The 57671-nt window shown below is 42.9% G+C and carries 44 protein-coding genes and 1 tRNA gene (1 of these 45 running past the window's edge); 19 read left to right on the plus strand and 26 right to left on the minus strand.

The features are described from left to right. From H6G14_RS16985 to H6G14_RS17000, 4 genes are all read left to right on the plus strand, one after another. On the plus strand, positions 1-235 hold a 235-nt coding region (locus H6G14_RS16985; RefSeq protein ID WP_190568523.1), incomplete at its 5' end, for a zinc ribbon domain-containing protein. Positions 236-289: 54 nt separating this feature from the next. Further along, on the plus strand, positions 290-655 hold the full coding sequence (gene folB / locus H6G14_RS16990) for a dihydroneopterin aldolase (RefSeq protein WP_190568524.1): 366 nt from the start codon (positions 290-292) through the stop codon (positions 653-655). A 119-nt stretch (positions 656-774) separates the two neighbouring features. After that, positions 775-1209: a SufE family protein gene (locus H6G14_RS16995; RefSeq protein WP_190568525.1), complete on the plus strand. Its 435-nt coding sequence runs from the start codon at positions 775-777 to the stop codon at positions 1207-1209. A 19-nt stretch (positions 1210-1228) separates the two neighbouring features. Further along, complete coding sequence (locus H6G14_RS17000) at positions 1229-2131, plus strand: alpha/beta fold hydrolase (protein ID WP_190568526.1); 903 nt, start codon at positions 1229-1231, stop codon at positions 2129-2131. 180 nt (positions 2132-2311) lie between these two features. Here H6G14_RS17000 and H6G14_RS17005 read toward each other — a convergent pair whose 3' ends face one another. The 7 genes from H6G14_RS17005 to H6G14_RS17035 all read right to left on the minus strand — a co-directional run bounded on the left by H6G14_RS17005 (position 2312) and on the right by H6G14_RS17035 (position 10326). Beyond that, positions 2312-3226 carry an all3515 family Zur-repressed PEP-CTERM protein gene (locus H6G14_RS17005; protein WP_190568527.1) on the minus strand — a complete coding sequence of 305 codons (915 nt, stop codon included), beginning with the start codon at positions 3224-3226 and terminating at the stop codon, positions 2312-2314. Positions 3227-3452: 226 nt separating this feature from the next. Continuing rightward, on the minus strand, positions 3453-4064 hold the full coding sequence (locus H6G14_RS17010) for a GNAT family N-acetyltransferase (protein WP_242053465.1): 612 nt from the start codon (positions 4062-4064) through the stop codon (positions 3453-3455). Positions 4065-4335: 271 nt separating this feature from the next. Then, positions 4336-6549: a tetratricopeptide repeat protein gene (locus tag H6G14_RS17015; protein WP_190568528.1), complete on the minus strand. Its 2214-nt coding sequence runs from the start codon at positions 6547-6549 to the stop codon at positions 4336-4338. A 390-nt stretch (positions 6550-6939) separates the two neighbouring features. After that, on the minus strand, positions 6940-7119 hold the full coding sequence (gene psb34 / locus H6G14_RS17020) for a photosystem II assembly protein Psb34 (RefSeq protein WP_190568529.1): 180 nt from the start codon (positions 7117-7119) through the stop codon (positions 6940-6942). Between the two features lie 265 nt (positions 7120-7384). Beyond that, the gene (gene thiO / locus H6G14_RS17025) at positions 7385-9343 is read right to left on the minus strand and encodes a glycine oxidase ThiO (protein WP_190568530.1); all 1959 of its coding nucleotides are present in this window, start codon (positions 9341-9343) and stop codon (positions 7385-7387) included. Positions 9344-9496: 153 nt separating this feature from the next. Next, positions 9497-9967, minus strand: coding sequence for a hypothetical protein (locus H6G14_RS17030; protein WP_190568531.1), 471 nt, complete (start codon positions 9965-9967; stop codon positions 9497-9499). A gap of 20 nt (positions 9968-9987) precedes the next feature. Beyond that, the gene (locus tag H6G14_RS17035) at positions 9988-10326 is read right to left on the minus strand and encodes a 2Fe-2S iron-sulfur cluster-binding protein (RefSeq protein WP_011319949.1); all 339 of its coding nucleotides are present in this window, start codon (positions 10324-10326) and stop codon (positions 9988-9990) included. Positions 10327-10401: 75 nt separating this feature from the next. Here H6G14_RS17035 and cimA point away from each other — a divergent pair, with 75 nt between their 5' ends. Continuing rightward, entirely contained in the window at positions 10402-12036 is a 1635-nt protein-coding gene (gene cimA / locus H6G14_RS17040; protein WP_190568532.1) for a citramalate synthase, read from the plus strand. 115 nt (positions 12037-12151) lie between these two features. Here the strand turns inward: cimA and H6G14_RS17045 are convergent, their stop codons facing one another. After that, a complete protein-coding gene (locus H6G14_RS17045; RefSeq protein WP_010997673.1) occupies positions 12152-12385 on the minus strand; it encodes a hypothetical protein in 234 nt (77 codons plus the stop codon). A gap of 161 nt (positions 12386-12546) precedes the next feature. On the opposite strand from H6G14_RS17045, the gene H6G14_RS17050 reads away from it, so the two are divergent. Further along, positions 12547-14667 carry an NAD(P)/FAD-dependent oxidoreductase gene (locus H6G14_RS17050; RefSeq protein ID WP_190568533.1) on the plus strand — a complete coding sequence of 707 codons (2121 nt, stop codon included), beginning with the start codon at positions 12547-12549 and terminating at the stop codon, positions 14665-14667. Positions 14668-14832: 165 nt separating this feature from the next. Continuing rightward, complete coding sequence (locus H6G14_RS17055; protein ID WP_190568534.1) at positions 14833-15969, plus strand: AIR synthase related protein; 1137 nt, start codon at positions 14833-14835, stop codon at positions 15967-15969. Positions 15970-16109: 140 nt separating this feature from the next. Here H6G14_RS17055 and H6G14_RS17060 read toward each other — a convergent pair whose 3' ends face one another. From H6G14_RS17060 to H6G14_RS17075, 4 genes are all read right to left on the minus strand, one after another. Then, on the minus strand, positions 16110-17657 hold the full coding sequence (locus H6G14_RS17060; protein ID WP_190568535.1) for a hypothetical protein: 1548 nt from the start codon (positions 17655-17657) through the stop codon (positions 16110-16112). A gap of 505 nt (positions 17658-18162) precedes the next feature. Then, positions 18163-19653 (minus strand): Ig-like domain-containing domain, encoded by a 1491-nt coding sequence (locus H6G14_RS17065; protein ID WP_190568536.1) that lies wholly within the window; start codon positions 19651-19653, stop codon positions 18163-18165. A 35-nt stretch (positions 19654-19688) separates the two neighbouring features. Then, positions 19689-20447: a TIGR03943 family putative permease subunit gene (locus tag H6G14_RS17070; protein ID WP_190568537.1), complete on the minus strand. Its 759-nt coding sequence runs from the start codon at positions 20445-20447 to the stop codon at positions 19689-19691. A gap of 80 nt (positions 20448-20527) precedes the next feature. Then, positions 20528-21583, minus strand: coding sequence for a permease (locus tag H6G14_RS17075; protein WP_190568538.1), 1056 nt, complete (start codon positions 21581-21583; stop codon positions 20528-20530). 746 nt (positions 21584-22329) lie between these two features. Here H6G14_RS17075 and H6G14_RS17080 point away from each other — a divergent pair. Further along, a complete protein-coding gene (locus H6G14_RS17080; protein WP_190568539.1) occupies positions 22330-23688 on the plus strand; it encodes an ATP-binding protein in 1359 nt (452 codons plus the stop codon). A 45-nt stretch (positions 23689-23733) separates the two neighbouring features. Here H6G14_RS17080 and H6G14_RS17085 read toward each other — a convergent pair whose 3' ends face one another. The 4 genes from H6G14_RS17085 to H6G14_RS17100 all read right to left on the minus strand — a co-directional run bounded on the left by H6G14_RS17085 (position 23734) and on the right by H6G14_RS17100 (position 28570). Then, on the minus strand, positions 23734-24612 hold the full coding sequence (locus H6G14_RS17085; RefSeq protein ID WP_190568540.1) for an NAD(P)-dependent oxidoreductase: 879 nt from the start codon (positions 24610-24612) through the stop codon (positions 23734-23736). A gap of 405 nt (positions 24613-25017) precedes the next feature. Further along, positions 25018-26232, minus strand: a complete 1215-nt coding sequence (locus H6G14_RS17090; protein WP_190568541.1) for a class I SAM-dependent methyltransferase — start codon at positions 26230-26232, stop codon at positions 25018-25020. A gap of 41 nt (positions 26233-26273) precedes the next feature. After that, the gene (locus tag H6G14_RS17095; protein ID WP_190568542.1) at positions 26274-26813 is read right to left on the minus strand and encodes a GAF domain-containing protein; all 540 of its coding nucleotides are present in this window, start codon (positions 26811-26813) and stop codon (positions 26274-26276) included. Between the two features lie 572 nt (positions 26814-27385). Continuing rightward, complete coding sequence (locus H6G14_RS17100; protein WP_190568543.1) at positions 27386-28570, minus strand: NAD(P)H-quinone oxidoreductase subunit H; 1185 nt, start codon at positions 28568-28570, stop codon at positions 27386-27388. A gap of 293 nt (positions 28571-28863) precedes the next feature. Between H6G14_RS17100 and rsmH the strand changes: the two genes are divergently transcribed. Further along, positions 28864-29772, plus strand: coding sequence for a 16S rRNA (cytosine(1402)-N(4))-methyltransferase RsmH (rsmH, locus tag H6G14_RS17105; protein ID WP_190568544.1), 909 nt, complete (start codon positions 28864-28866; stop codon positions 29770-29772). Positions 29773-29847: 75 nt separating this feature from the next. Here the strand turns inward: rsmH and H6G14_RS17110 are convergent, their stop codons facing one another. The 4 genes from H6G14_RS17110 to H6G14_RS17125 all read right to left on the minus strand — a co-directional run bounded on the left by H6G14_RS17110 (position 29848) and on the right by H6G14_RS17125 (position 36168). Next, on the minus strand, positions 29848-32097 hold the full coding sequence (locus tag H6G14_RS17110; protein WP_338421199.1) for a peptidoglycan DD-metalloendopeptidase family protein: 2250 nt from the start codon (positions 32095-32097) through the stop codon (positions 29848-29850). Positions 32098-32925: 828 nt separating this feature from the next. Continuing rightward, positions 32926-33387 (minus strand): tRNA (cytidine(34)-2'-O)-methyltransferase, encoded by a 462-nt coding sequence (locus H6G14_RS17115; protein ID WP_190568546.1) that lies wholly within the window; start codon positions 33385-33387, stop codon positions 32926-32928. 208 nt (positions 33388-33595) lie between these two features. Beyond that, positions 33596-34735 carry a glutamate--cysteine ligase gene (gshA, locus tag H6G14_RS17120; protein WP_190568547.1) on the minus strand — a complete coding sequence of 380 codons (1140 nt, stop codon included), beginning with the start codon at positions 34733-34735 and terminating at the stop codon, positions 33596-33598. A gap of 515 nt (positions 34736-35250) precedes the next feature. Beyond that, a complete protein-coding gene (locus H6G14_RS17125) occupies positions 35251-36168 on the minus strand; it encodes a histone deacetylase family protein (RefSeq protein ID WP_190568548.1) in 918 nt (305 codons plus the stop codon). A 332-nt stretch (positions 36169-36500) separates the two neighbouring features. On the opposite strand from H6G14_RS17125, the gene H6G14_RS17130 reads away from it, so the two are divergent. Both H6G14_RS17130 and ftsH2 read left to right on the plus strand, forming a co-directional pair. After that, the gene (locus tag H6G14_RS17130) at positions 36501-36995 is read left to right on the plus strand and encodes a hypothetical protein (protein WP_190568549.1); all 495 of its coding nucleotides are present in this window, start codon (positions 36501-36503) and stop codon (positions 36993-36995) included. A gap of 309 nt (positions 36996-37304) precedes the next feature. Beyond that, on the plus strand, positions 37305-39191 hold the full coding sequence (ftsH2, locus tag H6G14_RS17135) for an ATP-dependent zinc metalloprotease FtsH2 (RefSeq protein WP_190568550.1): 1887 nt from the start codon (positions 37305-37307) through the stop codon (positions 39189-39191). Positions 39192-39293: 102 nt separating this feature from the next. On the opposite strand, the gene hcp is transcribed toward ftsH2, so the two are convergent. Further along, the gene (gene hcp / locus H6G14_RS17140) at positions 39294-40928 is read right to left on the minus strand and encodes a hydroxylamine reductase (protein ID WP_190568551.1); all 1635 of its coding nucleotides are present in this window, start codon (positions 40926-40928) and stop codon (positions 39294-39296) included. Between the two features lie 260 nt (positions 40929-41188). Between hcp and H6G14_RS17145 the strand changes: the two genes are divergently transcribed. Beyond that, positions 41189-41884 (plus strand): Crp/Fnr family transcriptional regulator, encoded by a 696-nt coding sequence (locus tag H6G14_RS17145; RefSeq protein ID WP_190568552.1) that lies wholly within the window; start codon positions 41189-41191, stop codon positions 41882-41884. Positions 41885-41896: 12 nt separating this feature from the next. On the opposite strand, the gene mutS is transcribed toward H6G14_RS17145, so the two are convergent. Then, the gene (gene mutS / locus H6G14_RS17150; RefSeq protein ID WP_190568553.1) at positions 41897-44461 is read right to left on the minus strand and encodes a DNA mismatch repair protein MutS; all 2565 of its coding nucleotides are present in this window, start codon (positions 44459-44461) and stop codon (positions 41897-41899) included. Between the two features lie 364 nt (positions 44462-44825). On the opposite strand from mutS, the gene H6G14_RS17155 reads away from it, so the two are divergent. The 6 genes from H6G14_RS17155 to H6G14_RS17180 all read left to right on the plus strand — a co-directional run bounded on the left by H6G14_RS17155 (position 44826) and on the right by H6G14_RS17180 (position 52895). Then, on the plus strand, positions 44826-45674 hold the full coding sequence (locus H6G14_RS17155; RefSeq protein WP_190568554.1) for an LPS biosynthesis glycosyltransferase: 849 nt from the start codon (positions 44826-44828) through the stop codon (positions 45672-45674). Positions 45675-45809: 135 nt separating this feature from the next. Continuing rightward, positions 45810-47150 (plus strand): S-layer homology domain-containing protein, encoded by a 1341-nt coding sequence (locus H6G14_RS17160; protein ID WP_190568555.1) that lies wholly within the window; start codon positions 45810-45812, stop codon positions 47148-47150. Positions 47151-48022: 872 nt separating this feature from the next. Beyond that, positions 48023-49069 (plus strand): SGNH/GDSL hydrolase family protein, encoded by a 1047-nt coding sequence (locus H6G14_RS17165; protein WP_190568556.1) that lies wholly within the window; start codon positions 48023-48025, stop codon positions 49067-49069. Between the two features lie 180 nt (positions 49070-49249). After that, complete coding sequence (locus H6G14_RS17170) at positions 49250-50290, plus strand: M42 family metallopeptidase (protein WP_190568557.1); 1041 nt, start codon at positions 49250-49252, stop codon at positions 50288-50290. Between the two features lie 209 nt (positions 50291-50499). After that, a complete protein-coding gene (locus H6G14_RS17175) occupies positions 50500-51948 on the plus strand; it encodes a site-specific DNA-methyltransferase (protein ID WP_190568558.1) in 1449 nt (482 codons plus the stop codon). After that, positions 51948-52895: an AvaI/BsoBI family type II restriction endonuclease gene (locus H6G14_RS17180; protein ID WP_190568559.1), complete on the plus strand. Its 948-nt coding sequence runs from the start codon at positions 51948-51950 to the stop codon at positions 52893-52895. The genes H6G14_RS17175 and H6G14_RS17180 overlap by 1 nt, the downstream gene beginning before the upstream one ends. 72 nt (positions 52896-52967) lie before the next feature. On the opposite strand, the gene H6G14_RS17185 is transcribed toward H6G14_RS17180, so the two are convergent. Next, a tRNA-Thr gene (locus H6G14_RS17185) sits at positions 52968-53039 on the minus strand. Positions 53040-53072: 33 nt separating this feature from the next. Between H6G14_RS17185 and H6G14_RS17190 the strand changes: the two genes are divergently transcribed. Then, entirely contained in the window at positions 53073-53339 is a 267-nt protein-coding gene (locus H6G14_RS17190) for a DUF3493 domain-containing protein (protein ID WP_190568560.1), read from the plus strand. A gap of 388 nt (positions 53340-53727) precedes the next feature. Here the strand turns inward: H6G14_RS17190 and H6G14_RS17195 are convergent, their stop codons facing one another. The 3 genes from H6G14_RS17195 to H6G14_RS17205 all read right to left on the minus strand — a co-directional run. Continuing rightward, positions 53728-55386: a DUF1565 domain-containing protein gene (locus H6G14_RS17195; RefSeq protein WP_190568561.1), complete on the minus strand. Its 1659-nt coding sequence runs from the start codon at positions 55384-55386 to the stop codon at positions 53728-53730. A 248-nt stretch (positions 55387-55634) separates the two neighbouring features. Beyond that, positions 55635-56333 carry a tetratricopeptide repeat protein gene (locus H6G14_RS17200; protein WP_190568562.1) on the minus strand — a complete coding sequence of 233 codons (699 nt, stop codon included), beginning with the start codon at positions 56331-56333 and terminating at the stop codon, positions 55635-55637. A gap of 198 nt (positions 56334-56531) precedes the next feature. Then, on the minus strand, positions 56532-57671 hold the 3' portion of the coding sequence (locus tag H6G14_RS17205; RefSeq protein WP_190568563.1) for a dihydrolipoamide acetyltransferase family protein. 153 nt of this gene lie beyond the right edge of the window; only the last 1140 of its 1293 coding nucleotides appear in the window; its start codon lies beyond the right edge, outside the window — the gene reads right to left on this strand; it ends in the stop codon at positions 56532-56534.

Below are 57671 nucleotides of genomic sequence, written 5' to 3' on the forward strand. Positions count from 1 at the left end.
GAATGATTTGCTGAACTTAAGTATCCGTGAGTGGATTTGTCCAAGTTGCCAAACAACCCATGACAGAGATGAAAATGCTTCACGGAACTTGAGAGCAGAAGGGATAATAATACTGTCAACAAATACTGTGGGACACACAGAATTTCAAGCTTGTGGAGAAACAGTAAGACTCGTTGGCACTTGTGCCAAAAAGCGTGTTTCTGAGAAACAAGAATCTCCCGCTACATTGCTTTAGCAATTAGCGGTGAGAGTGTCAAACAATCTTTTTGGGGAAGTTGTGGAGATTTAGATGGATTGCATTCACTTAACTGAGATTCGCTGCTATGGATACACCGGCTATTTACCAGAAGAACAGGTGTTAGGACAGTGGTTTGAGGTGGATGTCAAGTTATGGTTAGATTTATCCGCAGCTGCTAAGAGTGATGAGATAGCCGATACTCTTGATTATCGCAGCGTCATTAGCTTAGTCAAAGACTTGGTGAAAACTTCTAAGTTTGCTTTGATAGAAAGATTAGCTGGTGCGATCGCTGATTCTATCATTGAGCAATGTCATCAAGTCACGCAAGTCCAAGTTAAACTTACTAAACCCGCCGCACCCATTCCCGATTTTGGCGGCAAAATCAGCATTGAATTGACAAAAAGTAGGGTTGAATAAAAGGAAGGGGATTGATAAAAGGCTTAGAAGAAGTGTTGACTGTTGACTGTTGACTGTTGACTAATGACTAATCAGATAATCTAAACTCAAGGTGAAACCGATTATTTGCAGACACTTTTATGTCCTCTAGTTTAGATTCTTTACCACCTGCACTTGCTAAACTTGTCCAGCGCTTTCAACGTGCTAGCGACCCTAAGCGCCGTTATGAACAATTGATTTGGTACGCTCAAAAGCTGCCGGAGTTCCCAGAAACCGATAAAATCCCTGAGAATAAAGTTCCTGGTTGTGTCTCACAAGTTTACGTGACTGCACACTTAAATGATGGTCATGTTGCGTATGAGGGAGACTCTGATTCTCAATTAACGAAAGGATTACTTGCGTTTCTCATTGAAGGGTTAAACGGACTAACTCCCACAGAAATTGTCCAACTAACTCCAGATTTTATCCAAGCCACTGGTTTAAATGTCAGCTTGACACCCTCCCGTGCCAACGGATTTTACAACATATTTAAAACCATGCAAAAAAAGGCGCTGGAATGTAAGTTAGAACCATAGGGCTGATGATGGAAAAATTATGTCTACCAATTTATTATCCACCTCTGAGCCTACTGGGTTTGGTGGAGTAGTTGATGAATTTCTCTGGCAGTGGGAAGGTCAACCATTACGGGTGGTGTATGAAACCCTTGGTCAAGGTTCACCACTTTTACTATTACCAGCTTTTAGCAGTGTATCTACCCGTTTGGAAATGGGTGAAATGGCTAGGTTACTAGCTCCCCATTTCCAAGTAGTTGCAGTGGACTGGCCAGGATTTGGTGAATCTTCTCGCCCCAGTTTAGATTACCGACCAGAAATTTATCAGCGATTTTTAGAAGATTTTGTTCAGGCTGTTTTTTCTACCCCAATTACCGTGTTAGCGGCTGGTCATGGGGCTAGTTATGTGTTGCGACTAGCGCAAAAACAGCCGGATGCTTTCTCAAAGATTGTTTTAGTCGCACCTACATGGCGCGGCCCCTTGCCAACGATGGGGGCAAGTCAGCAGGTAGCTGGTATAGTGAGGGGATTAGTGCGATCGCCTATTGTTGGACAGATTCTCTACAAACTCAACACCACACCCTCATTCTTAAATTTCATGTACCGCCGTCATGTTTTCACAGACGCGGATAGACTCACACCCGCTTTTATTGAGAAGAAGTGGCAAACAACTCAAAAACCAGGAGCCAGATTTGCTTCTGCGGCTTTTGTCACAGGCAATATTGACGCTGTACACAATCAATCTGATTTCCTCGGACTAGTGCAGTCATTATCTGTACCCCTGATGGTAGTCATTGGTGCATCAAGTCCACCCAAATCACGAGAAGAAATGGACGCTTTAGCCACAATCCCCGGCGTGCAAAGCGTAATAGTTCCCGGTTCCTTGGGATTACATGAGGAATACCCAGCAGCTATTTTCGCCGCCATTGAGGATTTTTTATTTTAAGGGTGTAGGGATGTAGGGGTGTAGGGGTGTAGGGGTTTAGGGGTGGACAAGAAATAATGACATTCGATTGATCAAATATAGCTGTCGCCAGTAGTGTTAAGACATGAATAGATGATACAACCTAGACACAACAAGACTTTTAACCCACTCCCTAGTCCCTAGTCCCCAGTCCCCAGTCCCCTAATTCAAGCTTTTTGCTGTCCGCTTCTTCAATCGAGACCAAGAAAGCGCCAATAGTCCCAATACACCTAAGCTAATAGTTGTTGAAGGTTCAGGTACTTGTTCAACACTGAAATCGAAACTAAATGTACCAGACTCCAGCAAGGGAGTACTACTATTTGTACTGACATCCACAAGTTTAAATGTTGCTGAGTATTTCCCTAGTGCTGCGGCTGCATCAGTCCAGAATTTTGGTCTGAAGGTGAAATTACCACCAGTACCGATTGTATAAATATCACCGACGGAATTGAAAAGGTTTACACCTGTTTCGTCAGCAACATTTAATCCACTACTAATTGAAAGCAGCTGTAGACCAATCGTTGCACCTCCTAAAGATGATTGCCAACGACCGCCAGAACTATTAAATAAATACTGGTCGTCTGCATCTGTAGCTGAGGCTAAAGTTTCTACAGTTTCAATTTTGATATTGCTATATTCTGCCCCTGTCGCAGTACTCACCAAGCGACCAGCAAACGCTCCTTTACCTGGCAATAATTGCAGAGGTAGTTGTCCTGTATAGGTTTCAGGGATTCTATTATTTATATTTGTCGGGTTAACACTTGGACTACCTAAAGGCCCTGAATAGCTGTAAGCTCCAATACCGTGAAAGTGATTAGTAGTAAAATCTTCTTCTCTATGTGCGTATAAAAATGTTAAGCGATTGTAATTAGGGTTGTCTAATCCCGCATACGTACCACTAGCCAGAACTCTTAAACCATCTAACCCAATATAAAACTCAGTTTCATCAGCATGGGTGTGATTACCATGAGCTTGCGCTGGTGCAATATTGCTGGATAGAGCTAGTGGTGCTGCCACCAACAAGCTCGCTAAGACTGAAGTAGATGCTTGCCCCAGTTGAATGCTGTATGAAGCCATATCACTTATTTCTGACAGTATACTTACTTCCGATAATGATTATCATAATCAGCAAGGGGCTGTCAATGAAGAATTTATTAAGAAGCAAATATCCATCCAGTATGAAAGGGAACAGGGAAACTAAGCTGCCTACAATTCCACTCGGCTTTAAACCTTGCTTGTGATGCTCATCTTCCCTTCTGTTAAGAGTTTCCACCACGAAAGGGAGTGTAAATACTGGTATCATTTAGTTCCATTCATCATCGAGAATCGCAAACCATAACTCGTCTACCCAATTATTTTTGAACCATAAACTCTTAATAAAATGACCTTCCAGGCGCATACCAACCCGTTTTAATAATTTGATAGATGCTATGTTTTCTGGGTCGCAGTTGGCACGGACTCGGTGCAGATTTTGATTTTTAAATAAATATTCCAGTAAACAAGTTACGGCTTCGGTGGCATAGCCTTTACCTTGGTGCGTCTGTGCTATGGTGAAACCAATTTCGGCTTGCTTGCTATCATCAGCTAAGATGCAGAAAGCGCAATCACCAATCATTTCACCTGTAGCTTTAAGTTCAATCGCCAGCTGATACCACTCTCCTAAAATACCAGGCGTTAACTGTTGCAAAGACTCTATAAAATCGGCCGCGGCAGCTTCTGAATAAGGTATATCCCAATTCTGATATTTTGCTATTGCTGGGTCAGAACGATACCTAGCAAATGCTAATTTATCGCTACCTTTAAATTCACGCAGTTGTAAACGTGATGTTTCGAGTCTGATGGTAACCGGAGACATAAATTTTGCGTTAAGGTGATACGCACCTAAATCAAATATTCTTGCGTCAGGGCTGTCCATAGTCAAGAGTCCAGAGTTAAAGGCTAGCTTGGACTCTGGACTTTGGACTTTTGACAACCTGAGTGCGAAATATACAATTTAAATGCGTAACAGCTTATAATCTTTGTAACAAAAGCAATTACATATTTACTAAGATTAGCTGAAGATAATATTTCTGCTGTATTTAACAATGTGATGAAAAAGTCTCGCACAGAATTCATGCTGAATTCTGGCTCCTGACTTCTGAGTTTTGTTTTATAAATACAGAAATTATGGGCAATTTTCCACAAAACTACAACTTGGGTAAAATCTCTGGTAACAAATGACCAGGAACTTTAGACAAAGCCAAATTTTGCCCTTGAAAACCTAATTCATTGTGAAAAGCCCGAATTGTCTTGATTACATAAGCAAAAGTTGCTTGATAGGCTTCTGGTTGCTTACTTAAACCATTTAAAGCTTGTAAATGATTATCTAAAGCTGCTTCCAGGTGATGCGATCGCCTGCTTTTATCTCCACTAAAATAATTATCAGTGACTAACTGATAATGGGCGAGTCCCAAGTTATTGTGGGTAGCAAATAAATCAAAGCTTAAAGATACACTACTCAAAGAATGGGCGAGAGCGATCGCCTCTTCATAAGCATTAATACATAAAGTCAATAGCTTCTGCCTAACATCTTTAGTATTTTGCGGTAAATTAGCCAAATGCCAATAAGCCGTACCTAAATTATTGTGCGTTGCGGCACAAGCATGAGGAACCATCGCCGCCGTGCGATATTTTAAAGCTTCTCTGTAGACATCAATGGCTAACTGGAGATTTTCCCCTGGTTGTTCGTACTGCGCCAAATTCCAGTAGGCAGTACCGACATTATTTTGAATCATCCCATATTTGAGGGGTTCTTCTTGGGGGTTGTAGTGAGCTAGTGATTGTTTGTAGGAGGCGATCGCTTTTTTCAAATGCACCACCGGCTGATTATACTGAGCTAAATGCCAATAAGCAGTACCTAAATTATTCTGACAAGCCGCATACTTTAAAGGATCTAATTCCACAGTCCGGTGGCGTAAAGCTTCGCTGTAAGATACAACCGCTTGTTGCCAATTCTCCGCCGGATTGGCAAACCGCGCCAAATCTCCATAGGCTGTCCCTAAATTATTATGCACTCGTGCATAAGTATCAGGGTGTGTTTCTGGGGAAATTATTTTTAACGCTAACTCATAAAATTCGATCCCCTGCTCAATATAAGTTTGCCCCTCCTCTACATTGGGTGGTGTGCGATAAAGCATCCAATAGAGAGTACCCAAGTCATTTAAAATATCGGGCAGTTGTGGGGAATTTTCGTCATAGCTGATAGATTCTTGATAAGCAATAATTGCTACCATCAAGTCCTCTAAAGTTGACTGTCCCTGCTCGATTCGCAGACGATACAAATTTCCTAACTGATGATAAGCAGCCGCCAGTATCTCTCCACTAACTGATTGTGAGTGTAATTCCTCAATCTCCAACAGCAATTCCTGTGGTTGCCAATCATCCTCTGCTTCTGATGATATTTTTGTATTAATTGTTGCCAGCACTAACTCCGTTAACTCCTGGCTGACATGAGACAAAGACAAAAGCGATGAACTATTAGCAGCATTAGACCTAACTGTAAGTTCCTGCGGCTTTTGCTGAGTTGGGGGTAACTCCGAAATTAACCGAGGCGTTTCTTCTTTTGGTTGTGGATGATTCCCCGGTAGTTCTGAAGGTAAGTCTACTTCATCCCCAAAGCTAATTTCTGTGGTGGATGGGCTTCTCACCTCACCTTCCATACTTAATTCGTCTAGTACAGACTGTTCAAGATTACCTAATTTCACGCTTCTAGAATTGGAAAAACGTTCTGGATGACCTGAATTTTGAGTTGTTGGAGTAGGTTCGCCGGCAAATACAAATACACCAGTCCGCCAACGCCAAAACTGCGGCGCTGATTGCTGAATAGCTGATAACCAGGGACGCGACACCCATAACAATACACTAGATTCCAGAAATCGGCTGGATTCTTGAGCAGCAAAAAACTGTTCACTCAAGCGCAGATAGTGTAAAAATAAACGCTGACTAGCTACCGTTTGTTTGGTGAGTTGTTCCACACCCACAAGCTGAAATGTGGGTATAGGTAAAGGTTTCCCAGGGTTATCTTTTGATGCACCTACAATAGGCGGCGGATAATTAGCCAACCACTGATTAATTTGAGCAATAGGATTAGGTTCATTTAAATTCAACCGCAAAGTGACTAGTCTCGGATAAGCCGATGTACTCGCTTCCTGTCCATCTGATGGCTGATATAGTACCTGGCCGACAGGATAGGCCAAAGTAGAATGTAACCGCGCAGCTACTTGATTTCTTAGGTGTAAATCGTCACATACTGCCAAGAAAAGTTGTCGTCGCAAACCAAGACTAAGGGCAAGTTTTAGACGGTGATAGACTTGCCTATTCCAAGCAGAATTATCGGAGTGTCCAGTATCATTCACGCTCATGGTGGCTTAAGAGCCAAGTACTATTGGGGATTGGGGACGAATCAATTCAAAATTCAAAATTCAAAATTCAAAATTCAAGATTCAAGATTAGATTAGTCTGGGCAAGTAGTCACTGAGGAAATAGAAAAGAGTATGAACTCTCTACCCCCTGCTTCTTCTCCCTTATCTTTTTTGGTTTCTACTTACAATCAATAGTCTGACTGCGTAAGTCCTAACTATAATCATGAGGTTGATACACTGCTCAGGATAAATTCAGGATTGTTATACTTATTAAAGTTTACGTATAATTACATAGGGATATTTTGACCATAAAAAATAAAAACAGGTTCTCAAAAAATTAGAACCTGAAGTCATGATAAATAAATTTTTTATTTGTTAAATGTTTTATGCTCAACTGACGCTGGAAACAGAGAAGGCGACGAAAATCAAACCGCCAACCAAAATTATGGCGGCGACTCCTAAAATAACGTAATTACGCTTTTGCCCTGCTGTGGGAGGTTCTGCTTGATAAACCTTTGGCTCCCTGGCAAAGTTATTTAGAAGTCCGCCTTCTTCGTTTGTATAGGGCATGAATTATTTCCTTAGCTCTGATTATTTTATTTAATCTTATAAAGACCTATATCTTTTACTCACACAATCAGAGATAAATCGTTACATTTCGTCAGTTGTCAGTTGTCGGTTGTCAGTGGTCAGTTGTCAGTTGTCGGTTGTCAGTTGTCAGTTGTCAGTTGTTGGTTGTCGGTTGTCGTTACTCATTGGTCAACAGTCCAAAGCGATCAATATGGACTATGGACTATTGACTATTGACTATGGACTATTGACTACTGACTACTGACTAACTAATCGTACCCGTGACTGGTGAACTAGCACTGGCATAGGTTTTAATGGGCATTCTACCCGCGAGGTAGGCTAGACGACCGGCAACTGTTGCGAGGTTCATGGCTTGAGCCATTGCGGCTGGATTTTGAGCAAGGGCGATCGCACTATTAATTAATAGGGCATCTGCCCCTAATTCCATCGCCTGGGAGGCTTCTGAGGGCGCACCAATGCCAGCATCTACCACGACTGGGATCTTGGCGTTTTCGATGATAATTTGAATGTTGGCAGTAGTTTTTAAACCCTGTCCTGAGCCGATGGGTGACGCTAAAGGCATGACTGTAGCACAACCGACATCTTCTAACCTCTTGGCTAGCATGGGGTCAGCGTTGATATAGGGTAAGACTGCGAAACCTTCTTTCACTAACTGTTCGGCGGCTTGTAATGTCCCAATGGGGTCAGGAAGTAAATATTTGGGGTCTGGTATAACTTCTAATTTGACGAAATTATTATCTTCCTGACCCAATAACTTAGCCATTTCTCTCCCCAAACGCGCCACCCGAATGGCTTCTTCTGCGGTTTGACAGCCAGCTGTATTCGGCAACATCCAAATTTTTGACCAGTCTAGGGCTTCGGCTAAACCTTCATGTCCTGGGGCTTTGGTTTGGACTCGCCGCACCGCCACCGTGACAATTTCGCAACCGCTAGCAACAACGCTTTGCTGCATTTCTTCTATGCTGCGGTATTTGCCTGTCCCAGTCATCAAACGGGAATGAAAAGATTTGCCTGCGATGATGAGGGATGAGTCTAGGGTGGGGAGTGGGGAGTTTTTGGTGTGTCCGTTGGAAAAGTTGGCGGAGTGGGTAAACATGGGGGTGGTAGATGCCTGTGTTTGAAAGCGTGAGTAGTGGAAATGAGACAGTAAGGGGTCAGATTTTTGTTCTACGATTAAATCGGCTATGAGTGCGGCGGTTATTGGTGCTAGTAAGATACCGTTGCGATAGTGACCAGTAGCTAAGGTTAAATTGGGACAGTGACTAGTGCCTAATATGGGTAATTCATCTGGAGTGGCTGGACGGAAGCCCCACCAAAATTCTTGAATGGGATAGTTTTGTAACTGAGGATAGAGACGAATTGCGCCTTGCAGTAAAGTTTGAATGCCGATGGGGGTGTTGTGGGGGGTAAAGCCGACATCTTCACTCGTTGCCCCAATAATAATAGAGCGATCTCGTCTCGGTACAATGTAAATATTTTCGCCAAATAAAACCCGCTTTAAAGGCAATTCCGGTACAGATTCCGGTACACGCACACGCAACATTTGTCCTTTACGAGGGGTTACGGGTAAAGGTAATAATTCATTTGCCCAAGCACCTGTGGCTAAAACATAGTGTTCAGCCCGAATGATGCCAGTGTTGGTTTGGACACCTACTACCTGTCCCTGCTGTTGTAATAATCCTTCTACTGTAATTCCGTCTTTGAGTTCCACACCAAGGCTTTCCGCCGCCGTCCACAGCACACGCGCTAGTGCTTGATTATTCACTTGGGCATCCTCTGGATACCACCAACCACCAACCACATCCTCACCTAAGCCTGGCTGGTATTGATGAATAGCTGCTTTTTCTAACCAATATGCAGGTGATTCTGCTTCACCCTTCTGCACCCTTACGCCCTTGCGCTCCTGCCCTGCATAAACTGGCGCTAGGATGCCGCAAGGCCAGTAACCAGTGTTTAAACCCGTTAAATCTTCTAATTTACTTGTCCATTCCGGATATAAAGAACGCGATCGCCAGCATAGCGACTTCATCGCCTTACCTGTTATTTGTTCAGCATCCGGGGCTAACATCCCGGCGGCGGCGTGAGCAGCAGCAGCCTGGAAATCACGACAAAGCACGGTGACTTCTGCCCCGCGCAACTTAAGTTCAACGGCGATCGCCAAACCAATAACGCCGCCACCAATAATTACAATGTCCCTAGTCATTAGTCATTAGTATTTATATATTAGCTATTTACCATTAGTACATAACTAATAACTCATAACTTGTAACCAACGACTAGTACAAGTGGTGAGGAACGAGGGATTAATTTTGTTGACTAAATACTCCGTACTAGTCACTTAGCACTCAGCACTTCATTACCACAAAGCACGAATTGGTTCTTTTGCTTCATTTGTGTCACCAGATACGGTGTCTCTTGATTGAACTTCTGTAGTACTAGTATCCGATGTATTGTCAGGAGATGATGAATCGGTGGAATTGTTATTTTGAGCCACACTGGTTCTGTTACCAGTCGATCTACGCTCTTCCTGATTGCTGGTGCCTCTTTCTTCTGGGTCAGTATTAGTGTTGAAATTATCTTGCGCTACGCTAGGTCTGTTTTCATTTGTAGTTGCATTGGTGCGATTGCGATTGGCTGAGGAGCTATTAACATTAATGTTAGCTGGGAGTACTTTCGATGCTTTGCCCCCTGGAGCATTATTACTAGTTGAAGTATTATTACTAGCTGTTTTTTGCTGGCCATCCATTGGGAAGTTAATGCCTAGCAATGTTCCCATGAGAATTGCCAAGCCTCCGGCCATAAGAATTAGCGGTGTCCATCTACCCATCTTGATTTCTCCTTGTTAACCTAACCTTCTGGTTGCCACACTACCTGAGAACCTTGACCCCAAAATCCGTCAAATTTTGTTACCTTTACATCACCTAATACCTGAGTCTGACAAGCTAAACGCAGGTCTTTTGTAGGAGAATGAGGAGGAAGCGATCGCCGTGCTTGATCTCGCCAATTCGCCACAGACACTTCACCTTCTACTTGGACAGCACAGGTACCACAACTACCAATACCCCGACAGTTTATTACCTTAGCACCGCTATTGTAGAGGTCAATACCACTTTTTAGCAGAACTTTGCGTAAATTTTCTCCGTTATTGCACTCAATTGTTTTACCCTGAGCTAATACCTTAGGCATATTTTAATCAGCAAACTGGCGTTTTGTTGTATCTTGGCACATTGCCTTTAAAGTTGTCTCCAAAGTCTTAGTCTTATGACCAAAAATCCCTCTCCCCACATTTGGCTTTATGACACCACACTACGGGATGGCACTCAGCGCGAAGGGCTATCAATTTCTACAGAAGACAAGCTACGCATTGCCCACAGACTCGATCAACTAGGGATTCCCTTCATTGAAGGTGGATGGCCTGGGGCCAATCCTAAGGATGTTCAATTTTTCTGGCAACTCCAAGAAGATCCGCTTAAACTTTCACAAATTGTTGCATTTTGTTCAACTCGCCGCCCTCATACTCATGCCGCAGATGAACCAATGCTGCAAGATATCCTGGCTGCGGGTTCTAGCTGGGTGACGATTTTTGGCAAATCCTGGGATTTACACGTCACAACAGGTCTAAAAACTACTTTAGAAGAAAACTTAGCTATGATCCGCGATACTATCGAGTTTTTTCGCTCTCAAGGGCGACGCGTGATCTACGATGCTGAACACTGGTTTGATGGCTATAAGCACAACCGAGACTATGCTTTACAGACCCTCAAGGCGGCAATGTTAGCCGGCGCTGAATGGTTAGTCCTCTGTGATACGAATGGCGGTACTTTACCTCACGAAGTTAGTCAGATTGTGCAAGATGTTGTCAAGGTGACCAGGGAAGATTCGACCCAATTACCAATACCCCAAATCGGTATTCATACTCATAATGATTCAGATATGGCTGTTGCCAATGCCTTAGCAGCAGTGATGGCAGGGGCAACGATGGTACAAGGTACTATCAACGGTTATGGCGAACGTTGTGGGAATGCTAATTTATGTTCATTAATTCCTAATTTACAACTGAAATTAGGGTATAGCTGTATCACAGAACACCAGCTAGGGCAACTAACAGAAGCCAGTCGATTTGTGAGTGAAGTTGTCAACCTTGCCCCTGATGAACACGCTCCTTTTGTGGGACGTTCGGCTTTTGCTCATAAAGGTGGTATTCATGTCTCTGCTGTGGAACGTAATCCCCTGACATACGAACACATTCAGCCGGAACAAGTGGGGAACCGTCGCCGGATTGTGATTTCTGAACAAGCGGGAATTAGTAATGTGTTAGCTAAAGCCCGGACTTTTGGCATTGAACTAGATAAACAGACACCAGAAGCCAAGCAAATTCTTCAGCGCCTCAAGGAATTAGAAAGTGAAGGATATCAATTTGAAGCAGCCGAGGCGAGTTTTGCTTTATTGATGTATGAAGCTTTGGGTGGAAGACAGCAGTTTTTTGAAGTAAAAGGCTTTCAAGTCCACTGTGATTTAGTGGAAGGCAAAGAAATGACCAATGCTTTAGCAACGGTGAAAGTCGCGGTGAATGGTAAGAACATTTTAGAAGCTGCCGAAGGTAACGGCCCAGTAGCAGCCTTAGATGCGGCGTTACGCAAAGCTTTAGTCAACTTCTATCCCCAACTTGCCACCTTTGAGTTAACAGATTACAAAGTGCGGATTCTGGACGGTCACACAGGCACTTCTGCCAAAACCCGTGCCTTAGTCGAATCAGGCAATGGTTATCAACGTTGGACAACTGTTGGCGTTTCACCCAACATCTTGGCAGCTTCCTATCAAGCGGTTGTCGAAGGTTTGGAATATGGTCTGTTATTACACGCCCAAGCAGAGGCGGCAGTCAAAGCGTCTGGTTAGAGACGCGATGAATCGCGTCTGTACAATTGTCAGAGATGTGATTAATCGCTTCTGGACAATTTTCTTCCCCTGCTCCCTGCTCCCCTGCTTCCCCTGCCCCCTGCCCCCTGCCTCTTCAAGTAAAACTCTCCCATGCCTGAGTAACGAGTTTGCTTAACCAACGGCGTTGTTGTTGGTCTAGTAATTGGTCATCTGCTAGCAATTGAGCTGTTAAGTCTTCTAATGATTGACCTTGCGATCGCACTATTTTTATCACTCCGGCGATCGCTGAGGCCACTAATTCTTCATCTACACGCTGTTGTTTTAAAGCAAAAATTTCTTGTGGGCTGTCTGGAATGGGATAATTCATGGCGTGGGTTTATAAAATTTCAAAATGAACAAGAAAAATTGACAAATTATTAAAAATTCTTTACCGAATCTTTATAGAAACCGATAGGGCGGAGTTTAGCGTACTTACTGCCTTTCGCATATCTGTCTTAGTGAGTAGATTGACGGAGATGTCAGGAAAACATGAAAGAAATCCTTTATTTAGAAGTGCCAATCACGGATACGGCGGCTGTCCGCACTTGGTTGCAAACAGAATTTGACCCAGGCAGTTGGGAGAAAATACTGACTCCAGATGGTTGTAGGCTGAAAATATCTAGTAAATATACAGCAAGTAGCACGAAAATTACCGAAAATTTACCTAAAGAATTTTCTATATTTTTGTGGTCAGTCCAAAGAACTACTTACCTCAAGGTTTTTCGTTGGGCAGATCAGCAATTACCCGGAGAAAAGGAACTCTTACAAAGCTTAACAACAGCCATTCGCCAGCATTTTCCTCATCAGTACCCAGAACCACCAGCAATTGATTTATCCCAACAATCAATTTTTGAGGCTCTAGCACCCCATTACCCCCTAACGGTTAAATATTTCCAAAAGATGCCCAACGGGGAATATGACCTCAAACGTGCTTACTGGTGGGAACAGAGATGGCGTGAAGGAGTGCGGAATCCACAACAGCCTCGTCAGGTGGTGTTTTCACAGAAAAGGGACTGGGAACAGGAAAAACCCAATCCCCAATCCCTAATCCCCAGTCCCCAATACGACCTGATTTATATTGGTGGCGCATTGGGGGTCATCCATGCGGCGGTGATGGCAAGGTTGGGGTATAAGGTGTTGTTGGTAGAGCGTTTGCCCTTTGGACGGATGAATCGGGAATGGAATATTTCTCGTGATGAATTGCAAAGTTTGATTAACTTGGGTTTGGTGACAAATGCTGAGTTAGAAACCGTGATTGTCCGGGATTATAAAGACGGGTTTAACAAGTTTTTTGATGGCAATAACCCAGCAAAATTGCGATCGCCTATCTTACACACGCCGACGGTGCTAAACATAGCCTTGGACTCGGAAAAATGGTTGCAAATGTGTGGGAATAAGCTCAAGGCTGCGGGTGGCGACATCTGGGATGAGACAGAATTTATCCGTGCAGATGTCAATGATACACAAATTGTTGTAAAAGTCAAACATTTGCCCACGCAAACAGAAAAGCAAATAAGTGGACGACTGTTAGTAGATGCGATGGGAACAGCTTCCCCCATTGCTTGGCAATTAAATGGTGGTCGTGCATTTGATAGCGTCTGTCCCACAGTCGGCGCAGTCATTGACGGGGGATTTGAGCCAGGAGTGTGGGATTCGCAGTATGGAGATGTGCTTTATAGCCACGGTGATATTTCCCGTGGTAGGCAGTTGATTTGGGAATTATTTCCTGGTGCGGGTGAAGAACTGACAATTTATTTGTTTCACTACCACGAAGTTAACGCCGAAAATCCTGGTTCTTTGTTGGAGATGTACGAAGACTTCTTCACAATTTTGCCAGAGTATCGCCGTTGCGATATGGACAAACTGGTGTGGAAAAAGCCGACATTTGGGTACATACCAGGACATTTCAGTGTGGGGAGTAGCGATCGCACCATTGCTTTTGATAGATTAATTGCGATCGGTGATGCTGCTTCCCTGCAATCACCCCTAGTCTTTACTGGTTTTGGTTCCCTGGTTCGTAACTTAGAAAGACTGACCACCTTGTTAGATGTAGCCCTCAAACATGATTTATTAAAGTTCAGTAACTTGAACTTGATTCGCGCCTATCAAAGTAATGTTTCTGTAACTTGGCTCTTTTCTAAAGGCATGATGGTTCCCACCGGGAAATTTTTAGCCCCTCAACGCATCAACTCGATGCTCAATACCTTCTTTGGATTGTTGGCAGATGAACCCCCAGAGGTAGCAGATAATTTCATTAAAGATAGATGTGATTGGTTGACCTTTAACCGCCTAGCCTTGAAAGCAGCCCGGAAAAATCCCGCCTTATTGTTGTGGATTTGGCAACTAGCAGGCCCCAAAGATTTGGTCAGATGGCTGGGGAATTATTTTAACTTCGGTCGCCACGCCTTAGTTAACGCCTTACTGAGTGCATGGTTCCCGCGCTTCCTAGTACAGGTTAAACCTTGGCTAGAAGCTAATAACCCAGCATTATGGCTGCGACTATTAGCCATTAATTACGCTATCACCACAGGCAGACCGCGATCGCCCCAGCAATTTGCACAACTGAACTCGGAAGCCGTCATTCACAACCCAGAAGGGGCGAGGGGGTAAGAATTAGGGGTGTAGGGGTGTAAGGGTATAGGGGGAGAATTTTCCCAATCCCCAGTCCCCAATCCCCAATCCCCAGTCCCCAATCCCCAGTCCCCAATCCCCAATCCCCAATCCCCAATCCCCAATCCCCAATCCCCGATCCCCAATCCCAACAAAGTAACTCTGATGACTCAAGCACTCGATCAAGTCGATTACAATACTCTCGATGCGGCCAAGCTTCGCTTTATTGAGGCCGCAAAACGTACATTGCAGTTTGCACCCGCTTATGGGAAAGTACCGCCTTCCGGGCTGGGGGGAAGTGCTAACGCCTTTAGTTTCAACCTAGCGCCCTACTTGCAAACGGGAACACCAGAACTTTTTGTGAGCCTTGTTCCTGAAGGTCTGGGTACTGCTGATGATGCCCGTCCTGATGACCTCTCGGAGGAGGAATTGCGACGGTTTTGGTGGAACATTGGTATCAAAATTCTCTCGTGTCTAACCAATGATGCGGCATCTTCGGGGATGCAAACGGTACTTTTAGGATTGTATTTACCTTCAAGCACCCCGGAAACCGTCTTCACCCCTGCCTTTTTGGATGGGTTTCTGGATGGTGTAGTTGAGGGATGCAAACGCATTGGCTGTGTTTACATTTCTGGGGAAACGCCACAACTCAAAACCAAGATGATTCCAGGGCGGCTGGATATTGCCGGTTCTGTATTTGGCGTAATGCCCCCTGGTGTGGCTCCTATTGATGGTACACGGTTGGCTGGAGGTAATGCGATCGTTTTGGTGGAAAGTACCGGACTCCATGAAAATGGCTTTACCCCGGTGCGGAAACTAGCCGAATCACTCCCCGATGGCTACAGAACAAAACTACCCAGTGGACAGGAGTTATGGGCAGCGATGAATGCCGCTTCTCATCTCTACACGCCACTGGTGCAGGCGGTGTTGAGTGAAGGTATTCGTCCTACCGCAATGGAGAATATCACCGGTCATGGATGGCAGAAACTTATGCGGTCAGCCAAACCACTACGGTATGTAATTGAAAAATTGCTACCAGTTCCCGAAATCTTTCAGTTTGTCGAAAGTCAACTAGAAGGTGGGAAAGAAATGATGCTTTCCGTGTTCAATTATGGTGCGGGGTTTGCATTTTATACAGAAACAGAACAAGATGGAGAGAGAATTGTTCAGCTAGCAAAAGAGCAAGGATTAACGGCTGCGATCGCCGGTAGAGTGGAAGCATCCCCTACCCGTGAAGTTGTCATCACCCCATTTAACATCACATTAAAGGGAGAGTCTTTCGGCATCGCCAGAGGCGCATAGTCAAGTCGCTTCGCTCCAATTCAAAATTCAAAATTCAAAATTCAAATAGGATTGACGCAGTGTGACTAATTTTCTGGCTTTTTTGTCAATAGTCCATAGTCCATAGTCAAAATCCAGGTTTTTGGACTGTGGACTATTGACTATTGGCCATTAGGCTTGTTGAAATTTGGCAATTCCACCGATGCTAAAGACTTACGCCCCTTCCGTGGTCGCTGGGGATAAACCACAGGTGAAGGTGATTGAGTATCGTTAGCAAATTCATCAAATGAATCTGGGGCTAAGTCAGTCATGGGAAACTCTACCTCATTCATCGATGAAGGGGCTGAATTATCCTGCTCTGGTACTTCGGCAGTTTTTTCACTGGGAGAGACAGTAAAAGAAAATGAGGAATTAGTGGGAAAGGGACTTACTTCTATCATTGGTTCCCATAACTGCTCTGGTGTCTCCTCTTCCTCGACATTAGTAGCGGAAGTTTCCCAGACAGTTGTATCCAGTGGCTTACTTTCTCCGACTGCTTCGGATGCTGGTGGTGTTGGTGGCGTACCTCCAGGCTGGGAAGCAAAAAACATTTGAATGAGACTATCTATTTGCTGATCTAATTCTGCTGAACCCACAGATGGGGCTTCTTCCACAGGAATAGGCGACTCATCTTCTTTTGGTGCGGGTTCTGGTGGCTGGGAGATTATGCGTATATCTTCTTTCTCCTTATCCTTCACTGGCCAGTTCCAGAGAGAGGGGGGATGAGGCATGGAGTAATCGCTGGTGAAAGGGCGTGGTGTTTTAGGCTCTTCCCAAGATTGATTGGTATCCTCTTCTTGAGAATCTGTTTCTGCTGACCAAGGTTTTATCGGTTCGGCGTTGGGAAACAAAGAGCGCGCTTTTCTAGCAAATCGGGTTTTGTGGGGAACTGTGTTGTGAGTGTTACTAGTATCCGCCTCTGGAGATTCATAGTTGGGGATCGATGTCTCTAGACATTTTTCCAGCGCCGCTTTAAATTGCAAGGTTTGGCGTTGCTGACGCATCAGCCGAGTACGCAATTCTCGACAAGCGTTTTCTGATTGGACGACTTGTTGGGACTGTTCACTATAGTTAGTTTGTAATAAAGAACACTCCCGTTCTAATTGAGCAATACGCTGTTGACTAATTTGTAATTGGGCTTTATAACTATCAATCAGAATTTCCTGACGTTGAGTCGTTTGTACAGCAGTTTCTAACTGTTGGAAAAGTGATTGAATTTGTTCTTGGGCTGCTGCTAGTTCTTGAGCTTGTTGATTGAGCATCGACTCAGTGACACTGGAGCGTCTTTTCTGCCACTGTAAAGCCTTCTCTGACTCAGCTAAGTCATCTTGTAAATGTTCTACTCGCTGGTATAACTGATTATTTGCTGCCCGCAATTCCTCATTCAATGCCAATAACTTCTGAAATTCAGTTTCTACCTGTGCTTGCTTTTCACCGTCAGGCTCCCCCACCCAATCCTGCTGTTGTGCATCTTGAGGAGAATCGGCTGTTTGGATCTCATCCTGCTCATCTTCTGCTGGATTCAGGAGGGGCAATTTGGCATTAGTTATGTTTTCAGAAGGCACAACTGTATAGAAAGGACAGATTGTCTGTTCCGGTTGTAGTGAATTAGCAGAAGAATTAGGAGATTCCATCACAGCCCTATTATTTGAGGTGTTAGCTTCATTCATCACTCTTGAACCACCCACTTAAAAACGCCTAGCATTGCTACCGCTAGGATACTTTTCAAGTGCTTGGGGGTTGGATCAGCCAAGTTAGACTGCCCCTAACACGGGTAATTATTCATTGATTCAGTGTTCCCTATTTTGCATACATAACTGATGTCGTTATAACATTATGAGCTTGCCCCCCGTCAACCTTAGACCTGACGAGGCTTTCAAGTTCAAATGCTACAAATGTATGCACCGCAGTACAGATACCTAATAAAGGTTTAAGGCTGCTTGGCTTTGATAAACAGTTATGTGGTAGGTAGCTCGCTGGTACAAGGTCAGAGGCGGGATAAATACTGTCTCTGTATATAATTTATCAAATGCCTAGCTCAGAAAAGTTAAAAATTGAAAAGGGTAAGAGTCGGTAGTCAATAGTCAGTAGTCAATAGTCAATAGTCAACAGTCAACAGTTATTCTTCTTTGCTCCCCCTGCTCCTCTGCTCCTCTGCTCCCCTGCTTCCCTGCTTCACGGTAACCAACGGGGATGAAATCCGATAAAGGGTAGCTTTTCTGGTCTGATGGTGCTGATGGCTGTGTCGGAAATGGGTAGTAGGGGCATTAGCCAAAGATTACTGGTGGCGATCGCTTCACCGTCATCTGTTTTCAATGCTCCAGTTGCAGGTGCATTAGGATTGCTCTGGGGAACTACTTGGTCAAATAACAAGCCTAAACCATCTGGTGATAGGCTCATCTGCACGTTTCTTTGTTCTACTGGTAAAACTAGCAATGGTTTCTGTTGTCCGGTTTTGATGTCAATTGCCACTAGATAAGGCTGTTCTATGTACTGTTCTTGGGATACAAGCTGTGTCAGTAAGCAATAAAGGGTGGGTAAGCCTGGATCAAATTGGCAACTGAGGATTGAACCTGTGGTTTTTAATAAGGGTTTTTGGACACCTTGGTTTGTGACTAAAAATAATTCTTTTGTGAAATCTGTATTAAACTTCACCATTGCTGCTTGAGAGCCATCTTTGGAGAATGCCTGTACTAGCCCAAATTGGGGCAGAAAATCTAGGGGTTTGCTGGCATCTTTTTGTAGTGGTAGAATGGCGGCTCCTTGCCCTTGGGCAACAGCTACGGCTTTACTATCAGGGGTAATCATGAAATCTCCCCCAGGCTGGCTTTGCAGACGCTGTGGGACGGGTCTTTGTCCTGAGTTGCTGGTAGCTGAGATAAACCACAGACCAAAGTCACTGGGGTTGTTTCTATTTCCCCTTTGAATCACAATAGTTTCTCCATCGGGGGATAAGTCGAATTTCAGGTTTTGATAGTCTTTATTATCTAAAACTAAGTCGATTTTCCCTGCTGGTTCTGCTGGTGTATCAGATTTGGCGGTGATTCCTGTTGTGACTGTGTATAATTGCGCTGAAAGTAAGTCTTGATTGTTGGCAGCGCGAGCCGAGAATAAGATTTTTTCTCCATTGGGATATGGTTTAAAATCCATGACAACTAAGTCTTTGGGACTAAGTACCTTTTTCTGTTCTAAAGACAAGTTGTACAGTACTAGTTGTCCTTGGTCTTCTTGACCGGCTCCAATGTAGAGAATGACGCGATCGCGTGTACGAAATTGACTAGTAAAGGGCTGGATTACCCGATTTGTTTGTTCTTTTTCGGCAAACCTATCTTTAGCGCCCTGCAACTGTAATTTATAATTCGTCCCATAAGGAGCTGGTGTCAGCAAAGTATAAACCATCCGTCGCCCCGCCCAACTGAATTTCCCTGCTAAAGGCGGTTCGATTTTCAAATTATCTTCTACGCTTTTGATGTTCATTGGACGGCTAAAGGTGACGGCAAAAGAAGTGTCTTCTGCGCCGATTTTTTGATTTTCCCAGGTAAAGTTGCGTACACGAGAAGCAACAACATCACCTTGTAATATCAGCAGTCCAATCAACAAACTCAAAATTAACATGAGAGCGATCGCCACGCGATCTAGTGGTTGGAGAAAAGGTTTGGTAGTCATTGGTCAGTTGTTGGTTGTGGACTATTGACTATTGACTAATAACTATATGGATTTGGTGGTTGGGGAATCTTTTTGATGGAGGTAGCGGCGATGGTTAATTGACGTTTACCACTTAAGGTTTCGGTGGTCATTTTTCCTTCTACTTCTAACCAAGTGTCGGGAGAATACCGTTCTTGATTAGCTGCTAATTTGACTGGTAAACCTACAGGATAAGCATCGGCGGCGCAGCAGGTGAGGACAAATCTAGCGAGGAATATATATTCTTTGCCAATGTCTGGGGGATGGATGACAAATCCTTGCACCTTGGCTTTTTGACCTGTATATGAGTCTGGTTCTGGATAAACATTGATGGTGCGTACCCAATCTACAAGCGATCGCTCTTCTGGACGCATGGAGGCGCGGAAGGATTGGGGTTGTAAGCGTGAGGTGGTTAATAAATCTGTCACACCCCTTTGGAGTGCTTTATCACTGGCAAATACTTGTGGTGTAATAATAAAGCCTAAAATCGCCGTGAATAGCAGTAAGCCGCTACCCCAGCCAGGAGCAAAAAAAGTGATGTGCTGGGGGTTGGGGGTGACATCACGAGGACGTAAGCGCCACAGTTCTTTAGCTTTAGCAAAGCCAATAATTAATAAGACAATACCCGCTACAACCACTAATGCAAAATAATTGGGGTGAATTAATAAATTGAGCTTGCCAGTCAGCCAATATCTCAGCATTAATACGCCCCAGGCAGTAATTGCCAAGACATCTAGCCAAGAAAGCAGTTTATTTGGTACTTGAGATTTAGTCATTGGTTATTAGTCAATAGTCAACGGTCATTAGTCAATAGTCATTGGTTTGTACTGTGGACTATTGACTCTGGACTTATTCATCAAATAACGTGCAAGTTAATGAAAAGGGTGAATAGAAATGTTAGTAATCCAGCTAAGGCGAATAGGTAAAAAATTGCTTTGGGTTTGAATATAGATAACATCAAGCCGACACTTTTGATGTCGATCATGGGCCCAAAGACGAGAAAGGCTAATAAAGACCCACTGCTGAAGGTGGCGGCGAATGATAGGGCAAAAAACGCATCGACAGTAGAACAGATGGACACTACTGCGGCTAACACTAGCATGACGAGAATTGAGGTAATCGGGCCAGAACCTAGACTGAGGATTAATTCACGAGGCGCTAGGACTTGAATAGCTGCGGCGATCGCACTCCCAATCACCATGACTGCACCTAACTCCCGCAATTCTTGGATGCTGTTATCAAGCAAGAGGCGCATTTTATCCTTGAACGGTTTGCCGTTGCTGGCGCTGGCCTCATTTACCGGGGCTAGGTTAGCATCTAGTCTCGTTGGTATACCACCTGCCCGACCGCCTAAAATATAAGTCCCAGAACGCAACATACTGGGTGTATTCGTGTCTTTTGTTGTAGAGTATTTACCCCGGCGTTTCGTATCTGGTTTGGCTGGGGGATTAAATTTTAAATAACGAGCGATCGCTGGTTGGACTATGGGTTCCAAGTCTGCTTGAAAACTGAAAACAAAACCGATAATTGTGGCGATTAACAGCGAAAATATCACACGTAAAACTACTATTTCTGGTTGTTCCCTAAATGCTGTCCATGTTGCCCAAATTACAATCGGGTTAATTGTGGGTGCTGCGAGTAAAAAACCAACCGCTACGGGTGTAGGTACTCCTTGCATGAGCAAGCGCCGAGCCACTGGTACATTTCCGCATTCACATACTGGAAACAAAAAGCCGACCATACTGCCAACTAAAGCACCTAATAAGGGGTTCCTGGGCATTTTTTCTACTAATTTGCGCTCATCTACAAAAAACAGCAGCAAACTGGAGAATAAAACCCCAAGGAGCAAAAAGGGCATCGCCTCGACTAGCAAACTCAGAAATATTGTGAAACCATTGTTCAGTTGATTCATGGGTGTCGCAGTCAAAAGCGCTGTAGATTTTTTAGGTTAAGCTTAGTCATTCTATCGAAACGGGGATCAAACACATTTAGTGACAACGCAAGGTAAAGTTTGGCAAATAAGTTAATTGTGGGATTCTAGTTGAGTTTAAGCAATGTATTGATGCTGACGAGTCAGCGCATATTCATGTTTATATGGGTGAATTTACTGGCAATGAACACTCTTATGATTGTTCTATTGTGTAAATAGTTCCGATATTAGCAGACTGGGTATAAAGTTACATAAATTTTCATTACCTCAGATTTATACTTACTGTCAATTAGCTCTTTAAAGTATTAAATTCCGGGCATTTTCACCAAGTATTCATACTTTTTAAATAACGGGGGATCACTGTGATAATCGGTTATCAGCCCTATACAACAGGACTTGCAAAGGTTTTAGGCTGCTATTGGCTGTGAGTATTCCCATAAATTATTGTCATTGCTAACTTAACAAGTAAATCTTTTTAATCCTTGGGGTAATTATTCTTTGCTTTGGTTGATTTTTTACTATAAAAGCTTTCAACTTGCAAGCCCAATCTGCCAAAAATCGATGATCGAACTTCAGTAAAATCACAGTGGGAATATTATTTTATATTTAAGCATTTACGCTGAAAAGATTTTTGTGTTACTTTTACTAAATTTAGCTTCAGTAGTAAACTCAGAAGCTAGAATGTTGGCTTATTTACTTGTCAGTCCTTGTATCTATTAGAGTCTCAAGTGTCACAAGAATTTTGTCCCCTGATATCACCACCTACTGTATCTAGAGGTAGCGATCGCGATTTAGGTTTAGATTCCACCATTCAGGAACTACCAATGTACACTTTTCAGGTGGAAATTAGCCTGACTGGTGTAGAAGTAGCGAAGTATTTTGATAAACATCCCTTGTTACCAGGGGTAATTTTGCTAGAACAAGGAAATTTTACGGGAATGATATCCCGGCGACGACTGATAGAGTTTTTGATGCGTCCCTACGGACAAGATTTGTTCGCTAAAGAACCATTAGATATTCTCTATCGTTATGCTCGTTTGGCGGTTTTAGTGCTGGCTGATACCACACCAATCTTGACAGCCATGCAACATATATTAAGGCGATCGCCTGAATTTTTAGCAGAACCTATAGTAGTACAAACAGTAGACAATTCCTACAGATTGCTAGATCCCCATGAATTGAATATTGCAGCTTGGCAAATTCGCGGTATAGAAACTCAAGTACGCTACGAACGCAGCCAAGCCCAAATGATTCAAAACGATAAAATGGCGAGACTGGGGAGGTTAGTAGATGGGGTAGCACACGAAATTTTAGACCCCGTAGGTTTTATTTGGGGTAACTTAACTTATATTTCTAACTACAGCCAAGATTTACTGAAGTTAATAGCTGCTTATGATGAATGTTTACCCTCTGGTTGTGAGGAAATAAATGATATTAAAGAAGAAATTGAATTTGATTATTTAGAAAAAGATTTATCTAAAGCATTAACTAGCGCTCGTTCCGGTGCAGAAAGACTAAAAAAACTCGTTACTAGCCTACAAAATTTTTGTCATATCGATGCAGTTTATCCTAAACCTGTAGACTTACACGCCTCTATAGACAGTATTGTAATTTTAATTAAAAGCCGTTTAAAAGGTGAAATTACTATTATTAAAAATTATGGAAAAATCCCCCCAGTTTCTTGTTTTATAGGACAATTAAACCAAGTTTTGATGAATATTTTGAGTCACGCTGTGGATAGTTTACTAGATGAAACTGTGCGACGGCAATTGCAACCAGATTGCAGCCAAAATGTTAAGCAAGCAACTATAGAAATTACAACGGAAGTTATTTCTCAAGCAGCCACCAAACCCAACGAACCTGATTCACGCTGGGTTTCGATTTGTGTGGCGGATAATGGGACAGGAATGTCCTACGAATTACAACAACAAATCCGCGAAAATTTCTCTATAGAAAAAAGAACGGAAAAAGAGACAAGTTTAGCCGTTAGTTATCGCATTATCACAGCAAGACATGGCGGTAAACTAAATTTCCATTCCAAACTAGGCATCGGTACAAAATTTGAAATCTTACTACCTTTGCTCTAGTTAATATTCAATAGTTATTTGCTGTTCTCTCCGTTCCCCATTTCCCTAACCGCCACTTGCTTCTCCCCAATCTCTGATGACAGAAAATAGGGCAGAATAATCGTCATTGGCAAATGACATTTTCATGGTTGTTTGTAAAAGTCTCTGCACAGTTTCAATACTGCTGAGATCCAGTCCCAGGTATTGGGCTTCGGAAATAAACAAGTCGGTATCTTTGAGCAAGTGTTTTGTGGGAAAGTTGGGATTGCTATAATTTCCATCCAACATCCTTTGCAGCTTTTTATCAAAGGTAGGCGCATACAGCGCGCTTTCCCTGAGAACCTGCATAAATTTATCTACATCAATACCTTGACGCTGCACAAAAGCTAAACTCAGGGCAAAACTAGTAGTTAAGGAAGCAATTAGCTGATTTAGGGCTAGTTTTAGTCCCGATGCGGTTCCCACTGGCCCTATAAGTAAAGGGTCTGGGCCAAAATTCTTGAGTAAATCTAGACAGCGTTCATATTGTTGAGGTTCAGCGCCTACCATCACCGTCAGTGTACCTGCTTTAGCTTCGGGGATACTTCCTAATACTGGTGCTTCTATATATTCGCCGCCACCACCCACTATGGAATCTCGAATTTCTTGGCTTTGAGTGGAGGTAATTGTTCCCATCTGAATGATGGTGCGTCCTTGGAGAGTCCGCCAAGAAGTATCTGAAAGCAATACATGATATATTGCTGCGGCGTTGGTCAGCATGAGGATGACACACTCAGCTTCTCGAATTGCGTAGCGGGGATGTGTCACTACTTCCGCGCCAGCTGCTTGTAATGGTGCTAGTTTTTCTGGGGTGCGGTTATAAGCAACTACCTCTATATTTGCTGCTAACAATCTTTGGGCCATTGGTAGTCCCATAAGTCCAGTTCCCAGAAATGCCACCTTCATGTTTCACGTTCCTTTGATTCAGCCGCTTTTCCATCGTTTGATTGTAGGTTGTCAGGGAGTAGCTAATTAACGGGTAACTGTTAACAGATTTACATTTTTTTCTACTCCCTACGTCCGGATCTAGCGATCAGCCTCCTGCGGCAAAAGTTGCCATAATGACAACTGAAAGCAAGATGCCAGGACTAAGTAATGTTACCAACATTAATAGGTCATGAGCAGTCATAATTGTAACTCCCCTCTGATGCTCGACTTCATAGTAATCACTGTTATGCTAGTCTATATCCAGCCGATCCAGCATTCTTAAATAGAGTTTTAATTATTAGTCATTGATTAGAGACGCGATGAATCGCGTCTGTACAATTTCAGGGATGTGATGAATCGCGTCTGTACATTTGTCTGCACCCCCTACTTCCCCAGTTCTGGCACAGATAATCCCGTGAGTGTTTGAGAAGCTTCCTCTTTTGTCAGTCCTTTACTTTGAATGAGAACTCCAAAGCCCCCAAGTCCTGTGGGATCGATTAGCTGGTGTAGTGCTTGCCGCTTGTGGAGTAACTCAGAAACTGGTATTTGTTGATAGGAGAGGGCTGCAATGCGATCGCCTAAACCCAGAGCCATCAAAAATAAAGCTTGCTGGGTAAAACCGAGTTTTTCTAAGCCACAGCGATCGCCCCATCGTTCCAAGGCGGTAAAGTCAACATGGGCGGTGATATCTTGTTGCCCGATATTGATATAGGGGTTGTTGTGATGACGATGTTGGTAGTAGCACTGTAAGGTTCCTTGCGATCGCCTGGGGTTATAGTAACGACTGGCAGGATAGCCATAATCAATTGTTATCACATACCCTCGTTGCAAGCGGTCTGCTACTATACTCAACCAATCAAGAGCCGCTAAATTAATTTCACTGCGATAACCATCTTCATAACCCCCTTGCGCCAAATTAATCCCTACTAAGTCAAAATATTCTGTAAGTCTTGGGGTAGATGGGGCTGCTGCGACTTCAGTTAATTCGTAATTAGGGGATGGGGAAAAATTTTTTGCTTCTTGTACTTCCTGATCTCCCTGGACAGTTAGATAAATTTCCCTCAGTTCCCCTCCCTCTAAGATGAACTGATGTACTGGTAGTGCGTCTACTAATTCATTGGAAAAAAAACAGCCTGTAATCGAGTTAGGTGATATTTCCTCCCAACTGCACCAGCGCACAGAAAATTCTCGTAAACGCTCCTGTTGTTCTTGCTTTAAACCTGGGGATTTTTCTACAATCAGATATTGCAAGGCTGTAAATAAATGGGGGTATTTTACCTGTATATATTTCAGGATATGCAAAGCTAACAATCCTTGCCCTGCTCCCATTTCCACCAAATAAAAGGGTGTGGGTTGCCCTAAAATCTCCCACATTTGTACAAATTGCTCTGCTAGTAAATCACCAAGGTCAGCACCTAAATTGACTGAAGTGAAAAAATCGCCACCTTTAAACCCGATTTTGACGGCATTGCTGGAGTAATAACCGTATTCGGAGTGGTAAAGCGCCATGTCCATATATTCTGCAAACGTGATTCGCGCTTCGGGGCTGTTAGCAATGCGATGGGTGATAACTTTTTGTAGCGCTGAATGAGAATTCATAGACAAGTTAAATTAAAGCAGGGAGTAGGAAATTGTGTAGTTCAACTTTCCAAAATATAAGGTGATGTTGCGAGGGTTTTCGCTCCTGACTGCATAAGTTCTATATCTGATTGTGTCCAAGAACGCGTTTCTTGGCAGTGGTGAGCAACGAGGAGTCCCCATAACCCTTTGGGGACTAAAACTGGTACAACTAGGTTGGCTCGGACTTGTAGACTGCGGAGAAAATCCCGATGACAAGTTGTAATGGGTTCTGATTCAATATCGGCGATCGCTTTTGTTCGTCCAGCTAAATACAATTCTGCATACTCGTCATTAAAACATTCATCTGCCCCAGTTGACCCTAATATCGAAAATTCTTCGGAACTTAAAGCCTCGAATGTCACTTGTCCGTGCCACTGCCAGTAAAAATAATACAAAACCACGCGATCAACTCGCAGCGATTCTCTGAGTCTATTTGTCGTTTGTCTAACTAATGCGTCTCTCTGCATTGTCTGAACAAGACGCTGGAGAACTTTTTGTAAACCCTGTTCAGTCGGTTTATTTGAACTAGGATCAAATTCTGCGTGAGAATGAATTTGCACAGTTTTACAGTTATGAATCAGTCAACCTTGTCAGCATTTATATAGTAATTTATCAGACTTTATTTGAACAATCTTATTAGGAAAAAATTAGTAAAGAATATTATGGTGAAAGCCTTTTCAGACAAGGTTTTTAGGATTCTTGCATTCAAAAGCTATTTTGATTAAGCTCTAAATAAATCTTGGGCTTTCATGTTAATAAAATAAAATAAGAAATTTAGAATAATTAAATAATTTTCCCCTCTTAGTATATTAATAAGTAACAGTATGTAATGTTAGATTAACAATTTTTTTAGTTTTACTTACTTTTTTAAAAAATAGCTGGGCAATATATAGTTAAGGTGATATGCACCTAAATCAAATACTCTTGCGTCAGGGCTGTCCATAGTCAAGAGTCCAGAGTTAAAGGCTAGCTTGGACTATGGACTGTGGACTTTTGACAACCTGAGTGCGAAATATAGGATTTAAATGCGTCACAGCTGATTGTTAATTTTTCACAAAAAAATTCCCGACACTTAAAAGAAGGCGGGAATCGTTAGCTTTCATCTCTCGTAAATGGAACAGTGTAACTGTAGCTATCTGTCTACAGAACCCATGATTACGTCAATACTGCCGAGAATTACCACAATATCCGCGACTTTCATACCTCGTAGTAAATGAGGCAAAATTTGCAGGTTGTTGAAATCGGCTGGACGAATTTTCCAACGCCAGGGGAAGACGTTATCATCGCCAACTAAATAAATGCCTAGTTCACCTTTACCGCTTTCCACACGGGCGTAAATCTCACCCTTGGGCATTTTGAAGGTAGGAGAAACTTTTTTGCCAATGTATTGGTAATCAAAAGCATCCCATTCTGATTTCTTACCAGCTACTAAACGCTTGGCTTCGAGGTTTTCGTAGGGGCCTCCGGGTAATCCTTTGATTGCTTGCTTGATAATCTTCACAGATTCGCGCATTTCCCGCATTCTCACGGTGTAACGGGCTAAACAATCACCGGCTGTCTCCCACTGAACATCCCAGTCAAAATCGTCGTAACATTCGTAATGGTCAACTTTCCGCAAGTCCCATTTCACGCCAGATGCACGTAACATTGGGCCGGAAAGTCCCCAGTTAATGGCTTCTTCGCGGCTAATTGTGCCAATACCTTCGATCCGACGGCGGAAAATGGGATTATTGGTAACTAACTTTTCGTATTCATCAACTACTGGTAAGAAGTAGTCACAAAATTCTAGACACTTATCTACCCAACCATAGGGTAAATCCGCAGCTACGCCACCGACACGGAAGTAGTTGTTATTTACCATACGGTAGCCTGTGGCGGCTTCCCACAAATCGTAAATCATCTCCCGTTCTCGGAACTGGTAAAAGAAGGGAGTTTGCGCGCCTACGTCAGCTAGGAAGGGGCCGAACCACAGGAGGTGGTTAGCAATGCGGTTCAATTCCAGCATGATGACGCGGATGTAGCTAGCGCGTTTAGGAACAGCAACACCAGCCAGCTTTTCCGGTGCATTGACGGTGACAGCTTCATTGAACATTCCTGCGGCGTAGTCCCATCGGCTAACGTAAGGGACGTACATGACTGTGGTACGGTTTTCGGCGATTTTCTCCATTCCTCGGTGCAGATAGCCGATTACTGGTTCACAATCAACGACATCTTCACCGTCCAAAGTGACAATTAACCGCAGAACCCCGTGCATTGAGGGATGGTGTGGCCCCATATTCAGCACCATTGGTTCAGTGCGGGTTTCTATTCTTGCCATAAATTTCCGTGTTCTCCCATTATGAAAATTTTGAGTTGAACCGCGTTGATGCCATCCAGACGCGAGATCTCACGTCTGCCAAAATCAAATTCCTATGAGCAACATCTTGGGGACAAACCTTAATATATATGGCTCATACGGGAGTATGTTGGAGAGATGGGGGCAGCAGAGGGGTTTTGCTTGATGTTTCATTTTGTTTCACTTCTTCAATTATTATAGGAAAGCTCGATATTTAAGAAATTGAGGCGATGGAATTTTTTAACTGTTGACTATTGACTATTGACTAACGACTAATGACTAAAACATCTCCCACTATAGAAGAGCCGATATTTTCTCATCTGCCTGTTTTACCGCAAGAAGTGATTACAGGTCTGGTGGTGCGTCCTGGTGGGCGTTATTTGGATGTAACGGTGGGGGGTGGTGGTCACAGTCGGTTGATTTTAGAGGCTGCACCGGATGTGAGGCTGACTGCTGTTGACCAAGATGGGGATGCTTTAACCGCCGCGAAGAAAGAGTTAGCAGAGTTTGGCGAACAGGTAAAGTTTGTGCGGAGTAATTTTGCTGCTTATGAGTTCCCCGTTGCCAGTTTTGATGGTGTACTGGCGGATTTGGGTGTGAGTTCTTATCACCTAGATACCCCAGAACGGGGTTTTAGCTTCCGTCATCAAGCAAGTCTCGATATGCGGATGGATCAAAGACAATCTCTGAGCGCAGCTGATGTTATTAATGATTGGGATGAAGTTGAGTTGGCAAATATTTTCTTCAAATATGGCGAAGAAAGGCTCTCACGACGTATTGCTAGACGGATTGTCGAAAAACGTCCTTTTCATACAACTACAGAATTAGCTGAGGCGATCGCTTCTTCTGTTCCTCCCAAATACCGCTACGCTAGGATTCATCCTGCTACCCGTGTATTTCAAGCGTTGCGAATTGTCGTCAATGATGAATTAAAATCCCTAGAAACTTTTATAGAAAAAGCACCCAAAGCTCTTGTCCCTGGTGGCAGAATTGCCATTATCAGTTTTCACAGTTTGGAAGACCGTTTGGTAAAACACGGTTTAAGAAATTCCCCTTCACTCAAGGTCTTAACGAAAAAACCCATTATTGCTACCGAAGCCGAGATTGCTAATAATCCGCGATCGCGTTCTGCCAAACTCAGGATAGCAGAGAAGCAGGCGGAAATGGGGAACACACACGGATAACGAAAAAAATAAAAGAGGAGGTTAAACAACCTCCTCTACAGACAAAGAAATTATTCAGTCGAAGATAGCTAGTAACTATATGCGGTTGCTGGTGGTAGCTGGCAGCATCGCTATAGGATTTATTGCTCCTTTGCCAGATTTATGGATTTCAAAGTGAGTGTGGGGGCCTGTGCTAAAGCCGGTGCTACCCATAGCGGCGATTTGCTGCCCTTGACGCACTTGTTGACCTGCTCGTACTAAAAGCCTGCTGTTGTGAGCGTAACGGGTCAAGCTGCCATCGGGGTGACGAATATCCACAAGGTTACCGTAACCGCCTCTATTCCAACCAGATTTCTCCACAACGCCATCGGCTGCGGCGAACACTGGCGTACCAACCGGAGCTGCGATGTCAATACCTCTGTGCATTCTTCCCCAGCGCCAACCGTAACCAGAGGTTAATACGCCTTTTGCTGGCCAGATAAATGCTATGGAGGAGTCTGATGGGGGAGGTACGTTTTCATCGATTGCTTCTGGTAAGTACTGGTCTACTGCTGCCAAAGGTGGCAAGTTTGGAGACACAGTAGTTCCTCGCATTCTTCCTAGCGACTCAGAAGCATTGAGACGGGTAGGAGGTGTAGCTACCCTTCTAACGGCAGGATTTCGAGGGGGGTTGTTGGGCAGGAATTCTGGATTTAATGCCTCATTCACGGGGAGCGTAGCTCGGAATTGAGGCTTAACAGGTTGGTTACTGTAGTTTGGTGCTAAGGGTGTGGGTACAGCAATTGGTATGGCGATTTCTTGCTGTCTGGAAATTGGTCTAGTTACTGCAAAATTACTGGGGCGAGTAACGGGAATTGGTATAGCAGCATTGTTATTGTCATTTGCCGATATTGGTACAGAGGCATTCCCTGACTGCTGATCCCGATATTTTGCCTGTAATCGTTGGATTTCTGCTTGTAGGCTACGCAAGCGATCGCCTTTGGCTCTGGCTACTCTCTTTCCAGGTTGTTGAGGGCGCTGTATTTCAATAAAGGCTTTGGGTATTGGTACATTACCACCCACCCCTTGGGTTTCAGCAGGAGCAGAAGCTGATTCTAGAGGAACAATTGTATCAACTGGTGTTTCACTATCAGCACCTGGTGTTGGCACAGTAATAGGCACGCTGTCGTTGTTAGCTACAACTGGGGGCTGGACAACGGGCAAACTGGGATTGACTCTAGCCGCATCTACAGGGATGTGAGGTACTGTAGGTGTGCTAGGGTATTGCACACTGTTAGAGCTAATTATTACTGGTGCTTGAGCTATTGTGTTATTGGCTCTACCAGGAATAATAAGTTGTTGGCTAATTTTTAATTGGTTGGGATCGCTAAGATTATTAACTTTTACCAATTCTGCAACTGAAGTATTGTATCTGCTGGCGATCGCTGCTAGGGTATCTCCCGGCTTAACTTCGTAAGTATTTGCAGTTGATGCTGGGGTTTCTGTTAATGGCTGTACTGGTATGTTAATCGGCTGTGGCTGTTTTATTGTGGTTGCCAGGCTATCTTGACTACCATTAGCCACTGTTAACTGCTGCTCAATTACTGTCCCATTTGTGGTCAATGGTGGTAGCTGATTAGCTAAAGTTGTGGGCTGTGTTAACCCAACAGTAGTTTTTGATAAATCTTTGGACTCCTCAGACCGCAACTCCGCCAGACTTTTTCTTAAACGGCTCGATTTCTCTTGTAAACGACTGAGCGCAAATTCTTGCTGCGCTTTTAGTTGGGCATTAATACCATCGCTAGCGGTTGTATTATCAGCTAGTGCTTGAGGTTGAGTCGTTGGTAATGTATTTTGCCCAGCAGTCACACCATTAAAGTTCTCTTGTACTGGCTTGGTTGTTTGCTCTCCTTGTGCCAGTTGAGATTGCTGGTTGATAGTAGTTTTATGAAAGGCGATGTTTTTAGTAATATTCTCTGATGCCGGAACTTGCACAGACATTCCACTGGACAAAATTTGCCACTTAGCTTCTAGTCCAGGCAACTGTGAAACTGCTGTTGGTTCCATGATGACTGGGTTCTCCGGCGCGCTGGTCGCTAGAACTCTGGGAGTTCCCAGTTGTGTGGCAGCTAATTTCAGTTCAGAATCAGCAGCAGTAGGGATGCTTGAGGCTGCCTTTTGGCTACCCACAGGCGCAGCCGCTTGGGCTTGATCGCTTTGTCGAGTCACCAAAAGGCTGGTTGCTCCCATTGATATGGCTAGGCCAATCATTGCCGCCTGTCTCCGCGCCCGGCGATTAGCTTGATTGTTTACTACGTTGAACTGATCTGCCGGGGCATCATCGCGGGTAGGGGTATTTTTCAACACAGCCTTCACTCTTTTTTTCAATGCTCGTTTCAAAGACGACCTCCTATGATCACTAGCGCTTAACTGACCTCGATTTTTCGGTCGGATACTAGTCAATGATTTAGATCACATCACAAGATAGATCAAGATCACTTTCACCAGAGATACTTACGCAAGATTAACCTGCTTCTCTGATTTAGACAAGTTCACACCTGTTAGCAAAATTTAAAGTTGCTGTGCTTACTTGTCTTTGCCACTCCACACACCCTCACACATTTCGCTGTTCACAGTTGCCTTTGTTGGTTTTGCTTTAGGTGCTGTGACCGGAGATTATATACTCACCCAGTCAGCTGTTGCCATCAGCAATTTCTCTACTCTGACTTCTGGAAACAGGATGCCCCCTGCTGTAGATATCTTCAAGGTTTTTCTACTTGATCCGTCTTACCAACACGAGACTTTACGTTGATTATTCCCTAAAATACAACCGTGTAAACTTTTATCACCTTTTTTGTTGCCTGGACAGTTGATAGGTAGGAGAAAAGGTATAAACGCTCTGTGAGAAAGGGTTTCACCGCTTTTATTTCCCAAAATAGACTGATTTTAATTCATCAAAATCTATCATTCCAGTTGCGGTTTTACTGGATTTTCCTATACAAATTTCTTATATCCACATACTTAATTTTAAGGGTGCTTTTCAATATTTATACTGTTTTTTATATAAATAAAAGTATTAATTAAGACATCAATATAAATCGATAACATAGTTATGATTTTCTTTAAACCCTTGCAGATTATTTGTACTGTAGTTTGTCTATAGATATTATTACTTAAATAAAATATGGTAACTAATTATAGTAGATATCCTAACTGACGACGGACTTCAAATAAGCCTACGGCCACACTTACAGAAAGATTTAAGCTACGGACACCTGGTTCAGCCATAGGAATGTATAAGGTGGCATCACAAGCTGAGAGAACGGTGGGAGGTAAGCCTGTGGTTTCACTACCAAATAGTAACCAATCATCAGCTTGATATGGAAACTGAATATAACTAGAACTGCCGCCAACGGAAAAACCTAGCAATCTACCGCCACGCTTTTGATGTGCATCTTCAAAGGCTTCAAAGGTTTTGTGGTAGTGCAGTTTAACGTAAGGCCAGTAGTCCAAACCTGCTCTTTTGAGGTAGCGATCGCTAATTTCAAATCCCAATGGGCCTACTAAATGTAACTCTGTACCTGTGGCAGCACAAGTACGAGCAATATTGCCCGTATTAGGGGGTATTTGCGGATTAACTAAAACTACCTGAGGCATTGTCCGTATAATTTCTGTTTGTATAAAAATATATATTATTTATGCAATATCTACTAGTAGACAGAGGGCAAGCATAGGTTTTGTTAATAATTCTCTACTAAGTTATGTTGATTAGAATTTTAAAAGGAAAAAATTTGGTCAATAGTCGGTTGTCAGTTGTCAGTTATTGGTTGTTTTGACTCTGAACTATTGACTATTGACTATCAACTTACCCCTTTAGCTGCGTACACAACTTATTTTGTAGTTCAAGTTCCCGTTCTTGGGTGGTACTGATTGCTTGGGTGATGACGCATTGGGTGTCAAAGCCGACTTTATGTAGCTGTAACCAGTGTTGGGCTTCGTTACCCTCGCGTAAAATTTTCTGGAGGGGAGAGAGGAAACAGCTAAAGCCATGTTTTTTAGCGATCGCCCAAACTTCTTGATATATTTCATTCACCCAATCTCTAGCTATGATGCTTCTGCCATCTTGCCAATGTGTTAATTGGGCATCGAGGCTAGCGCTAGCGGCGGCGGCTTCGTTTTTGGCCGTGAGGGTTATGAGTTCTTGGGGAGAAAACTTACTTTCGGTTAATGGATCTAGGTCGGGATTTTCAATAAGTTGTAATAACCGCGCTTCTAGTAAGGCTGTAATTGCCAGTAAGGAGATGGGATCTGTCACTAAGTCACAGATTCTTAATTCTAGGCGGTTTAAATCATAGGGACGGCGATCGCCATTTGGTCTGACTGATACCCATAGATGGCGGACGTTTTGCATTGTCCCCATAGCCAATTGCTGTTCTACCCACTCTATATGATGGGCATGGCTGGTAAATAGTGGGACGTTGGTTGGCGTTTGGGGAAAGACACCCCAACGGGTGGAATGATAACCAGTGGCTTTACCATCAATGAAGGGAGATGAGGCGCTTAAGGCTAAAAATAGGGGTGCTTCAACACGAATTAATCGACAAGCCCGCATTAACACTTCTGGATCGTCAATACCTACGTTTATATGAACGCTAGCGGTAACTACTTTTGTTCCGTAAGTTTGCTCAATATAGTCATGATATGGGTTGGCTGGGTCAGATCGGAAAAAGCGATCGCTTCTACCCAAAGATAATGTGCTGCCAGGAATGAGGGTATAGTCACCTAATTGCTTGAGATAGTCTCTTAAGGCGCGTCGAGGACGCAATAAAGCACACAGCAAACTTTCATAACTGTGTAGTGGATCTGTTGTGTATTCTACGTTTCGGCTATCTGGTTCTCGTACAAACCCGTCTAATTGAGTCACAATTTTATCCGAGAGACCGACGATTTCACCTTGAGGGGTACCGGTGTACATTTCAATTTCAAAGCCTTTCAATAAGACCACTTTATTCTCCTCGGCTCTCCCAGCCTTTAAATTGTATCGAGTTAGACAATCCTTTACATCGACATTCGGGCAAATTTAAAGTTAAGAATTATGGAACCCTAGACTGAGGCTCTTGACTGTGATGCCTCACTCAAGGTTGAGTTATGAATGTTTCGAGTGGATTATTTCCTAGTCCGTAACCCTTGATTCATAGCTCATAACTCTAAGTGCTTACTAGTCGAATTTAGATTAGTAAATTTAATCTTTTTGATATTGACGATAAAAACGACTGGTGAATCTTAAGTCAAAAATTTACCAGCCAGGATAATTACGATCAACCCCATCAACCAAACCACAACGCTCAGATAAGAGTAGTTTCGCTATACATCACATTTTGCATAGGAAAATATCGATATCAATCAAGCTCAAGTTTTCTCACAATTAATTATTGATGGCTGAATACTAATTTTTGATTTAGGTGAGAAATTCTGATGTCATCTATATTCTCATGAAATGTCTAGTTATTTCATCATCTATTAAAGCCTGTATTGACGGTAAACCTCACTAGCGGCACGATGTACTAGGGAATGTCGCCAAACTAAGGATGTCATATCATCAGCGTAACCACCACCAATTACGCAGGCGACTGGATAACCAGCGCTGATACAGGTAGTTAAAACCTGCATTTCTCGACGGAATAAGCCAGCGTCACTTAAGGCTAGTTTACCTAAGCGATCGCCTATGTGGGGATCAACACCAGCATCATAAAATACTAAGTCTGGTTTGATCTCAGATAACAAATCTGGTAGGTAACTCGCCAAGGTTTGTAGGTAAGCATCATCCTCCATTCCTACTGGTAAGGGAACATCTAAATCACTGTGTTGCTTGGTTCCTGGGAAATTAACTTCGCAGTGCATGGAGAATGTGAAAACACTGTCATCATCTTGGAAAATAAACGCTGTACCGTCTCCTTGATGGACATCCAAATCGACAATGAGAATTTTTTGGACTAGTTGCTGTTGTTGGAGAACGCGAGAGGCGATCGCTATATCGTTGAAAATACAAAAACCAGAACCATAACTAGGAAAAGCATGATGAGTACCACCAGCAGTATTACAAGCTAAACCTTGATTGAGTGCTAGCTGTGCCGTAAGTATTGTTCCACCCACCGCTATGCAGGTACGATTTGCTAGTGCTGGACTCCAAGGTAAACCGATTCGACGTTGTGCTTTAGTATCTAGTGTACCTTCGCAGTAAGACCGCACATAGTCTGGGGCATGAACTAACTCGATTAACTCTAGTGATGGCATGGTTGGGGTATAAAATTGCTCTGTTTGTGCTACATCATCACTTAAAAGCAATTCATAGAGTTTTTTGAATTTTGCCATCGGGAAGCGATGTCCTTCAGGCAATGGTGCAACATAATCTGGGTGATAAATAATTGGCAATTCCATGTTATTTATTTTCCCAGACTGGCGCTAAATGTGCTTAAAAATTTTATGGTGAGTAGAGAAATTATAGGCGATCGCGCCTAATATTATGAGAGGTTGTTTGGTAGATGATAGTTGCACCTTGATACCAATCATTTGGCTGTTTCCTTACCATCTGCCGCAGATTGATAGAATGTGAGAATTTGAGACTTGACTTAAGACCTTCAATTAAAAAATCGGTTGCGACCAAAATCAATTTCCATACGAATAATTTAAATAGTCAATTTCGCTCAGATAGGGAACTTAGAGTGTAAAATTCATGTCTTGCTAAACACTGAGGCGCTTATGTGATCAAAATGTCGAAAACATTGCTAAATAAAGGTATACAGATATATTCAATCATTTTTACACTCGGTGTTATGTCGTTACTTCATGCCGGCAGCAACGCCCAGGAAGCGCCACCGATATTTGGAGATGTCACCATCAGTCAGAAGTTTTCTCCAGACCCTTTAGTAGTTCGGGGTATGAGTGGCGGCTCCGTGGAGGGAAACCGCATTACTGAAAGAATAGAAACACCGACTGGGCCTTGTAACGGATTTGTCGATGAAACACCAGACCACACCATCAGGCTCACAAGTAAATTTGATTACTTAAAACTGCAAGTACAGGCTCCTCAAGATACCACCATCGTGGTCAAAGGCCCAGGTGGTACTTGGTGTAACGACGACCTAGATGGAAAAAATCCGGGCATAGTTGGGGAATGGTTGCCAGGAAACTACCAAGTTTGGGTCGGTTCTTACCAAAAAGGCAAGTATTTTCCCTACACGTTACAAATCACCGAAGTTAAGTAGAGTGGGGATTGGAAGGGGGCAGGGGGCAGGGGGCAGGGGAAGAACTGACCGCAAGATTTTCGCCCAATCCCGAATCCCCAGTACCCAATCCCCAGTCTCTTGCAATCTTGTATTAGAATTAGGTTAAATTTAATTAAGATTCTTATCGGCATCTTAGATTTCACATAATGCCCTTATAGCTTTATGGCGGTGCATGATTAGATATCAAATTAAAGAAAATGGATTTATAAACATCCGTTGTACAACCGTCTAGTAACTCCAGTTGCTAGAAATGAATAATCGTAATTGGCATCTAGAGGCAAATTAAAAATGAAATTCTCTTGGAGAGTCCTAGTACTCTGGACATTGCCAGCTTTGGTAATTGGTTTTTTCTTTTGGCAAGGGACGTTTGCTGGCGCTCCTGCGGACATGAGCAAGAATGCAGCTAACACTCGCATGACTTACGGTCGCTTTCTGGAATATGTAGATGCTGGACGTGTTACCAGCGTTGACTTATACGAAGGCGGCAGAACAGCTATTGTGGAAGCCCAGGATCAAGATATCGAAAACCGTGTCCAACGTTGGCGGGTGGATTTGCCAGTTAGCGCTCCTGAGTTAATCAGCAAACTTAAAGAAAAGAAAGTAAGTTTTGATGCTCATCCAGCACGTAATGATGGCGCTATTTGGGGATTGTTGGGCAATCTAGTGTTTCCCATCTTATTGATTACTGGATTGTTCTTTTTGTTCCGTCGTTCTAACAACCTTCCTGGTGGGCCTGGTCAAGCCATGAACTTTGGCAAATCCAAAGCCCGTTTCCAAATGGAAGCCAAAACTGGGGTGAAGTTTGACGATGTAGCTGGTATCGAAGAAGCGAAGGAAGAATTACAAGAAGTTGTGACATTCCTCAAACAGCCAGAAAGATTTACGGCTGTGGGTGCGCGGATTCCCAAAGGTGTACTGTTAGTAGGGCCTCCAGGAACTGGTAAAACTTTACTAGCAAAAGCGATCGCTGGGGAAGCTGGTGTACCATTCTTTAGCATTTCCGGTTCGGAATTCGTGGAAATGTTCGTGGGTGTGGGTGCTTCCCGCGTGCGTGACTTATTTAAGAAAGCTAAAGATAACGCTCCCTGTATCATCTTCATCGATGAAATCGACGCAGTTGGTAGACAACGGGGTGCAGGTATTGGCGGCGGTAACGACGAGAGAGAACAAACTCTCAACCAGTTACTCACAGAGATGGATGGTTTTGAAGGTAATACAGGCATCATTATTATTGCTGCTACCAACCGTCCCGACGTATTAGATGCGGCGTTGTTACGTCCTGGTCGTTTTGACAGACAAGTAACCGTTGATGCTCCAGATATTAAAGGACGCTTGGAAGTTCTGCAAGTCCACGCCCGGAATAAGAAATTAGATCCGAGTGTATCACTGGAAGCGATCGCCCGTCGTACCCCTGGATTCACAGGCGCAGATTTAGCCAACTTGCTCAACGAAGCCGCTATTCTCACCGCCAGAAGACGCAAAGAAGGTATTACCCTCAGCGAAATTGATGACGCTGTTGATAGAGTCGTCGCGGGGATGGAAGGAACTCCCCTCGTAGATAGCAAGAGCAAGCGCTTAATTGCTTACCACGAAGTAGGACACGCCTTGGTAGGTACTTTATTAAAAGACCATGACCCAGTGCAAAAAGTCACCCTGATTCCTAGAGGACAAGCCCAAGGTTTGACTTGGTTTACTCCCAACGAAGAACAAGGTTTAATTTCTCGTTCTCAACTCAAAGCCAGAATCACTGGCGCTTTGGGTGGTCGTGCAGCCGAAGAAATCATTTTTGGTTCTGCGGAAGTTACCACCGGTGCAGGCGGAGACTTGCAACAGGTGTCAGGAATGGCACGGCAAATGGTGACAAGATTTGGTATGTCTGATTTAGGCCCCTTGTCTTTGGAAAGTCAGCAAGGCGAAGTCTTCTTAGGTCGTGACTGGATGACCAGATCAGATTATTCCGAATCAATTGCGGCAAGAATTGACTCTCAAGTCCGTTTGATTGTTGACGAATGCTATGAAAACGCTAAGAAGATTATGCGTGAACATCGCACCGTTACAGATCGCATCGTTGACCTGCTGATTGAAAAAGAAACCATTGACGGCGACGAGTTTCGGCAAATTGTAGCTGAGTACACTGATGTACCCGATAAGCAGCAATTTGTACCGCAACTGTAAGTTTTAAGTTTTATCAGCAAATAGCAGGGGATGATACAAATCATCCCCTTTTTTTTGTGTTAATTGTCTTTCACCATTACCAATTACCAAACCCCCAGGATATTAACCTAGACATACCGCCAAATCTTGTTCTGGTGTAGTGATGAGTTGGAGATTGAATGTTTCTGAGAGCAACTTCACAACATTGGGAGTAAGGAAAGCTGGGAGTGTGGGGCCAATGCGAATGTTTTGGATACCCAAGTACAACAGTGTTAGGAGAACAGCGATCGCCTTTTGTTCATACCAAGACAGTATCATCGATATTGGTAGTTGATTCACATTAACTTCAAAAGCATTGGCTAAAGCCACAGCAATCTGAATGGCTGAGTAAGCATCGTTACATTGTCCGAGGTCGAGTAAGCGAGGAATCCCCCCGATATCACCCAAATTCTGATCAAAGAAGCGGAATTTGCCACAACCCAAAGTTAAGACTACACAATCATTGGGGATTTTTTCTACCAAATCACTGTAGTAATTGCGTCCCGGTTTCGCGCCATCACAACCACCAACTAGGAAGAAGTGGCGGATATCCCCTTGTTTGACAGCATTAATTACAGTATCGGCTACGCCTAAAACTGCATTTCTAGCGAAACCTGTAGTTACTGTTTTTTGTTCGCTATCTTCGGTAAAACCTGGGAGTTCTAATGCTTTTTGGATAATCGGGGAAATGTCGTGGATGCTGATATGTTGCAAACCAGGATAACCCACAGGCCCCAAAGTAAACACCTTGTCTTTGTAAGTTTCATGGGGCGGCATGAGACAATTAGTAGTCATAGCGATCGCACCAGGAAAGCGTTCAAATTCATGGGTTTGATTTTGCCATGCTGTACCGTAGTGTCCGTAAAGGTGAGGATAAGTCTGTTTTAGCTTGGGATAGCCATGTGCGGGGAGGAGTTCGCCGTGAGTATATACTTTAATTCCGGTTCCGGCTGTTTGTTGAAGGACGGCTTTTAAGGCGAGTAAATCATGTCCTGAGACAAGGATGGCTTTACCTACGGTATGACCAAGGGGAACAATTGTTGGGGTAGGATGTCCAAAGGTTTCGGTATTACCAGCATCCAGCAATTCCATTGCTTTCAGGTTCATTTGCCCAACTTTCAAAGTTAAATCGAGCCAGTCTTGTAAACTCTTGTCTTGGGCATCAAGATTTGCTAAAACTTCGTGGAAAAATATGTATAAGCTTTCATCGTGCTGGTCGAGTTCTAAGGCATGGAAGGCATAAGCAGCAACACCCTTAAGTCCATATAATACGGTGAGCTTGAGTGAGAAAATATCAACATTTTTAGCAGATTGGCTGATAAATTCAAATTCAAGGTCTTTTCCTTGCTGAATTTGTTTTTGGGTGTCGCTAGCAGGTTGAAAGAAGTTAATCGCTGACTGAATGACGGCGTTACCTGTGGCTTGAATTTGTAACTTCAGACTTTCACGTAAAGCGATCGCGCGATTGACAAAGCTAATAAAATCAGATGTGGAAAAGTTGACGTTTGTGAGTGTAGAGAAGAGCATCTCACAGGTAAACTCATCTGTCTCCCGGCTGCTAATTCCTAGAGATTTTGCTTGTAGCGCTACCTGGGAGAGTCCGCGTAAACAATGGACTAGTAAATCTTGTAAAGCATCAACTTCTGGACTTTTACCGCAGGCTCCCCACTGATGACAGACATCGCCACGGGTAGTTTGTTCACACTGGTTACAGAACATAAATCTTCTCTCAAATCTTTATGCTTCCAGAGTATTTCTTTGGATAGAGTAATTCCTTGATCTAAGTCAAGAGTATTTGTAAAGTTCAGTGAAGGAGGGAGGAGGAGAAGAAATTTTTAACGCGGAGGGGCGCTCAGGTTTTTTGAGGATGATTTGTTATGTCGTTAGGTATTTGGAATTAAGTGTGTGTTTATGGAGAATTGGGATGAGTCGTCTGCTGTTGTTCATTTTTTTACATAACCGAAAGAGAAATTTTATCTATGACTGTTACGGAACGTATTTTAGAAGTTAAACAATTTTTACAGAAAACGCCGATTTTTCGGGATTTATCAGATGAACAATTGCAAGCACTGGCGAATATTGCTATTGTGCAAACTTATAAAAAAGGGGAAATTATATTCTGGGAAGGTGATGAGGGAACGGGGTTTTTTATTGTTAAGTCTGGTAGGGTGAAGATTTTTAAGGTAGCGAATGGCGGTAAAGAACAAATTTTCCACATATTCGGCGCTGAAGAATATTTTGCGGAAGTACCAGCTTTCGATGGGGGAAATTATCCTGCTTCAGCCGCAGCGCTGGAAAATTCCCAGGTGGTGTTTATTCCTAGATCATCATTTTTGATGGTGTTGCAACAACATCCTACATTGGCACTGGCAATTTTAGGAACTTTGGCTCGACACTTACGCAAATTAACACACTTAGTTGATACTCTGTCTTTTCAGGAAGTACCGCAACGATTAGCCAACTACTTATTAAATTTGAGTAAGCGCTTGGGTAATGCGGATGTCGTCGAGCTAGATTTACCCAAAGGACAGCTTGCGGCTTTATTAGGAACAATTCCCGAAACTCTTTCCCGTGCTTTATACAAACTCGCTCAAGAAAAAATTATCGAGATGGAAGGGACAACTGTGAGATTATGCGATCGCGATCGGTTGATTAATTTACAAAATAAAAAATGAAAGAAGGGTGGCTTAATCCAAATTTTGCAATCCCATCGCAATCTTACTATGTTTTTCAATTTGCCCCATGACTTGTTTCGCCCGTTGAATGACTACGGTTGGTAAACCCGCTAACCTTCCCGCTTCAATACCGTAGGACTTGTCAGCGCCTCCTGGTTGGACTTGGTGCAGAAAGATAATTTGGTCTGGTAATTCTTTCACTGTCACTTGATAGTTAGCCACATTGGGTAACATTCCCGCCAGTTCGTTTAATTCATGGTAGTGAGTGGCAAAAATTGTCCGGGAACGAATGTCGGTAGCGATATATTCTGCAACCGCCCAAGCGATGGAAAGACCGTCAAAAGTAGCGGTTCCTCTACCAATTTCATCTAATAAAACTAGGGATCTAGATGTGGCATGATTGAGAATATTTGCTGTCTCATTCATCTCCACCATAAATGTAGATTGACCTGTGGCTAAATCATCCACTGCACCAACACGGGTAAAAATGCGATCGCATACTCCCAACCTAGCAGATTTAGCCGGAACAAAACTGCCAATCTGCGCCATTAATTGAATTAAACCCACTTGACGCAGGTAACAACTTTTACCACTGGCATTTGGCCCAGTCAGAATAATTAAGTCAGGAAGTTGGTGGGTTTCTTCCCCACTCCCCAACTGCGTGGAATTTGGTACAAAGAAGCCCGCAGGTAAGGATTGTTCCACTACCGGATGGCGACCATCGATAATTGCTATCTCTCGTCCATGCACCATTTCGGGACGACAATAACCTTGATACACCGCCAACTCAGCTAAACCACACAGCACATCGGCGGCGGCTACGGCGCGGGAAAGGTGGCGAATGGCTTCCGCCTGTTCTCCTACTTCTTCCCGTAAGGTGACAAAAACCTCATATTCCAATTTATGTAAATCATCCCGTGCTGTGAGAATCCTGGCTTCCCGTTCCTTCAATTCCGGGGTGATGTAACGTTCCTCATTTTTCAGGGTTTGCTTGCGGATGTAATTGGCGGGTACTTGGTCAGCTTTGGCGCGGGAAATACTAATGTAATAGCCAAAGGTTTCGTTAAATCCCACCTTCAGTAAAGGGATTCCAGTTCTCGCCCTTTCATCCACTTCTAAATTAGCAATCCATTGGTGGTCTGCTTCGACGGTCGCTTTTCTTTCATCCAATAAAGGATTGACACCAGGACGAATCAAGCCCCCTTCTTTGAGATGTAAGGGTGGTGATTCTACTAGATGAGCGTGTATTTTTTGTGCCAGTTCTTCTAAAATTGGCGGTACTTTTTGCAAAGCCTTGAGGAAAGGCGAATGGGCATCAATGACTAAGTTGGCTAACTCTGGTAAGCGGGAGAGGGAATCAGCTAAAGCCACTAAATCTCTGGCATTTGCAGTCCCTGAACTAGCCCGACCCGTTAACCTTTCGAGGTCGTAAATTTGCCGTAACAAATGCCGCAAATCTTGCCTTAGTCGAGTATTTGTGACTAGTTCTTGGATGGTGTCTTGGCGTGAATTAATCCCTTTAATATCGAGTAGGGGTTGTAACAACCATCGCCGCAAAGCCCGACTACCCATCGCCGTGCTAGTTTTATCTAATGCCCATAGTAAGGAACCGTGAAAAGTACCATCACGGACTGTTTGGGTAATTTCCAAATTACGGCGAGTTTGATTATCAACAATTAGATAATCGGTAATGGTATAGGTGCGGAGTCTTTGCAGGGATACTTGTCCAGCTTTTTGCGTATCTTCCACATATTCCAATAACCCACCAGCCGCGCGTACAGCCAAGGGGAGATGGTCACAACCCAAACCTTCCAGCGATCGCACCTTAAATCTCTGCAATAATGTACTTCTAGCTTCGGCCTGGGAAAAGGGTTGTTGCGATCGCAAGCTATAACAAAATGATGGTGGTAAACATTCTGGAAGGTGCGGCGAAGTCTCCCCCGGACGCAGCAAAGTACCTAAATCTGGGGCGTTGGTGGGAACTAGTACTTCCGAAGGTTGCAACCGCATCAATTCCTGGGTTAACCGTTCTAAATCACTATCTTGAGTCGTCAGAAATTCCCCTGTGGAGATGTCTGCATAGGCTAGCCCCCAATGATTACTCGTAATTACCACAGCCGCCAAGTAATTATTGCGACTTGATTTTAACATTCCCTCTTCTAACAAAGTGCCAGGAGTCAGGATGCGCGTCACTTCCCGCCGCACCAAACCCACAGCCTCCGAAGCATCTTCTACTTGGTCGCAAATCACCACAGCATAACCCTTTTCCACCAATTGGGTAGTGTAGCGTTCCCAAGCGTGGTGAGGAACACCAGTCATGGCTACCCGTCCAACTTCGCCACCGTGTTTACTTGTGAGGACTAATTCTAATTCTCTAGCTACGGTGACAGCATCTTGAAAAAACGTTTCAAAGAAATCACCCACCCGGTACAACAACAACGCATGAGGATACTTATCTTTAACCTCAACATAATGCTGATACATCTTACTCAGCTTAGTGCGGTCTACCAGTCGAGTGTCGGCGTGAGGAGTGGGGGGAATATGGGGTTCCGTCGGCTGAATGTCAGAAGCGGTCATAGATAGATGCTGGAAGTTACGCACAGAGAAGCCACAATACCTGATGATAACGTGCTGTGCTAAATTGAGGGGCGATCGCTCAAGATTTTTTTATGCTTTCCCCCTCCTGAGTAATGAGTATCAAGTAGTTAATCATAAATAATCGGTAAAAAATATAACTTGTAATCTCCATACTTAATAAGATATATCTCAATCAAACGAGAAATATGATAAACGTGCTACCACTACCATGATTAGGCTAAAATGTGGCGTGAGATTTTAGTGAAAATTAGCCGCCGATATACATTGTTCCCGTAGCATTCCGCAGCAAGAAACCCTAAATCACTCTGAAACCAGATTCTAGTTAATGAGTTTTATTAAAAGTATGGATAAACAAGAAACGGTTAATAATTCCCTGATTAACTACATTGAGCAGGTGTTGATTATTGCTCATAAAGAATCAACTGAACAGTTAGAAGCAACCTTAACTAAAGAGGGATTCAATTACCAAGTTCTCCGCCAAGAAAGTCAGCCAGAATATCAGAATTTTTCTCGTAGTTATCTCTGTTTACTAAATCATAGAAGCGCCTGGGGAAAAGCTATACAAACTGAGAAGCCAACACTCATTGTTGAAGCAGATTTTGTGCCAGTCGTTGGTTTTGGTAAGTTACCTTTACCTTATAATCCTCATCAAACTGATGTTGGTATTAGTTGGCTTTACACTTGTGCGCCCCAGGTTTATCATGTTTCACCAGAAGGCTATGCTCAAGGTTTTTCCACTTCCGCCGTTGCTTATATTGTAAATTCGCAAAGTGCTACTTATTTATTAGAACTAGCTGATGAAATCACAGAAAAAATAGGAGCTACTAAATACTCAACTTGGGATTCCGATATTGATAAATTTCTCCTCCAACGTAAGCTGAAAAATTATATTCCTTGGCGCAATTATGGGGAACATGGAGGTTTACCCAACCCAGAACATCGACAAAACAATCTGGGTAACGTTCATCACGCCGATATCCTCTACGGTAAACTTGCCTTTACGCCGTTGTATGCCCTTGGCGAACAAGGTGGAACATGGAAATTTCTGAAAGTGAGATTGCAAGCGCGCCTCAAAGGAATTGCCCGTTTGGCAGTAGGGCGCTTTTTACGTCCGCCAGTCATCCAAGGTTCTACAACTCCCTTGAGATTAATTAGATTTGCTTTATTGCGACAATTGTCCTTGAGGCTGTAGTCAAGAGTCAAAAGTCAATAGTCCATAGTCAAAAATCCTGTTCACTAATGACTAATGACATAATTTTTGCCCAACTTAGTTTAGAGGTGATACTCTGCGCTAGGGTAGAAATTGACGCGCGATTTGTGATTTCCTGTGCTTCCTTGTAAACGACCAACTTTAGTCTTGAGCTTGGCTGTTTTGTTGACTTCATTAACAGCCTGTGCAAACACTCCAACTGCCAAAAACCTAGAACAGTCTTTGGCAGCAGATCCGAGATTGCAAACTAATCAAGTGATCTTTGGGGAAACTAAGGAGGGTGAACCCCAGCCAGAGCAAAATCAACCCTCAGTCCAATTACCTGCGGATTTCCCCCAAGATATACCTTTATATCAAAATGCTCAATTACAGGAAATTACCCCCGCCAGTGGTTCAGAAAAACGCGTATCAACTCGTTGGCTGAGTCCAGACCCCAGCAATTTTATTAGTAGTTTTTATCGTAATCAGTTCCAGACCAACAATTGGCAGATTTTACAACAGCCAACTGATGATGTGGAGGGAACTTTTGCTGCACGTCGGAACGATTTGCTGGTAAATGTGTCGATTCAACCCAAATCGGTAACGAACGCCGCAGCCAATCAACCCCAAACAGCAACATCAATCAAGATTGAGTACGTCCCCAATAGCACCGCCACAGCAGCATCCAATATTCCCACGGCAGGTAATACCCAGTTTATCGGCCCAGTACCACCGACGAATTGGGCGAAAGATAATTCCACTACTCCAACAGTCGCATCAGAATTTAACGATATAAATAAAGCACCTCAACAACTGCGCCAATATATTCAAGATTTAGCTGCGTTGGGCGTTTTTAGTTCTGCATCTTCAACGAATAAGAATAATAATAATCCCGCCAACCAATTTGAACCCGGTAAAATCATTACCCGGCGAGAATATGCTCGTTGGTTAGTCAATGCCAATAACGCTATGTATGCCAATAATTCAGCGAAGCAGATTCGCTTGGCTGGGGAAAGTACACAAGCAGCATTTACTGATGTGTCGTCTCAAGATGCTGACTTTCCAGCCATTCAAGGATTAGCCGAAGCTGGTTTAATTCCTAGCCCCTTATCGGGAGATGCGACAGCAGTTTTGTTCCGTCCTGATGCACCCTTGACTAGGGAACAGTTGATTTTGTGGAAAGTTCCCCTAGACACCCGTCAAGCTTTACCCAATGCCAATTTAGAAGCGGTGAAAGAAACGTGGGGTTTCCAAGATGTAGGGAAAATTGACCCCAAAGCTTTAAGGGCAGTTTTAGCGGATTTTCAAAATGGTGAACAGGCGAATATTCGCCGCATATTTGGTTATACAACACTGTTTCAACCCAAAAAACCAGTGACTCGCGCTGAAGCTGCTGGTGCTTTGTGGTATTTCGGCAGTCAGGGTGAGGGTATATCGGCTGTTGATGCACTCAAGTTAAAACAAACAACTACGCAGTAAGCTATGACCTTTTTTGAATTCAAAATGCAAAATTCAAAATTCACGTAGGAAGAAGAATTTTTTTGAATTTAATAATTTTGGGTACAAGCCCCCACCATAATCTTCTCTACGAGACGCTGCGCGAATGATTTGGTGGTCTACAATTAGTGGCGAGTCCAAGTAGTGGCGAGTCCAAGCTCCCACTAATTGTCTTTAATTTTGAATTTTGCGGAAAGTTCTGTAGGCGGTGAATCCATTGCTGTAGGAGGGTTTCCCTCCGTAGGCAACTGGTGAACCCGGAGGGGTTTCCCGCCGTAGGAAACTTTTCAAGACGAATTTTTAATTTTGAATTGGAGCGAAGCGACTTGACGCTTGGTTTGTTGACAGTTGACGGTTGACGGTTGATGGTTAACTGTCAACCGCCAACATGAAAAGATGTGCAAGTTAAAGTAAAGGCAGCTTAGGAAATGCGATGGTCTGCTAGCGATCGTTGGTCATTGGCTTACATTGCCAATTAATCTGATTACGAAAATTCACTTAAAATCTTGATATTTTTAGCTAATTTTTCTTGATATCTTATAGTTAGCTATGTAAAGTTACTTAGCTAAGATTAGCAATGCTGTACAGGGTGTTAAAAAGGTTAATCATTTAGGGCGTTGCTGATTAGTGGGATGATTTTTGTCTCACGCATTCGCCCTTGGCGTTCCCGCAGGGTAGGCGCATACCCCTAAAGCGGAACCCGCAGGGTAGACGCAAAGAATCAATATTCTGCTTTGTACAAAAGTCCCAATTCATCCCGCATTTATGCAACGCCTAATCATTTAGTTAACAGCATCGTTTGTTGTAACTTTATCAAACAAGCTCAACAATAACATTCCATTATTTCACTAAAAATGAAAACTAAATTCATCGGGGCAAGTTTGATTACACTCTCCTTAATGTCGCCGCTAAAAGCTTCGGCTGCAAATTTTACCGGGATTTACGTATTTGGCGATAGCCTATCTGATACAGGTAATACATTTCAGCTTTCCGGTGGGTTAGTTGATCCATTAAATGCTGTTCCTCCCAGCCCGCCGTATGAGCCAGGGCGTTTTTCTAATGGTTCAATATGGGTAGATTATGTAGGAAACAAGTTAGGTTTAACACCCACGCCCATCACTAATCTACTTCCTGATTTAAATGTTAGCCGTCCTCTGACTACACCCTTTCCCACACAAGGTATTAACTTCGCTATCGGTGGTGCTAATTCCGGTCAAGGTAACTCTTTTGGTTTCCCTTTACCTGGAGTTTTAGAGCAAGTATCTGCTTTTCAAGCATTACTACAGGTTAATCAACAAAGCCTTGATCCTAATGCGCTCTATACTGTATCTGGTGGTGCAAATGACTACCTCTTTCCTCCTCAGTCCAGTGATCCCAATAGACCCCAACCCTACACGAATATTTCCCAAGCTGTAAGTAACCTAGCGGCAATAGGTGCAAAAAATATTTTAGTATTCAACTTGCCGGATTTAGGTAAGATTCCAGCATCGGGAACAAATGGTCGCAATCCTGCAATGCTGACTCAAGCAACTCTAGATTTCAACTCAAACTTAGCCAAAAATCTAGACGAAATTCGGAAAAACCAACAAGTAAATATCATTGAAATTGATATTTATTCTTTAGTTAATCGTGTGCTTGATACTCCAAGCGAATTTGGTTTTGAAAATGTAACTAATTCTTGTCTGTCTCAGTTTCTTAATTGTCGTAACAACCCCAGCCAATATTTTTTCTGGGATGATGTTCACCCAACAACTGATGGTCATCAATTAGTAGCAGAATCAGTCTTAGCGGCGACAACTCCTGAGTCTTCAACTACAGTTGGTATATTATTCCTGGGTGCATTGGGTGCAATGAGCAGCATCAAAAGCTTACAGAGAAAATCAATTAAATCTTCAATTTAGTAACGAATGTTACTGCTAAATCATTAGCCATCTCTTGCTCATTCATTTACGTGAATGAGCGATTCTTTTCAAGAATAGATATACAAAAATAGTTATGTAGTTCTAGTTTAAACACGCTTGTCCTACAATATATTGAATATAATTGGATATAGCTGATATGGAGATTAAATAAAAGCATTAATGTGGAATTACAACGAATTATTTGAAAATATCGAAGAATTAGTTATGCACCATTCGCCCAGTGGCGCAGAAGCCGAAATTAATCAACTTTTGCTACAAAAATTTGCGGCGCTTGGTGTAGAGGTTTGGAGCGATCGCGCAGATAATATCATAGCCAAAATTCCGGGGAAGAATTCTGAGCGAGCAGTAGCCATCACAGCCCACAAAGACGAAATAGGGGCGATCGTCAAAAATATCGGTGATACAGGAAAAGTGGAAGTCCGCAAGCTTGGCGGTGCTTACCCTTGGGTTTATGGTGAGGGTGTCGTTGATTTATTAGGAGACAACGAAACCATTAGCGGTATTCTCAGTTTTGGTTCCCGCCACGTTTCCCACGAATCACCGCAGAAAGTCCAACAAGAAGACACAGCCGTTAAATGGGAAAACGCCTGGATTGAAACCAAACGCACTACCGAGGAATTAGAGGCTGCTGGGATTCGTCCAGGGACAAGAATGGTAATTGGCAAACATCGCAAACGTCCCGTGAGACTACAGGATCACATTGCTAGTTATACATTAGATAACAAAGCATCAGTAGCGATTTTGTTGGCTTTAGTTCAACAATTAAAACAGCCAGCAATTGATGTTTATTTAGTAGCATCGGCTAAAGAAGAAGTAGGCGCAATTGGGGCGTTATTCTTCACGCAAAATCAGCAATTAGATGCCTTAATCGCCTTAGAAATTTGTCCCATATCTGAAGAATATCCTGTTAAAGATAGTGAAAATCCCGTACTTTTAGTTCAGGATGCCTATGGGATATATGATGAGGGATTAAACGGACAGTTGCGCCAATGTGCCAAGCAATTAGATATGCCTGTACAACTAACTACCTTAAGTGGCTTTGGTAGTGATGCGTCAATTGCAATGAAATTTGGTCATGTGGGACGTGCTGCTTGTTTGGCATTTCCTACCCAAAACACCCACGGTTATGAAATTGCTCATTTAGGTGCAATTTCTAACTGTATTAATTTATTGAAGGCTTTTTGTGAAACTGAGTTTTAGGGAAAATAATATTATTTTTTACAATAAATCATAGAAAGAATGTATTCAATATTTAACTTGATCACTGTAGGAGTATAACAAAGTATGATCAGGTTTTAACTGTTGTCAATTAGTCTATAAAAAATAGGGTTCAAATCTTAAGTGATAGACGATAGTGCTTTGTACTGATAGAATCTTAGGTTACCTCTTTATTACAAGAAAAATATAAAATGACTTCATTTGAGCTTGAGAGCCCAACAGAAATAAAGACTGACCCGACTGATCTTGATCAAGAGAGTGATTTCTTTGTACAAGAAATTTTTCGATTCAATAAAGCGCTTGAGCAACGCTTTAGAGATAAGATGCGATTGCATGAAAGTTTAAGTCGAAAAATAGTTAGTTTTCAAGCTAATAAGTCAAAACCTCAGTATCGCTGGTTTAAATATAAAGAAGCTTTTTCAGTTGATTTGGTCAATCAGTTAATATTTGAGTACGAGAAAAAATCATTTGAGAGGATTCTTGACCCCTTCGCAGGAGCAGGAACAATGCTATTTGCCTGTAGTGATGCCGGTATTCAAGCAGATGGAATAGAAGTGTTACCTATTGGTCAAGAGATTATTGAAGTAAGGAAAATAATCCAGCGACAATTCCGTCGAGAAGATTTTTTGAGATTGATTGAATGGTACAAACAAAAACCTTGGAATCAGCATAATAATAGAAAATATCTTAATCGTTTAAGAATTACTGACGGAGCTTATCCTCCTGAAACAGAAGCATCAATAGAAAGATTTTTATTTTCTATAGAAAAAGAGAATATTTTTGTGAAACAAGTTCTCCGTTTTTCTTTACTATGTATTCTTGAATCTATCAGCTATACCCGTAAAGATGGACAGTATCTACGTTGGGATAAAAGAGCATTTAGGAAAGGGGGATCAGATAAATTTGATAAAGGTAAAATTCTGGATTTCGATGAAGCAATTACTGGGCAAATAAAATTAATTTTGAATGATTCCTTTGACGTGATAAGTAATACATTATTTTGTTATGGGACTCAAAGAAGTGAAATTAATTTATTTAATGCTTCATGTCTTAAAATTCTGCCTGAATTTGAGCAAGATTTTTACGACTGTATCATTACTTCTCCACCCTATTGTAATCGTTATGACTATACACGTACATACGCTCTAGAATTAGCTCTATTAGGTGTGGGAGAAAGAGATATAGTACAACTTAGGCAAGATATGCTGAGTTGTACTGTTGAAAACAAAGAAAAGTCTCTCATTCACAATTGGCAAGAAGCATTACGTATACTTGATCAACAAGAATTGTTACAAAGTATCTTGCGCTTTCTTGAGCGAGAGCTTGAAAGAAAAAAACTTAATAATAACGGTATTCCTCGTATGATAAAAGGATATTTCTACGAAATGGCTTGCGTTATTATAGAATGCTTTAGAGTTTTAAAAAATGGCTCACCTTTATTTATGGTAAATGATAATGTTCGCTATGCAGGTATTGATATTTCGGTTGATTTAATTCTTTCTAATATTGCAGAAAAAATTGGTTTTAATGTGGAGAGAATTCTTGTCTTACCTACTGGCAAAGGTAACAGTAGCCAACAAATGGGGATACATGGAAGAAAGACACTTCGCAAATGTGTGTATGTTTGGAGAAAACCCTAGTGCCATATCAATATCATCTTCAAAGCAATGATGATCTTGTGACTCCATATCAAGAAGTCAGAGCAGGATTTGTTGCTTTAGCTTTAGAAAGAAATCGAAAAGCAACACCATTTGTTGAGCAGGCAAGAGCATTAAAGATCCGAGTAAGCCAAATTGAAAGGCCTCAAGACCTTTTACAAATGAGGGATATTAGACCTACTCTACTAGCTGCCTCTGGGGTATCAGATAAAGCTGCTGGACACCTTCAAGAACAAGATAAAGTCGATGCAATAGAAGGTTTAATTCAAAACTTCCTAGAGCCTGCTGGAGAAAACTTTGTAGAAGAACTAGTTTACCGTTTCCTACTTACGCGTGGAGATACACTTGGTGGATCAATGCGAAATGTTGGTGGTATACTTGCTGAACGTAAATTTGCAAGATATATTATTTCTGCACTAACTCTATCGAATACCTCTTATAAATGGCTAGATAAAAACAGCAAAACTTGGCTTAATCAACCTGATGATGATACAGACATTGAATTACGTCTTAGGGGATTAAGTTGGAACTTGGAGGGTAGGAATAGGACTTTTATTTATAATGTAAATGTTCCGATTGTGCGGAAAAATATTGATATTTGTTTGTTTGGTTGCAGACAAAATGAAATTGAAAAGAATATAATTTCAAACCCAGATATCTACATAGCTCTAGGTGAATTAAAGGGCGGTATTGACCCAGCAGGAGCAGACGAACATTGGAAAACAGCGAACAGTGCTTTAGCCAGAATCAGAACAGCATTTGATCAGCACAGTCTTCAGCCATATACTTTTTTTGTGGGATCTGCTATAGAAAAAAGCATGGCAGAAGAAATTTGGCATCAACTAAATTCTGGCATTCTTACTAATGCAGCAAACCTCACTCAGCCTGACCAAGTTGCCTCTTTATGCGCTTGGTTTATTCAACTTTGACGTACAGTGACTAATTATTTGTCACTGTACACAAGAATTAGTCAAGACAAGAATATGATTTCCTGAAACCTAAGCCGATGATGGGATTTGAACCCACGGCCTGCTGATTACGAATCAGCTGCTCTACCACTGAGCCACATCGGCATATACGATAAGAGATTATAGCATTATTTACTTATGGTGGAACCTAATCCCAAAAAGCGTTTGAATCCTGAACAATATGCCCGCCTGAAAGCAGAAATGGCAGCCCCATATCGTGGCTTACGGCAACTTCTCTATATTGGTTTTGGTGCTTCGGGCTTTATTGGGGCACTTATCTTCTTTTTTCAGATACTGGCTGGGCGAGATGTGGAAACTGCTTTACCTAACTTCGCTCTGCAAATAGGAGTTGTGGCGCTGATGATTTTTTTCTGGCGTTGGGAACAAAGCCGCCAAAAGCTATAAGCAATGCAATAGTTTTGCACTAAAGGTTCTACTATTACTTAATAAGTACTTATACTTATTAAGTTTAAAAATGTAGCGGTTTCAAAGCTTTATTAAGCGTAATATTTATTAATAGCAATTTATATTTTTATACATGACAAAATACAAAGAAAGAAAAAATAAAAAAAATATTATGAAATCAAGAATTAATAAATTTTCTGAGAGACTTGTAGTTGTTCAAACGGGGTCAGCGAATATAAAGACCCTGAAAATAGACACATCACATTGAATGGGGTTGAATTAATTTAATGACCCCCAAGTTAAAAAAACACGCTATTTCAAGCGCCAGACCAAGAATATACTTGTCTGGCGCTTGAAATGTTTAATAACCGCCTCTTATCTTACTTTCTTATTGGGGAACTTGAACTAGGTAAGACGATGGCAGTGGTTGTGCGCGTCCAGCATTGACTAATGCTTGGTAAACAAAGGCAGCAATTTCTGCTCTAGTAGCTGGACGATTAGGATTGAGTTGACTAACTGTGGGATAGTTGATCACTAATTGCCTGGTGGTAGCAGCTGCAACTGGCCCAACAGCATAACCAGGAATTTGACCAGCATCAGAATAGATAGAGATGACATTTTGATTGTTAGCAGTTAAGCCTAGTCCATTAGCTAAAGATACTAATGCTTGGACTCTGGGAATTTCCTGCTGTGGTTTGAATGTGCCATCAGGATAACCGGAGACAAATTGACTCCGGTATGCAGCTTGAATGGCTGCATAAGCCCAAAAATTTCGGCTAACATCTCGGAAATCAATGGCGTTGCGTTTAGCTTGCGGTGTTAAGGCTTTGGTGACAATAGTGGCAAATTGGGCGCGGGTGACAGGCTCATTGGGTCTAAAAGTGCCGTCAGGAAAACCAGCAATAATATTTTGGGAAGCTAAGGCTTCAATGTAACCTTTTGCCCAGTAATTCGTGGCTACGTCCGTAAAGCCTGTACCTTGACCAGAAGGTGGTGGTTCAACAGCAGCAGCGACGAAATCGACCTGACCAAAAATCTTTTTCTGGTCAATATCGTTACCCACAGCCAAAATGCGGACTGTTTTGGTGGCGTTGTTCACATCATAACGACCGTTACTACGGATTAAATTACCACCAGGATTTTCACTAGTACCAAGGTCTGGTTGAGCATTAACGGTTGCTACTATGCCATCCCGTTTATTGTTTTGAATGACATTCTTACGCAAAATAGGCTTGGCTGTTTCGGAGATGTATAGACCGTCTTGGTTCTGTACAATTTGGTTTTCTGCTACTAAAGGCGTAGAAGTACCGCCGATCGCAATCCCAAAACCAGTATCTTGGAATAAGTTATTGCTAATCTCTCCTTGAGCTGATCTGGCGACAGAAATTCCATTACCCTTGTTTTGGATAAAAATATTACCTTGAATTTTGGGGTTTCCTGTACCGGTAACAAAAACGCCTTCCCTAACACTATTGGTAAAAGTATTGTTTCTAATGGTGGGATTGCTGGATTCTACCCACACAGCAGTACCACGTTGATTGGGGTTGGTGGCGGTAATGCCGGCGATCGTGGTATCGTTATTCGCCAAAATGGTAATATCTTGTCTGGCAAAGGTACGGCTAGTATAGAAACCACCACCTGTAATCAAGACACCTTGACCTCTAGCAGATTCATCACCTTGTAGCGTTACCCCTGGCTTGAGAATCAAGGGAAATTGTTCCCCAGTTTCTCTGCTATAGTTTCCTGGTGCTAATTGAATAATCGTCCCTGGTTGGGCTTGATTGAGCGCAAAGGTGATTGTTTTATAGGGTGTTGCGGCTGTAGTACCACCGCTAGCTGTATCTGCACCAGTTGTTGGGTTGACATAAATTACTGGCGCTGTCGTGGGAACCTGCGCTGTCAACGTTGGCGCAGCACTAGCATTAACCAGACTAGGTACTAGCATGAACCCGCTAGAAGCAACTAATAAGGCTGTGATTCCAGTTGGTAAGGATAAAACCGAGCATAAATTTCTTAATGAAGAAAAGTTAAACCCCTGATGTGTCATTTTTTGCTTCTGTGATTTGCTGATTGTTAATTGGTTAAATGGGGTTATTTAGCAGATATCTAGCTAGAAACCCCTGCCAAACTATACCGGATGACTAGCAAATCAGCAGCTATGTTTCGCAAGAAATTACATAAATTTTCCTTATTAAGGTGGAAAATTTAACTTGTGGCGGGTGTAGGGGTGTAGGGGTGTGAGGGTATAAGAATTGAATTGCTCTTTATTCTTATCCCTATATCCGTTGTCCAAAGTTATGAAAGATTATCATCAGAGTTTTTGATTCTCTGCAATAATTGTTCGACTTGGTTAGCTTTTTCGTTTCTATTCTGTTTTTTGAAAATATTTAAAGCTTTTTCTAAAGAAGCCAGTGCTTCATCTTTTTTATTTGTTTGCCACAACGCTAAGGCGACATTAGTGAGTGCATCGCCGTAATCGGGATTAATTTCCAAAGCTTTTTGATATTGGGCGATCGCCTCACTCCAGCGACTCTGACTAGCATAAACTATGCCCAGCGCATTGTAAGCCACGGCATACCGGGATCTGAGGCGAATAGCTTCTTGATAGGCACTGATTGCAGCTTCTATTTTTTTCCCACGGAAAAATACATTACCTAATTGAAAGTGTCCAAAAGCATCATCTGAGTATTTTTTCAGGAATTTACACAGGTTTACTTCTGCACCTGGTAAATCACCTTGACTAAACAGCGCATTAGCTTGTTGAATCATTTGCGATCGCTCTTGTTGGGGATCTGCAAACTGTGCCAGTTTTTGTACTTGTTTGGTTCGCGGTTTTTGTTCTGCGTTGCTTAAAGCTTGCTCACAGGCTGATTTCGCTGGGGAAGTTTCCTGTGCTGTTGCGGGAGGCAATATACCAATGGTTGTAATGATACTCAGCGTTAGACAGCTAAGAGGTTTAACAAATCTTGTTTCCATCTGGCTTTTTTGCTTCATCGCCCCAATCTCTCTATCATGCTCTGATCCATGATAAACCGAGGCTGGGGGTATAGGGGTATGGGTCATAGGGGTGAGAAGGCAAAGAAATTCACCTTTATACCAATTCTCTGTGATGTTGCACCAAATAAATCATGTAGAGACTTTGTATGCAACGTCTCTACATGATTAAGAAACGGTATTACACCCCTTACACCCTTATAGGGTCAAAGATTGAGCGTCAGTTTCGATTAACTTGGCTAAATCTTGTAAGAATGCGGCAGCATCAGCACCGTAAATAATTCGGTGATCAGATGTAATATTTACCTGCATTTGTTGTTTGATAGCGAACGAACCATCGCCTGTGGCTACCAACCGGGGACGAGATGCGCCGATCGCTAAAATTGAACCTTGTCCTGGGGGTAAAATGGCATCAAATGTATCTACACCAAACATCCCCAAGTTTGACAGGGTAAAGTTACCACCACTGTATTCATCTGGTTGTAGTTGTTTGCTTCTAGCTTTGTCTACTAGAGATTTCCAAGTACGTGATAGGGAGTAGATATCTATCTTGTCGGCATTTTTTAATACTGGTGTAATTAAACCACCACCATCCATCGCTACAGCTACCGCAATATTGATGTCACGATGGTAAACAAGACCTTGATCTGAATAGCTGGCATTTAATAGTGGGTGTTTTTGTAATGTCACCGCTACAGCTTTCGCCAGTAGCGCTGTCATGGTTACACCTTTGGATTTAATTTGTTTGTAAAGTTTGTCTAAGCCATCAGTAGTAATTGTGTAACCCACACGGAACACGGGTACATCTAGACTCGCCACCATGTTACGAATGACGGCATTTTGTAGGGTGTTAAATGGTACTACTTGCCCAGGTGTAGACGCTACTGGTGCAGGCGCTGGTGCTGGAGTCCTGGTTGCTGTGACTGGGGCTGGGGTAAAGGTGGGTGTAGGTGCAGTCGGTGTATTGGCTGGTTGCTTGACTTTACCAACAGCAGCTTCTATATCGTCGGCCACAATGCGACCGTAAGGGCCACTACCTTTGAGATTGGTCAAATCAACTTTCAGTTCTTTTGCCAACTTGCGGGCGCGGGGTGAAGCTACAAGCCTTCCCTCGCGGTGGTTGGAGCCATTTTGTAATGCAGATGGTACACCTACGGCGGCGGTGGCTGCGACTGGTTCAGGGGCGGCGCTAGGAGTAGCCGCAGCGCCACCAGAAGTGCCTAAAGACTTGGCGGCTTCGATTTCAGCTTCGGTTTCTGCTACGTAAGCGATCGCCGCTCCTACAGGTGCGCTATCACCAGCTTCTACAATGATATGAGCGAGATACCCTTCGTAGAA

The organism is Nostoc parmelioides FACHB-3921 (assembly GCF_014696625.1).
Taxonomy (GTDB): domain Bacteria; phylum Cyanobacteriota; class Cyanobacteriia; order Cyanobacteriales; family Nostocaceae; genus Trichormus; species Trichormus parmelioides.

Bases quoted from the DNA above. Each gene is read 5' to 3' on its own strand.
- H6G14_RS17060 (WP_190568535.1), bottom strand. From the start codon at position 17,657: ATGAATGAAGCTAACACCTCAAATAATAGGGCTGTGATGGAATCTCCT.
- H6G14_RS17010 (WP_242053465.1), bottom strand. From the start codon at position 4,064: ATGGACAGCCCTGACGCAAGAATATTTGATTTAGGTGCGTATCACCTT.
- H6G14_RS17200 (WP_190568562.1), bottom strand. From the start codon at position 56,333: ATGAAGCAAAAAAGCCAGATGGAAACAAGATTTGTTAAACCTCTTAGC.
- rsmH (WP_190568544.1), top strand. From the start codon at position 28,864: ATGACTAAAACATCTCCCACTATAGAAGAGCCGATATTTTCTCATCTG.
- H6G14_RS17190 (WP_190568560.1), top strand. From the start codon at position 53,073: ATGGTGGAACCTAATCCCAAAAAGCGTTTGAATCCTGAACAATATGCC.
- thiO (WP_190568530.1), bottom strand. From the start codon at position 9,343: ATGACTAGGGACATTGTAATTATTGGTGGCGGCGTTATTGGTTTGGCG.
- H6G14_RS17030 (WP_190568531.1), bottom strand. From the start codon at position 9,967: ATGGGTAGATGGACACCGCTAATTCTTATGGCCGGAGGCTTGGCAATT.
- H6G14_RS17130 (WP_190568549.1), top strand. From the start codon at position 36,501: ATGTCGAAAACATTGCTAAATAAAGGTATACAGATATATTCAATCATT.
- H6G14_RS17125 (WP_190568548.1), bottom strand. From the start codon at position 36,168: ATGGAATTGCCAATTATTTATCACCCAGATTATGTTGCACCATTGCCT.
- H6G14_RS17155 (WP_190568554.1), top strand. From the start codon at position 44,826: ATGGATAAACAAGAAACGGTTAATAATTCCCTGATTAACTACATTGAG.
- H6G14_RS16995 (WP_190568525.1), top strand. From the start codon at position 775: ATGTCCTCTAGTTTAGATTCTTTACCACCTGCACTTGCTAAACTTGTC.
- H6G14_RS17070 (WP_190568537.1), bottom strand. From the start codon at position 20,447: ATGACTAAATCTCAAGTACCAAATAAACTGCTTTCTTGGCTAGATGTC.
- H6G14_RS17045 (WP_010997673.1), bottom strand. From the start codon at position 12,385: ATGAATTATCCCATTCCAGACAGCCCACAAGAAATTTTTGCTTTAAAA.
- H6G14_RS17075 (WP_190568538.1), bottom strand. From the start codon at position 21,583: ATGAATCAACTGAACAATGGTTTCACAATATTTCTGAGTTTGCTAGTC.
- H6G14_RS17170 (WP_190568557.1), top strand. From the start codon at position 49,250: ATGTGGAATTACAACGAATTATTTGAAAATATCGAAGAATTAGTTATG.
- folB (WP_190568524.1), top strand. From the start codon at position 290: ATGGATTGCATTCACTTAACTGAGATTCGCTGCTATGGATACACCGGC.
- mutS (WP_190568553.1), bottom strand. From the start codon at position 44,461: ATGACCGCTTCTGACATTCAGCCGACGGAACCCCATATTCCCCCCACT.
- H6G14_RS17065 (WP_190568536.1), bottom strand. From the start codon at position 19,653: ATGACTACCAAACCTTTTCTCCAACCACTAGATCGCGTGGCGATCGCT.
- H6G14_RS17035 (WP_011319949.1), bottom strand. From the start codon at position 10,326: ATGCCTAAGGTATTAGCTCAGGGTAAAACAATTGAGTGCAATAACGGA.
- H6G14_RS17090 (WP_190568541.1), bottom strand. From the start codon at position 26,232: ATGAATTCTCATTCAGCGCTACAAAAAGTTATCACCCATCGCATTGCT.
- H6G14_RS17145 (WP_190568552.1), top strand. From the start codon at position 41,189: ATGACTGTTACGGAACGTATTTTAGAAGTTAAACAATTTTTACAGAAA.
- H6G14_RS17055 (WP_190568534.1), top strand. From the start codon at position 14,833: ATGACTCAAGCACTCGATCAAGTCGATTACAATACTCTCGATGCGGCC.
- H6G14_RS17195 (WP_190568561.1), bottom strand. From the start codon at position 55,386: ATGACACATCAGGGGTTTAACTTTTCTTCATTAAGAAATTTATGCTCG.
- H6G14_RS17005 (WP_190568527.1), bottom strand. From the start codon at position 3,226: ATGGCTTCATACAGCATTCAACTGGGGCAAGCATCTACTTCAGTCTTA.
- cimA (WP_190568532.1), top strand. From the start codon at position 10,402: ATGACCAAAAATCCCTCTCCCCACATTTGGCTTTATGACACCACACTA.
- H6G14_RS17165 (WP_190568556.1), top strand. From the start codon at position 48,023: ATGAAAACTAAATTCATCGGGGCAAGTTTGATTACACTCTCCTTAATG.
- ftsH2 (WP_190568550.1), top strand. From the start codon at position 37,305: ATGAAATTCTCTTGGAGAGTCCTAGTACTCTGGACATTGCCAGCTTTG.
- H6G14_RS17115 (WP_190568546.1), bottom strand. From the start codon at position 33,387: ATGCCTCAGGTAGTTTTAGTTAATCCGCAAATACCCCCTAATACGGGC.
- H6G14_RS17085 (WP_190568540.1), bottom strand. From the start codon at position 24,612: ATGAAGGTGGCATTTCTGGGAACTGGACTTATGGGACTACCAATGGCC.
- psb34 (WP_190568529.1), bottom strand. From the start codon at position 7,119: ATGCCCTATACAAACGAAGAAGGCGGACTTCTAAATAACTTTGCCAGG.
- H6G14_RS17050 (WP_190568533.1), top strand. From the start codon at position 12,547: ATGAAAGAAATCCTTTATTTAGAAGTGCCAATCACGGATACGGCGGCT.
- H6G14_RS17015 (WP_190568528.1), bottom strand. From the start codon at position 6,549: ATGAGCGTGAATGATACTGGACACTCCGATAATTCTGCTTGGAATAGG.
- H6G14_RS17100 (WP_190568543.1), bottom strand. From the start codon at position 28,570: ATGGCAAGAATAGAAACCCGCACTGAACCAATGGTGCTGAATATGGGG.
- H6G14_RS17000 (WP_190568526.1), top strand. From the start codon at position 1,229: ATGTCTACCAATTTATTATCCACCTCTGAGCCTACTGGGTTTGGTGGA.
- hcp (WP_190568551.1), bottom strand. From the start codon at position 40,928: ATGTTCTGTAACCAGTGTGAACAAACTACCCGTGGCGATGTCTGTCAT.
- H6G14_RS17175 (WP_190568558.1), top strand. From the start codon at position 50,500: ATGACTTCATTTGAGCTTGAGAGCCCAACAGAAATAAAGACTGACCCG.